The sequence below is a fragment of the Bradyrhizobium sp. AUGA SZCCT0177 genome (assembly GCF_018130125.1).
Lineage (GTDB): Bacteria > Pseudomonadota > Alphaproteobacteria > Rhizobiales > Xanthobacteraceae > Bradyrhizobium.
The window spans coordinates 1-55,519 of the sequence record NZ_JAFCMA010000039.1 but is presented as its reverse complement, the minus strand read 5'-3'; the positions used below and the strand labels follow the sequence as shown (position 1 = coordinate 55,519).

Genomic DNA, 55,519 nt, shown 5'->3' with positions numbered 1-55,519 from the left:
ATTTTTCCGCCTAATCCAGCCCCATCGCGCACCTGGCGCGATTATTTTTCGCCGCTGCGGGTGCTCGATTTGCCGCTGCCGCTGCCGCCGCCGACCAGGTCGGTCAGCTTGATGCGGTCGAACTCGCTCCAGACATTGGCGAGCCAGTGCCGGACATAGCCGCGGAGCACGAACGAATAGTTCGCGGCCTCGTCGTTGGTGCCCTTGTTGGCGACGAATTTGAGGAACGGCACCGAGGAGACCTCGACCTGCTCATAGGCCATTTCGTTGAGCTTGGGGATCGTGAGCTCGGTGGCATCCTTGATGCGGTGGAAATAGGAATTGTAGGTCGCCTGGTCCCACTGGAAGAACTGGGTGTCGTTGATGAAGTTCTTCACCAGGTAATATTTGGCGCCCTGCATGAAATTGGCGGTCTCGGCGATTTCGTCCAGCGAGGCGATCGAGGGGCCCAGGATATGGAACACCGCAAAGGTGATCTGGCCGGCCTTGGCGGCATCGAGAAAGCCGATGTCGCGGAGCGAGGCCAGCGCCGGCGACAGCAGTCCGGCGCGCACGTCGATCACGGTCACCGAGGTCCCGGCATTGAGCGTGTCGAAGATCTTCATCTGGTCCGCGGTCGTCGTCATGTCGACGATCTGGGTGATGTCGGGGTGGAAGCGCATCAGCGTGCCGCGCGGCGACTCGGTGTCGAACGCCCGGGTCGGGACGTTGTTGGCACTGAAATAATCCAGGAGCGTTCGCGACACGGTCGTCTTGCCGACCCCGCCCTTGTCCGCGCCCACCACAATCACGACTGGCTTTGCCATGGAATTTCCTACTACGCGCCCCCGATCGCGGGAGCGATCGGCAGGTCCCCATATACCTGTTTGGGCGCGAACATGGCAGAAACAAGGGAGAATTCAATTCCTTGAGCCCGCACCGGCGTTATTCGTAGGTAATTCGTTAATGTCGCCGTACCGAGGGCTCAGCTGTGCCGGCCCCAGGGTCCCCAGCCAGGACCCTGTCGTCCGCCCTGCCGCTGACCTTGCGGCAGGCCCGCGGGCGCTGCGGCATCGCTCCACGGACCGTGGGTGACCGGGGGCGGCAGCTGGTCCGCCGACTGCGGTTCCGCCTGATCCTCCGGCTCGTCGTCGGCCTCGTCAGGCAAGGCCAGCGGGCCCGGATCGCGGCCGCCGGCATATTGCACCAGCGCCTTGACCCGCGAATCCACCGACGGATGGGTCGCGAACAGATCGGCAAATCCCTCGCGGGGATTGTCGAAGCACAGTTCCATCACAGCCGAGGTGGCGCCGGGAAGCTCGCCGCGATTTTCGATCTTGCGCAGCGCCGTGATCATGGCGTCCGGGTTCTTGGTCAGTTCGACCGAGCCGGCGTCGGCCAGCAATTCGCGCGACCGCGACAGCGCCAGTTTGACCACCTGCGACAGCAGCCAGGCCAGCAGGATCAGCGCGACCGCGATGATGACGACGATGATCGCACCGCCGCCGGAGCTCTTGTTGTCGCTGTCCGAGGACGAAGAGGACGACGAACGTGAGGACGAGGATGACCACGATCCGCCGGACGAATTCCACGACAGGTTGGTGAACATGCGGAAGAACAGTTCGCCGAAGAAGCCGACCACGCCGGCGATGATGACCGCGATCACCATCAGCTGCACGTCGCCGTTGCGGATATGGGTCAGCTCATGGCCCAGCACCGCCTCGACCTCCTGGTCGTTGAGCGTCCTCAGCAGCCCTGTGGTGACGGTGATGGCGTATTGCCGGCGGTTGAGGCCGCTCGCGAATGCGTTCAGCGCCGGGCTGTCCATCACCTTCAGCTTCGGCATCGGAAGGCCGCGCGAGATGCAGAGGTTTTCCAGGAGATTATAGAGCCGCGGCTGCTGCTTTCGCGTCACGTCCTCGCCGCCGGTGACGGCGTCGATCATGTTCTGGTGGAAAAAATACGCGATCACGATCCAGAGCGCCGCGATGCCTGTCGCATAGGGAAAGGCCGTGACCAGATCGCGCCCTGCGGCCCGCAAATAATAATCGACCGAGGCGTCGCTGCGGATCACGACTTCCGCGAGCAGCGCGCCGGCATAGACCAGCACGTAGATCAGCAGGAACAGGCCGGCGAGCAGCAGCATCGAACGAAACTTGTTCGATGCAATATGCGTGTAGAGCCCGTACGCGGCCATGATGTGCTGTTTCTCGCTGGAATGTCGCGGGCCGTTAGAATTTTACGGTCGGCACGACCTCGACTTCGGTGCGGCTGGCGCCGAGATCGAAGAATTCCTTTTTGGTGAAGCCGAACATGCCGGCGAACAGCGCGGCGGGCAGCTGCTGGATGCCGGTGTTGTATTCCTGAACCGCGTTGTTGAAGAAGCGGCGGCTCGAGGCGATCTTGTTTTCGAGGTCGGACAGTTCGCCGGCGAGCTGCTGGAAATTGGTGTTGGCCTTGAGGTCCGGATAGGCCTCCGACAGCGCGATCAGGCGGCCGAGCGCACCGCTCAGCTGGTTCTCGGCGGCGCCGATCTGCGCCGGCCCTTGCGCGGACATCGCGGAGTTGCGGGCCTTGATCACGTCGTCGAGCGTGCCGCGCTCGTGGCTGGCGTAGCCCTTTACGGTCTCCACCAGGTTCGGGATCAGGTCGTGGCGCTGCTTGAGCTGCACGTCGATGTCGGCAAAGGCCTGGCCGACACGCTGGCTCAGCGCGACCAGGCGGTTATACGCACCGATGGCGAACAGCACGAGAATGACAATGACGCCGATAACGATCCAGCTCGTCGACATGGCAAACAACTCCTGATGAGGCGAAGAAAGTGTGGAACCTAGACGAAAACCGGGGCGTGCGGCAGCCCGCCGCGACGTGGGGTTTCGTTTAGTCGAAACCAGGGCGGGATAAGTTCACTCTTTCGTCGCCCCGGCGAAGGCCGGGGCCCATACGCCGCGGCCTTTCGTTGGGCACGCTGACGAACGCTTTCTTCGCCTAACTGGTGCCGGTGGCTATGGGTCCCGGCCTTCGCCGGGACGACCCGTTTGCTCCGCCACCGCATCCCCCCAGCGCCAGCGCCGGGCAACGGCATAATCCGCCTTGGCGCGGCGGGGCGTCCGGCTGAGGACCAGGCCGGCCGGGGTGCAAAGCTTGGCCGTGACTTCGACCTTGGAGACGGCCGGCTGTGACAACACCCGGGCCGGGCGCGCCGCTAACGGCGCGCGTGTTAACGCCACATAGGCGAATCTTTCGTCCTCGTAGGGCAGCTCGGCGCCCTTGACCTGCTTGTGCGCGCGCGAGCGTTGCAGGCGCTGGGTGAAATGACACCAGTCCGGCGCGGCAAGCGGACATGTTCCGTCGTGCGGGCAGGGGGCGGCGACATGCGCGCCGGCCGCGATCAAGCGCTCGCGCAGCGCGATGATCCGCGCATAGCCCGCCGGTGTGCCGGGCTCGACCACCAGCAGCGTCTCGCGGGTCTTTTCCCACATCAGCCCGGCGAGTGCGCTTTGTTCGGTGGCACTGAGTTCGCCGATCACGTAGCTGGCGATGACGAGGTCGGCGGCGTCAGCCTTGATCAGGGCGCTGCGTGCCTCGCTGCGTTCGTATTGGAGTTCGCGCAGGCGAAAACTCTCGCTGACCAGATCGAGCGCCAGTTTGCGCAACGCGTCGTTGGCGTCGAGCAGGGTAAAGCTTCGCAGCGAGGAAAATGCTTCCGCCGCTGCCCAACTCGCTGTGCCCGGCCCGGCGCCGATATCGAGCAGGGTTTTGGGCGCAAAATCGGGGCGGATTTCACCGAGCGCATTCAGGCTGGCGGTGACCGCGGCATAGGTCGCCGGCATCCGCGCCAGCGCATAGGCCAGTGCATCGGTCTCGGATCGGATCGTGCCGGAGCCGCCGCCATCGCGGTAATTTTTCGAGATCAACGCCGAGCGTTCCGCCGCGTCGCTCCGCGAAAAACCGCGCAGCTTGACGTCAAGCGCGGCTTTCAGTTCGGCGGGGAGGTCGGGTGAGGTCATCGCCTGCCGTCATCCTCACGTCATTCCGGGATGGTCCAAAGGACCAGACCTCAGGTGCGCAATTGCGCACCGGGGAATCTCGAGATTCCGGGTTCGCTTCGCGCCCCGGAATGACGACGTTGGTCCTACGCCACGTGCTGGTCGAGGATCTTCACGGCGTCGTCGAGGCCGACCGAGACCAGTTGCGACACCCCGCGTTCGGCCATGGTGACGCCGAACAGCCGGTTCATCCGCGCCATCGTGATCGGATTATGCGTGATGATGATGAAGCGGGTTTCGGTCGAGGACGTCATTTCATGCAAGAGGTTGCAGAACCGTTCGACGTTGTGGTCGTCGAGCGGCGCGTCGACTTCGTCCAGCACGCAGATCGGCGAAGGATTGGTGAGGAACACCGCAAAGATCAGCGCCAGCGCGGTCAGCGCCTGCTCGCCGCCCGACAGCAGTGAGAGCGTCTGCGGCTTCTTGCCGGGCGGCTTGGCGATGATTTCGAGGCCGGCTTCCAGCGGATCTTCGCTCTCGATCAGGTGCAATGCGGCTTCGCCGCCGCCGAACAATTCGGTGAACAGCCGTTTGAAGTGCTCGTTGACGGTTTCGAACGAGGTCAAGAGCCGCTCGCGCGCCTCCTTGTTGAGGCTTTGGATGCCCTGGCGCAGCCGCTTGATGGCTTCGACGAGGTCGTCGCGTTCGGTGGTCAATGCCGTGTGCTGGGTCTCGACTTCACGCAGCTCTTCCTCGGCGCGCAGATTGACCGCGCCAAGCCGCTCGCGGTCGCGGCGCAGCTTTTCTAGGTTTTCCTCGATCTCGGCGAGCGGCGGCAATTCCGCGCCCGGCTCGAGTTCGGCCAGACCAGCCACGGCATGCGGTTCGACTTCGAGCATGTCGTGGATTTCGCGCTCGATGTCGGAGAGGCGGCGCCTGGTGCCGTCCATGCGTTCCTCGGCGCGGGCGCACGCCTCGCGGGCGCTGGAGAGCGCTTCCAGCGAAGCCTTTGCCTCGCGGTCGGTCTCCGCCATCACGCTCTCGGCCGCAGCCAGCGCATCCGCGGCGACGCGGCGCGCGCTTTCGGCGGACTCGATCTCGCTGATCAGCGCGCGGCGCTTCTGGGCGAACAGCGCCGGCGCGTCTTCGAGCTCGGCACGCTCTGCGGTCACTTCGGTGACGCGGGCTTCGATGGTGGAAACCTGCGAGGCTGCGCTTTGCTTGCGGTTCTGCCATTCGGTGCGCTCGGCGAGGATCGCCTGCACACGGCGGTCGGCCAGTTCAGCCTCGCGCGCCAGCGCCTGCGCTTCGGCACGCACTTGTGCTGCGAAGCGGCGATGGCCCTCGATGTCGGTGCGAACGGTGCCGAGCCTGGTTTCGGTCTCGAGGCTCGGCGGCAGCTCGGCCAGCACCGCATTGGCGTTCTCATGCGCGGCCTCGACCTCGGCACGGTCGGCGGCAATGCGCGTATGGGCTTCTGTCAGCGTCGCTTTGCGTGCGGCGTGGCGGTTGATCTCGCGCTCGGTCGCGGCATGGCGTTCGCGTGCGGCATCGGCCTCGCGCTGCGCGGCACGCCAGGCGTCACGGGCAGCAGACTCGGCGCCCGATGCCGCCTTCAATTCGCTCTCGGCGTCTTCCAGCGCCTGCCGCTTGGCGGCCGCATCGCTACGGGCCTGCTCCAGCTCGTTTTCGATATCGACCAGGCGGGCGCGTTCGGCGAGACGCCGTGCGGCGCCGGTCGGGGCGTGGGCGGCGGCGACAAAGCCGTCCCAGCGCCAGACGTCGCCTTCCAGCGACACCAGCCGCTGGCCGGTCTTCAGCTGAGACACCAGTTCCGCGCCGCGCTCCTTGGCGACGACGCCGATCTGCGCCAGACGGCGCGCCAACTCGGACGGCGCTTCGACATGGGCGGCAAGCGCTTCGACGCCCGCGGGCAACGCCGGATCGTCGAAGGTTGCACCCGCATTGGTCCAGCGCATCGGCGCGGACGGATCGATCGGTGCATCGAGGTCGTCGCCGAGCACGGCGCCAAGCGCCTTTTCGTACCCCTTGGTGACGGTGACGCCATCGATGATCGGCGGCCACAGGTTCTTGGTCTCGCCATTGACGAGCTTTGAAATCGTGCGCGCTTCGGTCTCTAACCGTTGCACGCGCTTGTCGGCTTCCGCCAGCGGCGCACGTGACGCTTCCAGCCGTGCACGCGCGGCGACATGGCCGGCCTCGTTGGCCTGCGCGGCGGCTTCCGATGCGGCGAGCGTTTCCTGCGCGGTTTCCATGGCGCCGGCAAGCGCGTCGATGTCGCCGAGATTGCCGGTTTCCTGCGCGAGCTTGGTTTCCTCAGCCTGGACGTTGGCGATTTCCTGGTCGAGCCGGGCCAGGCGGTCGCGATGGGTGCGCACGCCGGCCTCTAACTGGTTGCGCTTGGCGGTGAGGTCGGCCAGCACCGTCGTCAATTCCGAGAACATGCGCTCGGCGGCGGCCAGCGTCGCTTCCGCTTCGGAGACGCGTTCATCGACGCCGCTGCGCTTCTCGACGCGCGACTTGATCTCTTCCTTGATTTCCGAATCTTCGGTGTCGAGCCGCAGCAAGGCGACTTCGGCGTCCGAGGTCTGCTGCTGTTCGCGTGCGATGTCGGCGGTGAACTGGGTCAGGCGGCGGTCGAGTTCGGCGACACGCTCCTTCGCGCGCTCTTCCTCGCGGTCGAGCAGCTCGCGCGCATTGGTGAGGCGTTGCAGTCCGGCCGCGGCGCGGGCTTCGCCCTCGCGCAGCGCGGGCAGTTCGGAGGCGCGGATCGCCTGGATACGGGCCGCTTCAGCCTGTTCACGGGTGCGTTCAGCCATCTCGCGCACGTTGAGGTCATGGGTGCGCGCGGCTTCCGCCACGTCGGTGTTGGCTTCGAGCCAGCGCAGATGGAACAGCGTGGCCTCGGCCTTGCGCACCTTGGCGGCGACTTCGCGGAACCGGATCGCCTGCCGCGCCTGCTTCTTCAAGCCGTCGACCTGGCCGGAGAGCTGGCCGATCACGTCCTCGACGCGGGTGAGGTTGGTCTCGGCCGCCCGCAGCCGCAATTCGGCTTCATGGCGGCGGGCGTGCAGCCCGGCGACGCCGGCGGCGTCTTCCAGCACGCGGCGGCGCTGTTCGGGCTTGGCCTGAATGATTTCGCCGATCTTGCCTTGGTGAACCAGTGCCGGCGAACGCGCGCCAGTGGCGGCATCGGCGAACAGGATCTGCACGTCACGGGCGCGGACGTCGCGGCCATTGATGCGATAGACCGAGCCTGCTTCGCGCTCGATGCGTCGGGAAATTTCCAGAATCTCGCGGTCGTTCATTGCCGCCGGCGCCGAGCGATCGGCATTGTCGATCGTCATCACCACTTCGGCGTGGTTGCGCGCCGGACGGTTGCCGGAACCGGCAAAGATCACCGCATCCATGTCGGCGGCGCGCAGCGATTTGTGCGAGGTCTCGCCCATCGCCCAGCGTAGTGCCTCGACAAGGTTGGATTTGCCGCAGCCGTTCGGCCCGACCACACCGGTCAGGCCGGGCTCGATCATGAAGTCGGTGGGTTCAACGAACGACTTGAAACCATGAAGGCGGAGGCGCGTGAGTTTCATGAACACGATTCTCTGTTGGCCGGGCGCGAATCTCCCTGCCGTGACAATACCATGGAAGGCAATGTCGGTGTGTGGATGAGTCGCGCGTTGCGTCTCTTATGGAGCGCGACAATGGCGAGGCCGGGGCCGAAGGGCAACGGGCGCGAAGGGCTTTTCCCAAGCCTTTTGTCGAGGTTTTTGCAGGGCTTACAGGCCCGTATGAATCCGGTGGGCGAATCAGGTTTTCAACAGGGATTTGTTCGCTTCGCGCGCCGGCCGATCAGGCCCGCTCCCTCAAAATGAGCCGATCAGCTCTTGAGCATCGAATTGATGCGCTTGCTGAACTCCTCGAAGCTCTGCTCGCCCTTGATCATCTCGCCATTGATGAAGAAGGTCGGCGTCGACTGCACCTTCAGCACCTCGGCGGCGTATTTCTGGTCGGCCGCGATCTTGTCGAGCAGCTTCTGGTCCTTGAGGCAATCTTCCACCGCCGCTTGCGTGAGGCCGGCCTGCTTGCCGATCCGGATCAGCGTCTCCGTGGTGTTCTTCAGCACCCAGTCGTTCTGCTGCTTGAAGAGGAGGTCGACGACCGCGAAATATTTCGGCGCGTCGTCCTTGGCGATGCAGCGCGCCAGCATCGAACCGGCGGCGGCCTTGATGTCGAGCGGGAATTCGCGGAACACGAAACGGATCTTGCCGGTGTCGATGAATTCCGCCTTGATCTTGGGGAACACCTGCTCCGTGAACGCTGCGCAATGCGAGCAGCTCATCGAGGCGTATTCGGTGATGGTGACCGAGGCATTCGCCGGGCCGAGCGCCATGTCCGGCAGCGACTGCGGCTTGGCGACGTCGGCGGCGCCCTGTGCCAGCGCGTCATTGATCAGCCGCAGCGGCGAGAAGCCGGCGAGGGCGGCAAGCCCGGTCAGCGAAAGGGCGGCGGTGAAGGCGCGGCGCGTGATGATCAAGGTCAGCTCCCGATTGGCGCGTTCACGCCCGAAGAAGTACGAAAAACGAGCCTTCGCGTAGCTTGAAACGATAATTGTGGCAATGGCAGGTTGCCGCGGGCCGGGCGCGCGGCAGGCTCAATTTCGCTTGATCGAGGCACCGAGCCGCGCCAGCGCGTCGCGCAATTCGTCATCCTCGACCGAGGACAGGGTTTTGGCGATCTCGGCGACCGCCTTCGGGTCCGGCGCGCGGGACGGTTTTGGCCGGTCCCGGCGCGACAGCGGCGCCTGCCGCAGCGCCAGCCGTCCGACCGCGCTCCAGCCGAAGAAGCGGTTGACCCGCTCCAGGATCACGTCGGAGGAATGCTGGATTTCCAGCGCCATCGGACCTTCCACCCGCAGCACCAGGGTGGCCGGTTCCTGCGGCTGGCCCTCGACCGGCCGCGGCCATTGCATCTTCAGCGGCTCGGAATGGGCCGCGATCTCGCGGCCTGCAATCTCAGCCCAGCGCGTCACCAGCTCGCGCGCGGCGAACCCCTGCTTAGCATAGGCGTCGGAAAACACGTCGCCGAGCAGGACGGAAAGCGGTTTTGCGGAGATCGGGCCGGGTTTTGCCATGGGGGCTTATAGCACGGAGCGGCTTGCGACAGGAACCGGGCAAAGAAAGACGTGGATGCTCGCGACAAGCACGGGCATGACGTGGAGAGAATGTCATCCCGCTATTACAGTGCCTTCATGAATCCTGCCGTGGCCACCAAACCCCGACGACGAGGAAGTGCGACGCCGGGCCGTCCCGCGCTGCTGCTCGATTGGTACGACCGGCATCGCCGCGTGCTGCCGTGGCGGCCGCCGGCGGGGGAGCGCGCGGTTCCCTACCGGATCTGGCTGTCCGAAATCATGCTGCAGCAGACCGGCGTCAAAACGGTCGGGCCGTACTTCCTGAAGTTTGTGACGCGCTGGCCCGATGTCGCGGCGCTTGGCCGGGCCTCGCTCGATGACGTGCTGCGGATGTGGGCCGGGCTCGGCTACTATTCGCGGGCGCGCAATCTGCACGCCTGCGCGGTGGCGGTGTTGCGCGACCATGGCGGGGTGTTTCCGGATACCGAAGAAGGTCTGCGCAGCTTGCCGGGGATCGGGCCGTACACGGCAGCGGCGATCTCGGCGATTGCGTTCGATATCAGAACCATGCCGGTCGACGGCAATATCGAGCGCGTGACGTCGCGGCTGTTCGCCGTCGAGGAGCCGCTGCCACAGGCCAAGCCGTTGATCCAGCAATTGGCAGCCACATTATTGGGTCCCTCCCGTGCCGGCGATAGCGCGCAGGCTCTGATGGATTTGGGCTCTTCGATTTGCACACCGAAGAAACCGGCATGTGTGCTGTGTCCGCTGAACGACGATTGCCTGGCACGGTCACGCGGCGATCAGGAGATTTTTCCGCGCAAAGCGCCGAAGAAGACGGGAACGATGCGCCGCGGCGCGGCCTTCATCGTCACGCGGGGCGATGAATTGCTGGTCCGCACCCGCGCGGAAAAAGGCCTGCTTGGCGGCATGACCGAAGTCCCGGGCTCGGACTGGCTCGCCGGCCAGGACGACAATGCGGCCTTGCAGCAGGCGCCGGCGCTCAAGGGGATCGCCAAATGGCATCGCAAGGTGGGCGTGGTGACGCATGTCTTCACGCATTTTCCGCTTGAGCTGGTGATCTACACGGCGAAGGTGGCCGCGCGGACGCGAGCACCGGACGGAATGCGCTGGGTCCCGATCGCGACGCTCGCGGGTGAGGCGCTGCCCAATGTCATGCGCAAGGCGATCGCGCACGGGCTAAATCTCTAGCAAGCCATCGCCAAATCCGGCTGTGGATGGAGCGCCAAACAGTAAAAGGCCTAAAATGGTATTTCGTGTCTTGATCATCGGTGGCACGGGGCAGGTGGGAGCTGCGGTGGTGCGCGCGCTGGCTGCTGAGCCGTCCTGCGCTGAAGTCGTGATGGTCAATCGCAGGGCGATTTCCCTGAGCGCTGATCCCCGTGTGCGGCAGGTGATCCTGGATACGGCAGCTGCTCAGTTTCCGGCAGAAGTGACCAAGCTTGCGCAGAGCATGGTTGCGCTAGGCGATCCTGTCTATGCGGCATCCTGTGTGGGTGTCGGCAAAGGCAGCTTGAAGTGGAGTGAGGAGGAATTGAAGGCCCTCGAAATTGGCGTGGTCGGTGGCTTTGCCCGCGGTTGTCAGGCCGGGGGTATCACACGGTTTTCACTGCTCTCGGCAGTGGGAAGCAGCTCGAAAAGCAGGATTCGCTATGTGCGGGTCATGGGGTTGAAGGAAGAGACGGTTCAAGGGATAGGCTTCCAACGCCTCGCGATTTTTCGTCCGGGAATTATCGCGGGCAATGCTCACACGCCGCGCTATGTGGCCTGGCTGGGGCGTCTGATTCCCGGACCTTTTGGCACGATTGAGCAGGACGATATCGGGCGCGCCTTTGTCGCTGAGTTCATCAGCAGTTCGGCCCCAAACGGGGTTATGTATCTCGAAAATGGAGCGATGAGACAGATGTCTCGTGCGCTTGAGTAGTCCACTATTTATTTGGGAGGCAGTTCTGGTCTGCTGACACCATGCTGTCAGCAGGCCTCCGCTACAACGCGGCGATCAGGAGGTTCCCATGATCGCAACCGCGCTCGACCATCTCACGCTCCCGCCATCCTCAAGACTGCTCGGCTGGCATCTGCTCGATGCACGGCCCAACGATGGCTGGATCCGGATCGGCTTCGACGGCCGCAAGGATTTCTGCAATCCGGCCGGCTTCGTCCAGGGCGGCATTCTCTCCGCAATGCTCGACGACACCATGGGGCCGGCGGTGTTCGCGATGACCGACGGAAAACTTTACACCGCGACCATCACCATGACCGTGAATTTTCTAACTCCGGCCAAGCCGGGCAAGATTGTCGGTGAAGCGACCGTGACACAGCTTGGCAAGACCATCGCCTTTGTCGAGGGCAGGCTGATGTCTGAAGATGGCACCGTCTTGGCAACGGCCACCACCAGCGCGCGGCTGGTCGAGACTGCGAAGCTATCAGGTCGTTAGCGCCCGAACTGCACGATCGGCGGCTTGGCGTTGAGGCCTTCGACCTGGAAACCGGCGACGCGCTTGTAATTGGCCGCGATGTCTTCCAATTCCTTGAGCGACAGCACGTCGGTGACGACCTCATAACCGTCGGGCGCGCGCTCCTCGACCATCTGCATCACCTGTTCCGGCCCGTTGCGCCGGTTCAGCATGACCAGATCAGTGGTCGCGGGCCGGCGCTCGGCCTCGTAGGCCGTGAGCGCGGCATTAGTCGGGCCGTGCGCCAGGATTTCGCGGGTGATCACACGGGCATCCAGAATCGCCTGCGAGGCGCCGTTGGAGCCGATCGGGTACATCGGATGCGCGGCGTCGCCCATCAATGTGACCCGGCCGAAGGTCCATTGCGGAATCGGATCGCGGTCGACCAGCGGATATTCGTACGCATGCGGGCAGTTGCGGATCAGGCCGGGCACGTCGAGCCAGTCGAATTTCCAGTCCTTAAACCAGGGCAGGAATTCGTCGAGCTTGGCGGTCCGGTTATAGTCCTCGCGGCGCCACTGATAGGTCGGCGGCATGTGCCGCTCGGCCACCCAGTTGATGCTAGACTTGCCTGAGGCGTCCGGCTGCTTCGAAATCGGATAGCAGACGAATTTCAGGATCTCGTGGCCGGCCATGATCATGGTGCGGCCCGACAGGAAGGCGTCAGATTTGGTGATGCCGCGCCACAGGATGCGCCCATTCCAGATCGGCGGGCCTTCCTGCGGATAAAGTTTTTCGCGGATCGCCGAATGAATGCCGTCGGCGGCAATCAGCAGCACGCCGTCATGGCTCCCGGCCGTTTTCCCGGTCGCCTTGTCGATGAATTCGGCGCGGACGCCATCGGCGCTTTCTGTCCAGCCGGTGAGATGGTGGCTGGTGAGGATGTTCTCTTTTCCGAGCCGTTCGGTCGCGGCGTCGAGCAGGATCTGCTGCAGCGTGCCGCGGTGGATCGAGAATTGCGGCCATTTGTAGCCGGCTTCGACGCCGCGCGGCTCGCTCCAGATCGGTTTGCCGTGCTTGGAAAAATACGCCAGTTCCTTGGTGCGGACGGCGGCCGCGTCGAGTTGGTCGTGCAGGCCGAGCTCGATCAGCTCGCGCACCGCATGCGGCAACACGTTGATACCGACGCCGAGCGGCCGAAGCTCCGGCACGCTTTCAAAGACGCGTGCGGGAACGCCGATCTGGTGCAGGCTGAGCGCCAGCGTCAGCCCGCCAATGCCACCGCCGGCGATGAGTACGGTCATGTCTACGCCTCTGTTACCTCCGGGGCGTCATGACATGAGGGGCGGCAGGGGGCAACTGCGAAAGCCCGGCCAGTATCCCGTCCCCAACGTTTACGGCGGTGCGGGCGGAGCGCCGAAGAAGCCGATGATCCTGACCAGCCGGCCGTCGGGGCCGAGCTCGCCAAAATCGATCGAGATGTCGCCGCAGCTGCCGTCCGCGCGCACCAGGTGCCAGAGGAAGCGGACCACGTTGTGGTGCGCGTCGATGCCGCTCATGAACTCGAGCCGCGCGCCGGGCCGTGAGGCCTGTGTCGCAGCGATGTGGCGGGCGAGTTCGTTCCGCCCCGTCAGCGAGGCCCTGGGATCGAGATAGACGCCGACGTCACTCCAGCATTGCGCGAGCAGCGCTTGCCGGGCTGCAGCCTCCGGCTCGTTCCATGCCGCCATGTACTGCGTCACGATTTTTGTGATTGCGCTGCCGTCCATGAATACTCCCCGCACGATTGAACGAACGCCAAGTCTTGCAAGCCCTTCGCGGCTTGTCACTTACATCCGAGGTAATTGCCGTTCTGACGTGATGGTCTAGATTGCGGCACATGGGCATACCAAAACAAAATTTGCAGGATGCCGCGGCCGGGCACTTCAGCAGTCTGCTGAAGCATTGGCGCAGCGTGCGCAGACTAACCCAGATCGAACTGGCAAGTGACGCCAACGTATCGGCGCGGCATCTGTGCTTTCTGGAAACCGGCCGGTCGCAGCCGAGCCGCGAGATGGTGCAACTCCTCGGCAGCGCGCTCGATCTGCCGCTCGAGGAGCGCAACGCCTTGCACGTCGCGGCGGGCTTCGTGCCGCCCTACGGCGACAAGGGGCTCGCGGCCGATAATCTTCAGCCGGTGCAGCAGGCGGTGGATTTCATCCTGCGGCAGCAGGAGCCGTATCCGGGGATCGTGGTCGACGGGCACTGGGACGTTCGGATGCGCAACCAAGGGTCCGCGCGCCTGCTCAAGCCGTTTCGTGATTCCTACCGGATGGAAGCCGGCGTTGCCGACAACGCCATGCACGTCGTTTTCCATCCAAAAGGCCTGCGGCAGTTCATCGTGAACTGGGAAGAGTTCGCCGGCCAGATGATCCAGATCCTGCACCGTGACGTCGCACAGGGTAGCCGCGCGGCCGCCCGGCTGTTCGACGAGATCATGGCCTATCCCGGGCTGCCGGCCGAATGGCGGCTTCCGCGCCATTCGCAGGCCAGTTCGCCCGTCATGATCATGCAACTCGCCAAAGGTGATTTACGGCTCGCGTTCTTTTCCACCTTTACGACGCTAGCAATGCCGACGGACGCGGCGCTGCAACAGATCAAGATCGAATGCTTTTTTCCGGCAGACGATGCAACCGCAGAGATGGCGCGCCGGATGGCGCTTTGACAAAAATTGAGGAGATGAAAAATGCAATTGGCAAAACGTGACCATCAATCCGCCGAGACGATGGAAGAATTGCGCGCGTTGAACGCCCGCTTCATCCATAATTTCATCACCAACGACGTGGCCTCGCACGACGCCATCCTGCACCCTGCCTTCATCAGCATCTGGCCGACCGGACAGCGCTGGGATCGCGCGACCTATCTGAAATACTGGGCGACCGCCTTCGATCCGAAACTGATCCCCTACTGGGATGTCCGCGACGAACTCATCACCGTCATCGGCGATGTCGCGCTGGTACGCTCCACCAACAAGGCCACCCGCCGCCGCGACGGCAACGAAGTGACCGGCATGACCATGTACACCGACACCTACCTGTTCGAGAACGGCGCGTGGAAGTGCATCCAGGCTCAGATCCAGACGGTGGCGCCCGAATTCTATCCTGGCGACGATACCATCGTCAGCGTCTACATCGACGGCAAGTTGCAGCCCCGCGCGGCGTGAGTGCCACTTCAGGGTTCGCCTGGGATAGACGGCGCAGCAATGCGCCGCTAACCTGAGGCATCACCCGTGAGGACCAACATGCTCAAGCTCTATTTTGCCCCCGGCACCTGTGCGCTCGCCACCCACATCGCGCTGGCGGAAGCCGGCGCCGACTACACCGCCGAGCGGATCGACTTCAAGACCAACCAGCAGCAAAGTCCGGAATATTTGGCGATCAATCCGAAAGGCCGCGTGCCGGCGCTGGTCACCGATCGCGGCGTCCTGACCGAGAACGTGGCGATGCTGGCCTACATCGCGCAGAGTTTTCCAAAGGCGAAGTTGGCGCCGCTCGATGATCCCTTTGCGTTCGCGCAGGTGCAGGCCATCAACAGCTATTTGTCTTCGACGGTACACGTGGCGCATTCCCATAAGGGGCGTGGCTACCGTTGGGCCACGGAAGAATCCTCCTTCGCCGACATGAAGAAGACGCTTCCGAAAAGCATGGGCGCGGTCTTTGCACTGCTCGAGCAGAAGATGCTCAAGGGCCCATGGATGATGGGCGAGACCTACACGATCTGCGACCCCTATCTGTTCACGCTGACGGGATGGCTGGAAGGCGACGGCGTCGACATGGCGACGCTGCCGAAGGTCGCCGACCATTTCAAGCGCATGAAGGACCGGCCCGCCGTGCAGAAGGCGCTGGCGGAAGAGAAGGTGTGAATTTTCGTCGTCCCGGCCTTGAGCCGGGACCCATACGCCGCGTCCTATCATTAAGGCACACTGGCAGTTGCCTTCCTCAACAAAGGCCGCGACGGATGGGTCCCGACGTTCGCCGGGACGACCGCGAGGGGTGCCCCTACGCCGCCTTCTTTTTCTCCCGCTCCATCTCGCGGCCGATGCCGAGCATGATGTTGCGCAGCCAGATCGAGCCGGGGTCCATCTGGGCGCGGGTCGGGTAGAACATGAACTGCTCGTCGATCCCGGGATCGAACGGCGGGGTGATGGTTACGAGCGACAATTGCCTGGACAAAGCGCCGATCAGGCGGCGCGGCACGAAGGCCACCAGATCCGTGCGCGCGGTGACGTGCAGCGCCTCGATATAGCCGGGCACGACCAGCGCGATCTTCCGTTCGATGCCCTTGGGCCGCAGCCAGATGTCGATCAGATCCTCGCTCTGGCCGCGGATCACAACCGCGACATGCCGCGCGCTGAGGAAGCCGTCGCGCTTTTTCAGTTTGGCGGCGGCGGGATGGCCGCGGCGCACCGCCAGCGCATCGCTGTCGGTGTAAAGGCGCTGGCGGTGAAAGCCGCGGAAGGCGTCGCCGATCGAGATCACGAGATCGAGGGTGCGGGCGAATTCGGCGGTTAAGATTGCAGAGCTCCGCCACGGCACCACGTCGATCCGGACGTTCGGCGCCAGTCCGGTGATCTTCTCCATCAGCGGCGGCATCAGCAGCTCGACCGCGAGATCCGGCATCATCAGGCGAAAATGCCGTTCGCTCCGCGCGGCGTCGAAATCGTCCGATATGAACAGGGAGCGCACCTGGTCGAGCGCCTGCGCCAGCGGGCCGCGCAACGCCAGCGCACGCGGCGTCAGCTCCATGCGGGCGCCGTTCCGCACCAGCAAGGGATCGCCGATCAGGTCGCGCAGCCGCTGCAGCGCGTGGCTGGTGGCCGGCTGCGATAGCCCGATCCGCATCGCGGCCCGGCTGACATTGCCTTCAAGCAGCAGCGCGTCGAGCGCCACCAATAGATTGAGGTCAAGCGAATTCAAATTCATGAGACGAATATATATCATATTCTCTATCGATTGGAAGAATGTGGCTCTGCGCGCGATGATCTGAAACATCAGATCAAAGGAGAAGCCGCCCATGAGCGCCGCCGACAACAAGAAATTGATGGAGACAATTTTCGCCGGCGTTGCCGCCGGCGATCGGACTTCGTTCGCCGATGCCCTGGCCGACGACGTCACCATGACTGTCACGGGCCAGTACTCGTGGTCGCAGACCTTTCACGGCAAGGAATCCGTGCTCCGTGACCTCCACGGCTATGTCTCTTCCCTGTTGAAGCATCGCCGCACCGTTCCGTTCCGGATCATCGCCGACGATGAATGGGTCGCGGTGGAAGCGCGGGGCGACATGGTGACCCACGCCGGCGAGCGCTACGACAATCATTATTGCCTGATCTACCGGATCGAGAACGGCAAGATTCGCGAAATCCGTGAGTACAACGACTCGGCCCTGTGCGAGCGCGTGCTCGGGCCGTTTCCGCAAGCGCGGAAGCTTGCGGGCTAGTGCATTGAGCAGTGTCTGCGCCGGCGACCGGCATCAACAACGCCACGTGCGAACACGCCTGCGTTCGACGCGCGCGGTCATCGCGGCTATCATGGCTCTCGTCCGGGTGTGGCGGGAGCGCCGTCGTTCCCGGCGTCAACTCTCTGTCATGAGCGCGCGCGAACTTGAAGATATCGGACTCTGCCGGCCCGAACTGGGCGGCGAAATCGGCAAGCCGTTCTGGCGGAAATAAAAAAGGGAAGATCGATATGAGCAAGGAAATCTTCAGCCCGGCGACGCTGCCGCCGCCGACGGGCTATTCGCACATCGCCAAGGTCAACAAGGGCACGCTGGTCTATGTGGCGGGTCAGGTCTCGGCCGACGCGTCCGGCAAGATGGTCGGCGAAGGCAATTTCGAGGCTCAGGTCGAGCAGGTGTTCAAGAACCTCACACTCGCGCTGGAAGCGGCCGGTGCCACCATGGCCGACATCGTCAAGCTGAACACCTATCTCGTCGCCGAGGTAAGCCAGGACGACCTGCCGAAAATGCGGGCGATACGCGACCGCTACCTGAACAAGGAAAAGCCGCCCGCGAGCACGCTCGTGGTCGTCAGCCGCCTGGCGCGGCCGGGCTGGCTGATCGAAATCGAGGTGGTGGCGGCGATCGACTAAAGCGTTTTCGAGCGAAGTGGATACCGGTTCGCGTGAAGAAAACGCGTCAAACAAGAACTGCGCATGAATTGAAAACGGCGCCCCAAAGGGCGCCGTTTTGCTTTGGCCAGTTTTTGCGGATCAGGCCGCCTTGGTGGAGAGGTGCTTGAACATGTTGCCACGCGCCTCGTCGTCCATCTCGGCCTTGAAGGTGAACTTGTCTTTCAGCGCGATCGCCTTGGCCGCCGCGGGACGCGCCGATATCTCGTCGACCAGTCGCTTGACGTTGGCGTATTTCGCGGCGGCTTCGTCGTTCATCACGAAGGCGGCCATCCGCGCCCAGCCCCACAGCGCCATGTCTGCAACGGTGTAGGTGTCGCCGACCATATACTTCTTGCCGGCGAGGTGATCGTTCAGCACGGCGTAGTGGCGCTGCGCCTCGAACTGGTAGCGGTTATGGGCATAGTCGTGGTTCTGGTCCTTCGGCGCAAAGTGCTTGAAGTGCACCGCCTGGCCCGAATAGGGCCCGATGCCGGTCGCGACGAACATCAGCCATGAGAGCAGCTGCGCGCGGTTCTGCGGCGTGTTTGATGGCAGGAATTTACCGGTCTTCTCGGCGAGGTAGAGCAGGATGGCGTTGCTGTCGAACACGAGCACGCCGTCGTCGTCGATCGCCGGCACCTTGGCGTTGGGATTGATCTTCAAAAATTCCGGCTTGAACTGATCGCCCTTGCGCGTGTCGACCGCGACCGGCTCGAATGGCTGACCCAATTCCTCGAGGAAGAGCGCGACTTTGGTCGGGTTGGGCGAACCGTTGAAATAGAATTTGAGCATTTTTGGAAAACTCCCTTTTGCTTCTTGCCTGCCAGCGTTGCGAGCCGGGCGCGGGTGACCCTACCGCAGCGCGGCATGTCCATGCTCAAATTTTTGGAAGGAGCGCAACCGACGAGTCCGTGAGGCAGGGCGCGGCGCGGCAAAGATGCCCACCGCGCCGCTCAGCTTAGGTAGAAGCCGATCAGCCGAGGTAGATAAAGCCCACCAGCCCGACGACGATCAATCCCGCACCCGCCAGGTCGATGATGGTTGCGAAACGAATGGCCGACTGCAAGTTCGACGCCTGAATCATCCGCTCCGACCGGCGCGCATAGCCGTGGACGATGATCTGCTGGTTGAAATCGCTGTTCGCTTCCAGCCGCTCGGTCAGGCCGACGCAGATCAGGAGCACGCCGAGGATGACGAAGCCGGGAAAGCCCAGCAGGGTGAATAGCAGCATGGGGGGCACGCCGATCAGAAAGATCGGCAGCAGTGGCAACACCAGTAATGAATCGGATTGGGAGCGCATCGGACGGCTCGCTGCGGCCGAAAATGACGGCCTGTATGGGTGTAAGGAAGTAACTAATATAGCTACGGATCAAGGCGAAACGAGGTGCGGCAGACTGCGAAAATCACAGGGCTGCCATCTCGCAGGCTGCGACGCCGTGGCCAGGTTGAAGGCAGGATGAAAAAAGCCGCAGCGGAGCGTTACCCCGCCGCCATTCCGGAGCGGATCTCGGCGCGCAGCTCGTCGATCAGCTTGAGGCCTTTCTTGGTCTCGACGTGCCAGAAGGTCCAGCCGTTGCAGGCGCCGGAGCCCTGGGCCACCGCGCCGATGCGGTGGATCGAGCCGACCTTGTCGCCGAGCATGATGGCGCCGTCGGCGCGGACCAAGGCGCCGTGGCGCTTCTTGGAATCGACCAGCTTGGTGCCGGGCGAGATCATGCCGCGCTCTATCAGTTCGGAGAACGCCACACGGGGTGCGTCGCGGGCGGTCATGAAGGGCGCCAGCGTCGCCTCGGGCAGCGGTTCGATGGCCGCGATGCGGGCTTCGGCCGCGCTCGCATAGGTCTTGTCGCGCTCGAAGCCGATGTAGCGGCGGCCGAGACGTTTTGCCACGGCGCCGGTGGTGCCGGTGCCGTTGAAGGGATCGATCACGAGATCGCCGGGCTTTGACGACGACAGCAGCACGCGCGCCAAAAGGCCCTCGGGCTTCTGGGTCGGATGCACTTTCTTGCCGTCTTCGCCCTTGAGGCGCTCGTCGCCGGTGCAAAGCGGAATCAGCCAGTCGGAACGCGCCTGCACGTCCTCGTTGGCGGCCTTCAGGGCTTCATAGTTGAAGGTATAGCCTTTTGCTTTCTCGTCGCGCGCCGCCCAGATCATGGTCTCGTGCGCATTGGTGAAGCGGCGGCCGCGGAAATTCGGCATCGGATTGGTCTTGCGCCAGACGATGTCGTTGAGGACCCAGAAGCCGAGGTCCTGCATGATCGAGCCGACGCGGAAAATGTTGTGGTAGGAGCCGATCACCCACAGCGTCGCCGACGGTTTCATGATGCGGCGGCAGGCCAGCAGCCAGGCGCGGGTGAAATCGTCATAGGCGGCAAAGGATGAAAACTTGTCCCAGTCGTTGTTGACGGCATCGACATGGGATTCGTCGGGACGCTTGAGATCGCCCTTGAGCTGCAGATTGTACGGCGGATCTGCGAACACCAGATCGACGGAGCCTGCCGGAAGCTTCGACATCTCGGCGACGCAATCGCCTACGACGATACGAACACTCTCTTCGGACTCGAATTTAGTGCGGGGCGCCCTTGCAGACGCCCCGCGACGCGACTCTACCATGACTCAATTACTCTGACTCAGGCGACGCTGTCGGCGACGCGGGACTAAACAACCGACTGGCGATACATTGACCGGGCAAAGTAAAAATCGACTTAATCAGTATTGCTGCTCGGACAGATTTGCCGGGGCTGATTAGCGTTTAAGCGCACTAAAGCGATTTGCAGCGAGGCCTGTCCCGCACTTGATGCGGGATGGATGCCGGTTCGCGTCAGGAAAACGCGTCAAATCAAGAATCTGGCGCCCCGTTCCGATTCAATCGGAATGGAAACGGCGCTAGGCAATAATTGCCGGGCGGGTTATTGATTAATGGAATGGAAATTTTACGTCTGTGCCGCGTTGGGTATCCAAGGGCAATCCGCCGGGATGAGGAATTTGCGCCATGCGTTACGATGACTTCCGCCGCAGCGACTCTATCGACGACCGTCGCGATGACAGCGGTGGTGGTGGCGGCGGCTTCGGCATTCCGATGGGCGGCGGTGGCGGGCTCGGCATCGGCACCATCATCGTGCTCGGCCTGCTCGGCTATGCCTTCGGCATCGACCCGCGCATCCTGATCGGCGGCGCGGAAATTCTCACCGGCGGCAGCCAGCAGGCGCCGACCTACCAGACCGAGCGCAAGTCGGGCCCGGCCACCACAGGCGCGCCCAAGGACGAGATGGGCAGCATGATCGCCGGCGTGCTCGGCGAGATCGACGATCGCTGGAACGAGATCTTCCAGGCCAGTGGGCAAACCTACAAGGGACCGCGCATCGTGCTGTTCCGCAACGCCACCAATGGCGGGCGCTGCGGCATGGCGCAGTCGGCGATGGGACCGTTCTACTGCCCGCCGGACAAGCAGATCTTCCTCGACACCCAGTTCTTCCGCGACGTCGAGACGAAGTTTCGCGGCTGTTCGGGCAGCTCCTGCAAATTCACCACCGCCTATATCATCGCGCATGAGGCCGGCCATCACATCCAGAACCTGCTCGGCATCCTGCCGCGTGTGCAGCGGATGCAAGAGCAGGCCGGCAGCAAGGCGGAAGCCAACGCGCTGCAGGTCAAGGTCGAGTTGCAGGCGGATTGCCTGTCCGGCGTCTGGGTCAACCGCGAGGAAAAGAAACGTCCGGGCTTCGTCGAACCCGGCGATATCGAAGCCGCGCTGACTACGGCGACCGCGATCGGCGATGACACGCTGCAGCGCAAGGCGACGGGCAGGGTGGTGCCTGATTCATTCACCCACGGCTCCGCCGCACAGCGCAAGCAATGGTTCATGACCGGCTACAAGCAGGGCACCGTGCAGTCCTGCAATACGTTTGCCGCGGGGGCGATGTAGCGCGGCGAGTTGAATTAGCATTGACCGTCATGGCCGGGCATAGGCGAGTGAAGCGACGCCGTCCTTCAGACGGCTATGCCCGGCCATCCACGTCTTTGCTTTTGAGAGACTTTTAAGACGTGGATGCCCGGCACAGGGCCGGGCATGACGAGAAGAAAAAATCATGTCCTCCATTGACGAAACCAAACAATTCGTACCGCTCAATATCGCCGTGCTGACGATCTCGGACACGCGCGCGCTTGCCGATGACAAGTCGGGGGCGACGCTGGCGGAGCGGCTGGTCGCCGCCGGCCATCATCTCGCGGCGCGCGAAATCATCGTCGACGACGTCGATGCGATCCGCGTCATCATCCGAAGGTGGATCGCCGATCCTGGTGTCGATGCCATCATCACGACAGGCGGCACTGGTTTTACCGGCCGCGACGTCACGCCGGAGGCGGTCGAGCCGCTGTTCGAGAAGCGGATGGACGGTTTCTCCACCGCCTTCCACATGCTGAGCTACGCCAAGATCGGCGCCTCGACGGTGCAGAGCCGCGCCACCGCCGGGGTCGCGGGTGCGACCTTCATCTTCTGCCTGCCGGGCTCGCCCGGCGCCTGCCGCGACGGCTGGGACGGCATCCTCGCCGCCCAGCTCGATTACCGCACCCGCCCGTGCAATTTCGTCGAGATCATGCCGCGGCTCGACGAGCATCTGCGCCGCCCAAAGGCCAAGGGAGCGTCGGTGTAGCCGTATCCGTAGGATGGGTAGAGCGAAGCGAAACCCATCATTGCGAGTCCCGGTGTTGCGATGGGTTTCGCTTCGCTCTACCCATCCTACGGACTTCCGTTATTTGCGGGCGATGACCTTGGTCAGCAAAGCCCACAATCCGCGCCACATGTCGCGCCACGCGTCTTCGCGCAGCTGATGCGCTCTCTTGATGTAGAAATCGAGCAGGTCCGGCGTGACGCGCCGCGGCGTGTCGCGACGCCCCGGCTTCACAGTTCGCGTTCCCAGGTCTCGCCAACCAAACTTTGACCAAAACTTCGATGCGGCTCGGTCGCGACCAGCTTAAAGCCGGCGTCCTGATAGATCTTGCGGGCGGCGACCAGGATGCTCTGGGTCCACAGCGTCATCCTGCGATAGCCGGTCGCCCGCGCGAAGGCGACGCATTCGGCGACCAGCTGCTGGCCCAATCGCTGGCCGCGTCCGGCCGGATCGACCAGAAGCAGGCGCAGCTTGGCGACATCGTCGCTATGCTTGACCACAAAGACCGAGCCGACCTGGACGCCGCCCTGCTCGGCAATCCAGCAGCGCTCGCGCGAGGCGTCGAACGAGGTCAGGAATTTCGCCGCGATCTCCGCCACCAGCGCTTCGAACGAGGAGTCAAAGCCATATTCGCTGGCGTAGAAGGCGCCGTGGCTCTGCACCACCCAGCCCATGTCGCCGGGGCGGTGGGTGCGCAGGATCGCTGGCGCCGCCGCGCCTGATACGCCGAGCAGCCGCTCGATCTCGGCCATCGCGCCGACGAGCTTCTGGCTGCCGCCGCGCGGCAACGCGGCCAGCATTGCACCGATGTCGTCCTGCATGCTGCGCTCGAGTTTGGTGAAGGTCTGGCGTCCCTTGGGCGTCAGGGCGAGCCGGAATTGCCGCCGGTCCGCCGGCAGCGGCTTGCGGGTGAGCAATCCATTCTCATCGAAGTTTTGCACGATCCGGCTGAGATAGCCGGCATCGAGCCCGAGTTCGGCGCCGATCTCCTTGGCCGAGAGGTCTTCGCGATAGGCGAGCTCGTACAGCACCCGCGCCTCGCTGAGCGAGAACGGGCTCTTCATGAGTTGCTGGTCGAGCACGCCGAGCTTGCGGGTGTAGAAGCGGTTGAAGGCGCGGACCGCCGCGATCTCTTGGTCGGAATTGTTCTGGGACATGGCGCACCTCAATTATTGCCAATGTCATATAATTATTTGACTTTGGCAAGTATATTCAGGTGCGAACCGAGCCCGGCTACTTTGCATGGGGTTGTTTTCGCGATTTTGTGTCTGAGCCCGCGGTGTCGACGACGCGCGTGAACGCGCTGGCGAAGGCGCCTAGGCTACCACCATGATCCGGCTGCGCAGCATGGTGCGGGAGCGCCGGCCGAGCTGGCGCAGCAGCCGGGCTTCGGAACGGCGGACGTCCGGCCGGTAGCCGCCGAGCCGGTCGTAATGATCGTGCGCAATGAGAAGACCCTGTTCCGCCGAGGGCCCCGTAACCATGCGGGCGATGAATTTGAGGCCATCGCGGAAACTAGCGTCGGAATAAGGCGAGCGGGCATAGCGGAAGATCCCGGCGCGGGGCCGGCCGCTGGCCGCTACACCCTGGATGAATTGCGCGGTCTCTTCGATCCAGCCCGAGTCGAGCACGGCGCCGGCATGCAGGAACATCAGCCAGGGCGAGCGCGCTTGCCGGGCACCGGCGGCGAGCGCCGCGGCACGGCTGCCTTCAAACGCCATGAAGCGGCAGCCCGCTACGTCGGCCACGCGCTCGATCACGCCGTTCGCGGTGCGGTCCACCAGCACCACTTCGCGGATCAAACCGGCGGCGGCTCCCGGCACCAGCGCCGCCAGGGTAGCGACGGCGGGCTGTTCGACGCCTTCGGTCGGGATGATCACGCTCAGCATGACGCTTCGTTGGCTCAAACGGTGAAAAACGCCGCTTGTTATCACCTTGTCACATTCAAAACATCCGTTGCCGTGCAGATTTTTGCGGCAGCCATGCTGTGGATTTTTCAAATGATGTTCTTGATTTGTTCTCAGCGCGTGTTACGTTCCCTGCATGAGCCGAGCATCCTCTCATGCCCTCAAGCACCCGCCGGTCACGGCGCCCTCCGAACCGGCGGGTGCTAATCCTTTTCCTGAGCTGGCGGTCGCGATCGAGCGCGAGCGGCGGCGTGGCCGCGGCGCCCAGTCCAACGACAGCGGCCGCTTCGAGGCCGAAGCCCGCGTCGTCTTCGACGATGGCTGGCAGAGCCTCGAAGACCTGCCGCCGTTCAAGACCACGGTCGGGCTCGACACCTCGCGCAAGGTCATCACCCGCAACGACTCGCCCGATATCGGCTTCGACCGCTCGATCAACCCCTATCGCGGCTGCGAGCATGGCTGCGTCTACTGCTTCGCGCGGCCGACCCACGCCTATCTCGGGCTGTCGCCCGGACTTGATTTTGAAACCCAGCTGCTCGCCAAGCCCGATGCGCCGGAGTTGCTGGAAAAGGAACTGGCGGCATCGGGCTACGAACCGCGCATGATCGCGATCGGCACCAATACGGATCCCTATCAACCCATCGAGCGCAAATACAAGATCATGCGCGGCATTCTCGAAGTGCTGGAACGTGCCGGCCATCCGGTCGGCATTGTCACCAAATCGGCGCTGGTGACGCGCGACATCGACATCCTCCAGCGGATGGCAAAACGCAATCTGGTCAAGGTCGCACTGTCCGTGACGACGCTCGATGCCAAACTCGCGCGCACCATGGAGCCGCGAGCCTCGACGCCGCCGAAGCGGCTGGAGGCGATACGGCAACTGGCGGAGGCCGGCATTCCGGCAACCGTGATGGTCGCGCCCGTGATCCCCGCGCTGAACGATTCCGAGATCGAGCGCATCCTCGATGCCGCGGCGCATGCCGGCGCGAAAGAGGCGAGTTATGTGCTGCTACGGCTGCCGCTGGAAGTGCGCGATCTCTTCCGCGAGTGGCTGATGGCGAATTATCCCGACCGTTATCGCCACGTCTTCACCTTGATCCGCGACATGCGCGGCGGCCGCGACTACGACTCGCAATGGGGAACCCGGATGAAGGGAACCGGGCCGATGGCCTGGATGATCGGACGCCGCTTCGAAATCGCCTGCGAGAAGCTTGGACTGAACAAGCGGCGCCTGAAACTGACGACCGACCATTTCGTCAAGCCGAAGCGAAACGGTCAGCAGTTGAGCTTGTTTTGATTGTGGTAGCGTGAATGCCAGGGAGCGGCAGGATGAGTAACGAGTTGAAGACCCCAATCCCGCGACTGACCGTCATCACGCTCGGCGTGAGCAACATGCGCGCCAGCATCGCCTTTTATGAAGCGCTGGGTTTTGCGCGAAGAATTCGCTCGACCGGCGAGGCGGTCGCCTTCTTCGACACCGGCGGCCCCGTGATCGCCCTGTTCCCGTGGGATCAGCTGGCACAGGACGCAACGCTGCCGGACCATCCGCGGCCCAAGACCTTCCGCGGCGTGACGCTGGCGTGGAATTGCGCCTCACGCGAGGAAGTCGACACCGTGCTGGATTTCGCGATCGCCAAGGGCGCCTCGCTGCTCAAGGCCGCGCATGAGACGGCTTATGGCGGCTACTCCGGATATTTCGCCGATCCCGACAATCACCCCTGGGAAGTCGTGGTCGCCCCCGGCATCGAGGTCGGCGAAGACCGGCGGGTGCATTTGGCGGATTAGGGTCAGTGCCGATCTGTCGTGACTGAATAACGGGAATTGCAGCCGGTTCCCGGTTGCGCGCTGGCGCGTGCTTGCCCACCATCCCGGCATGATTCGGGAAAAATCATCCAGGAAACCAGCGGCCAAGCCGGTCGCCAAATCGGCAAAACTGCCGAAAGGCGTGATCGCGGTGGCACCGCCGAGCTTTCGCCGTGAGCGCGCGCTGATCAAGCGCGGCGTCTGGCCGATCGCCGGTTGCGACGAGGCCGGGCGGGGTCCCCTGGCCGGCCCGGTGGTGGCCGCCGCCGTGATTCTTGATCCCAAACGAATTCCCAAAGGCATCGACGATTCGAAGCGGCTGACGGCGGAGCGCCGTGAGGAACTGTTCGAAGAGATTTGCGCGACCTCGTCGTTCGCGGTCGCCTTTGCCTCGCCGGCGCGTATTGATCGCGACAATATCTTGCGCGCCTCGCTGTGGGCGCTGACGCGCGCCGTGCGCGCGCTGCCGGAAATCCCCAAACATGTGTTCGTCGACGGCCGCGACCGCATCGAGGCGCCGTGCGACTGCGACGCCGTGATCGGCGGCGATGGCATCGTGATGTCGATCGCGGCCGCTTCGATCATCGCCAAGGTGACGCGCGACCGCCTGATGTGCGCGCTGGCGCTGGATTGCCCGGGCTACGGGTTCGAGACCCACAAGGGCTACGCCGTGCCGGAACATCGCGAGGCGCTCGACCGGTTAGGTCCCAGCGTCCACCACCGCCGTTTCTTCGCGCCCGTCATCGCCGCGCGTGAAAAACATCAGCCCGGCACCGTTGAGCCCGATCTGTTCACGGTCGAAACGCAAATCAGCGCTGAGGTTGTGACGACCGCCTAAGGCACTTTGCCTTGACGCGTTTTCTTGACGCGAGCCGGTATCCACCTCGCTTGAAAACGCCATGGTTGCCTCGGCGGCTGGTGCGCTCTATCAAACGTGCTCGGACAGGGCCGGCTCTCGGGATCGGCGCCCGCATCTCGGACGTTTCATGCGTTTCACCTCCCTGGTTGTCGAACTGATCCGCGCCCGGCCGCGGCTGGTGGTCTGGCTCGTGGTGCTGCTGCAGGCGGCAATGTGGCTGATCCTGCCGATGCTGCTCTATCGCAGCCCACCCGGCGATATCGCCACGGTTCTGGCATTCGGCAGGGAATATCAGGTCGGAACCTATTTCGGCCCGCCGCTGGCGTTCTGGCTTGCCGACATCGCCTTCCGCGCGGCCGGCAATCATGTGTTCGGGGTCTATCTGCTCGCGCAGATCTGCGCGGTCGTCACTTTCTGGGGCTTCTATCAGCTCGCGCGCGCCATCGTCGGCGGTCAGCAGGCGGTGCTCGCGGTGCTCTTGAGCATGACGGTGGTGGCCTTCAGCTCGCCCGGCGTCGAATTCGGCCCGCTGGTGCTGGCGCGGCCGCTATGGGCGCTGTTGCTGCTGCATTCCTGGCGATTGATCGGCCAGAACCGGCGCACCGCCTGGTTCGCTTGGTCGATCGAAGCGGGCCTGTTGCTCCTGACGACGTCGGCCGCGCTCGGGCTGTTGCTGCTGATCGCCGGATTTGCCGTCGCCACCGCGCGCGGGCGGCGCACCTTGATGTCGCTGGATCCACTGTATGCGCTGCTGGTGATCGTGGTACTGGTGCTGCCCTATCTGATCTGGGTCGTTCGCGCCGACGTGCTGGCGATGCCCCCCTTGCCGGGTATCGATGATCTCGCGGGCAGGGCGATGCACTGGGGCACCCTGCTCGGCGGCCTGGCGCTGGCGACGGCCGGCATCGTGCTGCTGGTGATCCTCAACTCCGGCGCGTTTGTCCGCAAGGCCGAGGAAGCGCCGATCATCTACCGGCCGCAGATCGATCCCCTGGCGCGCCAGTTCGTCTATACGTTCGCCATCGGCCCGGCGCTGTTTGGCAGCCTGATTGCCGGCGTGTTCAATCTCGAGCGCGTTACCGGCGGCGCCGGCGTTGCCTTGCTGATGTCGGGGCTGGCCGTGATCGTGGCGACCGGCGATCTCGTGTATCTGCGGCGCCAGCGGCTGCTCCGCACGGTCTGGGCCGCGGCAGTCGCAGCCCCGGCTTTCGTGGCCATCGCGGCCACGCTGTTCCTGCCCTGGACCAGCGGCGCCGAAGTGCCGACCTCGCTGCCGGCGCGGACGATCGCGCATTTCTTCGGCGACAGTTTTGAGCGGCGTACCAACCAGCGGCTGCGCGCGGTGGCCGGCGATCCGCAGCTCGCGAGCTTCGTCGCGATGGATAAAGGCCGGCCGCATCTGTTGCTCGACGCCACGCCGGAACGCACGCCGTGGCTTTCGCTCGCAAAATTCAATGAAACCGGCGGCGTCGTGGTCTGGCGCGCATCGGACACGTCAGGCGCGCCGCCTCCCGAGATCGCACTGCGCTTTCCGGGCCTCGTGCCGGAAGTGCCGCGCGCGTTCGAATGGATGGTGAATGGAAGGCAGCCCCTGCTGCGCGTCGGCTGGGCCATCGTGCGACCGAAGGCGCCGTAGGTTCAGGTCGCGGAAACCTTCTCCAATTCCTTCGCGATCGCGCGCAAATCCTGCCACGACATCCGCTTGTACGACGGCGAGCGCAGCAGATAGGCCGGGTGGAACGTTGCGATGGCGCGGATGGAGCGTGTGCCGGTGTCGTAATCGAACCATTTGCCGCGGGTCTTCATGATGCCCTCGCGGGTCGACAGCAACGTCTGCGTCGAGGGATTGCCGAGCGTCACCAGCACGTCCGGATTGACCAGTTCGATCTGCCGCTGAATGAACGGAAGGCAGATTTGCGTCTCCTGCGGCGTCGGTGTGCGGTTGCCGGGCGGCCGCCATGGTATCACGTTGGCGATGTAGGCCTTGCTGCGGTCGAGCCCGATCGCCGCGATCATGCGGTCGAGCAGTTTGCCGGAACGGCCGACGAACGGCAGCCCCTCGATGTCCTCGTCGCGTCCGGGGGCTTCGCCGACGAACATGATTCGCGCTTGCGGATTGCCGTCGCAGAACACCAGCCGGGTCGCGGTGTGCTTGAGCGCGCAGCCGTCGAAATTCTCCAAAAGCGTACGCAGCGCCTCCAGTGACGGCGCGGTTCGTGCCATTTCCCGCGCCGAGGCGATCGCGGCTTCCGGCGCCGGCGCTATTTCGCTGCGCGAAACTGCAGGCGCCGCCGCGGGCATTTCCCGCACCAGTCTTTGTGGCGCGGCTTCGCGCGGCGCGGCGATGGTAGCGCTGTCGGGCTCGGCGAGCCGGTCGATCGGCTCATCGGCCAACGCGCAATCGACCCCGGCCTCGAGATAAAAGGCCAGCAATTGCTGAACGGTAGGGGAGGGTTCGGGCGCGATGGACATCGTTCCAATCTAGGATGTATTCGGGGGCAGCGAAATGCCTGAGATTTCATTTCGATGGTTGTTCTCGGCGCAAAAATCGGAAACAAACGAACCTTAGAGCCGTTCTCAATTGGGCTGAGACCAGAACATGAGCACCGAAGAATTACCGCCGCGTGAGTCCATGGAATTTGACGTCGTGATCGTCGGCGCCGGGCCGTCTGGCCTCGCGGCTGCGATCCGTCTCAAGCAACTCAATGCCGATCTCAACATCGTCGTGGTGGAGAAGGGCTCCGAAGTCGGTGCACACATTCTGTCGGGCGCCGTGATCGATCCGGTCTCGCTCGACAAACTGATTCCGGACTGGCGCGAGGACGCCGATTGCCCGCTGAAGACGCAGGTCAAAGACGACCGCTTCTATTGGATGACGGGCGGAAGCGCGATCCGGCTGCCGGGTTTCGCGATGCCGAAGCTGATGGACAATCATCACTGCTATATCGGCTCGCTCGGCGATGTGTGCCGCTGGCTGGCGCCAAAGGCCGAAGCGCTCGGCGTCGAGATCTATCCGGGCTTTGCGGCGGCCGAGGTGCTCTACGACGAACAAGGCGCGGTGCGCGGCATTGCGACCGGCGACATGGGCATCGCCAGGGACGGCAGCCACAAGGATTCGTTCACCCGCGGCATGGAACTGCTCGGCAAGTACACGCTGTTCGCCGAAGGCGCGCGCGGCAGCCTCTCCAAGCAGCTGATCGCGAAGTTCTCGCTCGACGCCAACAGCGAGCCGCCGAAATTCGGCATCGGGCTGAAGGAAGTCTGGGAGATCGATCCGGCCAAGCACCAGAAGGGCTTGATCCAGCATTCGTTCGGCTGGCCGCTCAATAATTCGACCGGCGGCGGGTCGTTCCTCTATCACTACGACGACAACAAGGTCGCGGTCGGATTCGTCGTGCATCTGAACTACGACGATCCGTATCTGTCGCCGTTCGACGAGTTCCAGCGTTTCAAGACCCATCCTTCGATCCGCACCGTGTTCGAAGGCGGCAAGCGGCTGGCTTATGGCGCGCGCGCGATCACCGAGGGCGGCTACCAGTCGGTGCCGCGCTTAAGCTTTCCGGGCGGCGCGCTGATCGGTTGCGCGGCAGGCTTTGTCAACGTGCCGCGCATCAAGGGCGTGCACAACGCGATGGGCAGCGGCATGCTCGCCGCCGAACACCTTGTGGCCGCGCTCGGCGCCGGCCGCGCCAATGATGAACTGGCCGAATACGAGAATGCGTGGCGCGGTTCGCAGGTCGGCAAGGACCTCTACCCGATCCGCAACGTCAAACCCCTGTGGTCGAAGTTCGGCACCCTGATCGGCGTACCGCTCGGCGGCCTCGACATGTGGACCAACACGCTGTTCGGCTTCTCGCTGTTCGGAACCCTGTCGCACGCCAAGCCGGATCGCAAGACGCTGGATCCGGCCAGGACGCACACGCCGATCGCGCCGGTGAAGCCGGACGGCAAACTGACCTTCGACAAGCTGTCGTCGGTATTCCTGTCCAACACCAACCATGAGGAAGACCAGCCGGTCCATCTCAAGGTCGCCGACATGAACCTGCAGAAAACCTCCGAGCACGACGTCTTTGCCGGTCCGTCCAACCGTTATTGTCCGGCCGGCGTTTACGAATGGGTCGAGGAGGCCTCCGGCCCACGCTTCCAGATCAACGCTCAGAACTGCGTCCACTGCAAAACCTGCGACGTCAAAGACCCGAACGGCAATATCACCTGGGTTCCGCCGGAAGGCGGCGGCGGGCCCAATTACCAGGCGATGTGACCACGATTACGTGAGTTTAATGGCGGAGGGGCCGCAGCTGTCCGGGTAACCCCGGCACCGGCCACGATACCGCCACAGTACAAGCGTCTTCCGGGGCTGCTGGCCAAATGGGTGGAATGGGCGGCCGACGGGGAGATCTTGGGGACCCTGCTGCCGATCGATTCGCCACCCCGTATCCTTGCGGTTGAACGCCAAAAGCGGCATTGTCGCTGGGCCTTGATGCCGCCGCGTATGTCCGCATTCGAGAGCGATCGAAAAGATTCCGCCATAAATCCTGGAGCTAGGCGAACCGTGATGCTTTCCACTCGTTTCAATCGCTGGACCATCGCCGCTGTCACCGTCGCCGCGCTTGCCGCGCCCGGTTCGCTGCTGGCGCAGACGCCCGAGCATACCGGCGACAATTCGGCGCAGTTTCCGAGCAAGAGCGATCTGAAATCGCTGACCACGTCCGGCAGCTATCTGGCCGCGCGTCATGCCAGCGTCGAACGCGACGCCAGCTCGGCCGCGGCGTTCTACCGTTCGGCGCTGCGTACCGATCCCAAGAACAACGAGCTGCTCGACCGTGCCTTCATCTCCTCGCTCGCGGATGGCGACATCGACGAGGCCGTCAAGCTCGCCGACCGCATTCTGACGCAGGACAAATCCAATCGCGTGGCCCGGCTGGTCGTCGGCGTCCGCGACCTGAAGCAGAAGAAATACGCAACCGCGCAGATCAACATCAATCAGTCGATCCGCGGACCGATCACCGATCTGGTCGCGACGCTGTTGTCGGGCTGGGCCAGCTTCGGGGCGGGCGATTCCAAGGCGGCGGTCGCCAATATCGACAAGCTGACCGGGCCGGAATGGTATCCGATCTTCAAGGATCTGCACACCGGCATGATCCTGGAACTGGCGAACAAGGAAAAGGACGCCGGCGCCCGCTTCGAGCGCGCCTACAAGCTCGACGATTCCATGCTGCGCGTGTCCGACGCCTATGGGCGCTGGCTGTCGCGCAACAAGGACTCGGCGGCGGCAATCGGCATCTACGAGGCGTTCGACAAGAAGCTGCCACGGCATCCCTTGGTACAGGAGGCGCTGCGCGAGACGCGGGCCGGCAAGAAGATGCCGCCGCTGATCGAATCGGCGCAGGCAGGAGCGGCCGAGGCGCTGTACGGCATCGGTGCAACGCTGACCCGCCGCGGCGGCGAGGATCTGGCGCTGGTCTATTTGCAGCTCTCGCTATATCTGCAGCCCAACCATCCGCTGGCGCTGCTCTCGCTGGCCGATCTCTATGAGTCGGTGAAGAAGCCGCCGATGGCGATCAAGGTCTATGAGCGGATGCCGGCGAGTTCGCCGCTGAAGCGCAATGCGCAAATTCAGCTCGCCACCAATCTCGACGCCGCCGATCGCAGCGAGCAGGCGATCAAGATCCTCAAGGACGTCACCGCCGAAGACCCCAAGGACATCGAAGCCATCATGGCGCTCGGCAATATCGAGCGCGGCCGCAAGAAGTTCGCCGATTGCGCGACGACCTATTCCAGGGCGATCGACGTGATGCCCGGCGTGACAGACAAGAACACCTGGGTCACCTATTACTATCGCGGCATTTGCCAGGAGCGCTCCAAGCAGTGGAGCAAGGCCGAGGCCGACATGCGCAAGGCGCTCGAGCTGCAGCCCGAACAGCCGCATGTGCTGAACTATCTCGGCTATTCCTGGATCGATCAGGGCATCAATCTCGACGAAGGCATGAAGATGATCAGGCGCGCCGTCGATCAGCGTCCCGACGACGGCTATATCGTGGACTCGCTGGGCTGGGCGTTCTACCGCATCGGCAATTTCGAGGACGCGGTGAAGAACCTCGAGCGCGCGATCGATCTGAAGCCCGAGGATCCGACCATCAATGACCACCTCGGTGACGCCTATTGGCGCGTCGGCCGCACGCTGGAAGCCAAGTTCCAGTGGGCCCACGCCCGCGACCTGAAGCCCGAGGCGGAAGAACTGCCGAAGATCGAGGCCAAGATCGCCAACGGTCTGCCCGAGGACACGTCGTCTGCGGCTTCCGCCGACAAGAAAAAAGAAGACGGCAGGGGCGGCTAGAAGCGGCTGATCGAAGGCTTGGGGGGCTCGTTCGGCAATGCCGGCTTTGATTGATGAGGGGCGTGCCAAGGTCAACCTGACCTTGAGGGTGGTTGGCCGCCGCACCGACGGTTTTCATGACCTGGAAAGCGTGGTGGCGTTTGCCGACTGCGCTGATCGGCTGACGCTGACGCCGGGTTCCGAGCTGACATTGCAAATGTCCGGACCGCTGGCGCAGGCCTGCGGCGAGACATCGGACAATCTGGTGCTGAAGGCGACGCGCCTGCTGGCCGAGCGCGTGCCGGGCCTGAAGGCCGGCAGTTTCACGCTCGACAAGGTGCTGCCGGTCGCGGCGGGCATCGGCGGTGGTTCGGCGGATGCGGCTGCCGCGCTTCGGCTGCTGGCAAAATTGAATGGGCTGTCGCTCGATGACGAGCGGCTACGCGAGGTAGCACTTGCGACCGGCGCCGACGTGCCGGTCTGCCTGGCCTCGCGTGCCTGCGACATGACCGGGGTCGGCGATACCCTGACGCCGCTCAGCCTGCCGATCATGCCGTGCGTGATGATCAACCCCTGCGTTCCCGTTCCGACCAAGGATGTATTCAAGGCACTCGGCCTACGTAGCGGCGAATTGCTGGTCGGCGTCACCGACGTTTTCCGGGGCATCGACTGGCCGGAAGCCGGCGCCTCGGTCGAAGACTGGGTCGAAGTCTTGGCGGCCAGTGCCAACGATCTGGAAGCCCCGGCGATGCGCATTCAGCCGGTCATCGGTGAAGTGATCGCCGCGCTCAACGCCACCAATGGCGCCTGGCTGGCGCGGATGTCGGGCTCGGGCGCGACCTGTTTTGCGATCTATGAAAACACCGCCGAAGCCGGCCGCGCCGCGGAGAAGATCCGGCGCGAGCACCCCGGCTGGTGGGTGCATGCGGGAACGTTGAGCTAAAGCGGCGAACGAACGGTTTCGTAGGGTGGGTAGAGCGAAGCGAAACCCACCATTTTCGATAAAGGCAATCGGTGGGTATCGCTGCGCTCAACCCACCATTTTCGATAAAGGCAATCGGTGGGTATCGCTGCGCTCAACCCACCCTACGGCGCCATCAATGCGACCTGGCCAGGCAGAACGCCACGACCTGCTCGAGGGCGGTCTTCATCGGCGAAGCCGGAAACAGCGCCAGCGCATCGACGGCCATCGCGCCGTAATGATGGGCGCGGCTGATCGTGTCCTCCAGCGCGCGATGCTTGGTCATCAACCCGATGGCGTGATCGAGATCATTGCCGCCGATCTCGCCCCGCTCCAGCGCCTTGACCCAGAACGCGCGTTCAGAGGCGTTGCCGCGGCGGAACGCCAGTACCACCGGCAGCGTGATCTTGCCCTCGCGGAAATCGTCGCCGACGTTCTTGCCGAGCTTTGCCGATTTGCCGCCGTAGTCCAGCACGTCGTCCACCAGCTGGAACGCGATGCCGAGATTCATGCCGACGGAGCGGCACGCGGTCTGCTCGGCCTTCGGCCGGTTGGCGATCACGGGGCCGACCTCGCAGGCAGCCGCGAACAATTCCGCGGTCTTGCCGCGGATCACAGCGAGATATTCGTCCTCGGTGGTCGCGGTGTTCTTCGCCGCGGCGAGCTGCATCACCTCGCCCTCGGCGATGGTGGCTGCCGCCGAAGACAGGATGTCGAGCGCCCGCAACGAGCCGACCTCGACCATCATGCGGAAGGCCTGGCCGAGCAGGAAGTCGCCGACCAGCACGCTCGCTTCGTTGCCCCACAGCATCCGAGCGGACAATTTGCCGCGCCGTAATTCGCTCTCGTCGACCACGTCGTCATGGAGCAGCGTCGCGGTATGCATGAACTCGACCGAGGCGGCGAGCTTGATATGGCCGTCGCCGGAATAGCCGGTGAGACCGGCCATCGCCAGCGTCAGCATCGGCCGCAGCCGCTTGCCGCCCGAGGAGATCAAATGGTTGGCGACCTCGGGAATCATGGTGACTTCGGAACCGGTCCGCGACAGGATCGTGGCGTTGACCCGCTCCATGTCGGCGGCGACGAGCCCGACCAACTCATCGATCGAAGCGTTTGGGCTTTCGAAGGGTACAATAACCGCCACGCGGGTCTCCAAATCTGGCCAATTCGCACTATCCTTATCTACAATAGAAAGTGCAGGCTGAAGCGGCAAGGGCACCAAGCGGTTGACAGGTACCGGCCGGCCTCGGACCGGGCCAGCCAGGGAGGGCGCAAATTGCGGGAATTGGTTCGGACCAACGATATTGTGCTGGTTTCCGCGGTCGGCGCGCTGCTCGACGGCGCCAATATCCATCATCTGGTGCTGGACCAAAACATGAGCATCATCGAGGGATCGCTCGGCGTCCTGCCACGCCGCATCCTGGTCCATGACGACGACAACCGCGAGGCGCGCCAGCTTCTGACCGATGCCGGGCTTGCCCACGAATTGCGGGCGGATGAGTAATCCCGATGTCACCGAGGACGCGTTCCTCGGCGGGGGCTTGCGCCTGCGGCAACTGAAATCGGGGCACCGCGCCGGTCACGATGCAATGCTGCTGGCGGCGGCGACGCCGGCACGTTCAGGCAATCGTGTGGCCGATCTTGGCGCCGGTGTTGGTGCGGCAGGGCTGGCGGTGGCCAGGCGCGTCGGGGACATCGATCTCGTGCTGGTCGAGATCGATGCCGATCTCGCAAGCCTGGCGCGCGCCAATGCCGATGCGAACGCGCTTGCCGCCGAGGTCATCGTGCTCGATGTCGAGGCGGCCGCCGACGCCTACGCCGCGGTCAATCTGCAGCCCGACAGCGTCGACGTCGTGTTGATGAATCCGCCGTTCAACGATTCTGTGCGGCATCGAGTCTCGCCGGACCGCGCGCGCGGGATCGCGCATGTCGCGACATCCACCACGCTTTCGAACTGGATTCACGCAACCCGCCGCATCCTCAAATCCAGGGGCATGCTGACGCTGATCTGGCGCGCCGACGGGATTGCCGAGGTGCTGGCGGCGCTCGATCACGGTTTTGGCGGTCTGGAAATTTTGCCCATTCACGGCGATGTGAAGGCGCCTGCGAATCGAATCCTGGTTCGCGCCACCAAGGGCGGTCGCGCGCCGACTCGAATTCATGCCGGACTGATGCTCAATGATGAGCGAGGGGTGCCCAATAAAGCGGTGCAGGAGATTTTGGCGGGGAGGGGGATGTTGCCGTTGGCCACCCCCTAGGGGTGGCCGAGGATCTCGAGACGAAGCGGAAAAGCCTATTGCGGAAGGGTTTCCGACTGCCGTTTCGGAGCGTTGGTGAAGTGAACCGCGGTCAGGATGGTGCCGATCAACAATATCAGCAGGTAGATTTTCATGTCACTCTCCGCTGCGCCATTGCAGCCGTAACGGCCACGTTGCAAAAGGCCTTCCAGCCCAAATTCGTTCCAGCCCTTCCAATGACAGTGGCGTGATAAAAAATGGTTAATTCGAGGTAACGGCATGAGTGAACAAATAAGTGATCGTGTGGGATTGCCGGGCCTTATCGAGCGGCTGAAGGGATTGGTCCCGGCCAAATTCCGGCGCGGGGCCGCGGTGGTGCCGGTGGTGCGGTTGTCCGGCGTGATCGGCGCGGTGACGCCGCTGCGGCCGGGCATGTCGCTCGCCGGTGTGGCCAAGACGCTCGAACGCGCTTTCGGTACCAAGAATGCCAAGGCGGTTGCGCTCGTGATCAATTCGCCCGGCGGCTCGCCGGTGCAATCGCGCCAGATCTATTTGCGGATCAGGCAACTCGCCGCCGAAAAGAATTTGCCGGTGCTGGTGTTCGTCGAGGACGTCGCCGCATCCGGCGGCTACATGATCGCCTGTGCCGGCGACGAGATTTTCTGCGATCCGTCCTCGATCCTCGGTTCGATCGGCGTGGTCGGCGGCACTTTCGGCTTCCAGGAGCTGATCAAGAAAATCGGCGTCGAGCGACGGCTCTATACGGCGGGCGTCCACAAGGCGACGCTCGATCCGTTCCTCCCCGAAAACCCCGATGATGTGGCGCGCATCAAGGCGCTCCAGCGCGAGATCCACGCCATCTTCATTGCATTGGTCAAGCAGAGCCGCGGCAGCCGCCTCAAGGGCGCCGACGACACGCTGTTCACCGGCGAATATTGGGCCGGCGAAACCTCGGTGTCGCTGGGTCTTGCGGACGCGGTCGGCGATCTGCGTTCGACGCTGCGCACCCGCTACGGCGACAAGGTGCTTACCCCCGTGATCGCGCCCGCCAGCGGGATGCTGTCCGGCTTGCTCGGGCGGCGGTCGCCGGGGGCGGGCTCCATGGGCGCGCTCGACGGTTTGGGGGGCCTGCCGGATGAGCTGATCTCCGCGCTCGAAACCAGGGCAATTTGGGCCAAATTCGGGTTCTAGGGCCCGGGAGAGGCGCGCCATTTAGTCCTAAAGGCGGGAATTGCGGCGCAGCCCGGCTTGCGCGAGAATGCAGCTATTGGGGGCGTGACCGACGTGAACGACAAGGATCGACCGATGCCACCGTTGATCGCATTCGCAGGGGCCCTGGGTGGGCTCGCCGTGGTCCGCTGGGCTTACAAGACCGCCGTCCGGATCAACCGGGAGCTGGAAGAAGCGCGGCTGGCTCGCGTCGCGGAATCGGCTCAAACCAGCGAGATTCCGACCCTGCGCCGGGACCCCGTCACCGGGGCCTATCGGCCGGGTTAGTTCGACCGTCATCCTGACAGTCGTCATGCCCGGGCTTGTCCCGGGCATCTACGTCTTCCCTTTGCTGCCCAGAAAAGACGTGGATGGCCGGGACAAGCCCGGCCATGACGGTTGATCATTGGCGTCCCTCGGCATCGCCTTGATTCCCCTCGCCACCGCCGATACGGTCCCGCGCGCCCAAAACCCCCTCGCGAGACCGATTCTGCCGATGGACGAATTGCCTGCCCACATGCGCCCGGAACGTTCGTTCCAGGGCTTCATTCTCGCTCTGCAACGGTTCTGGGCCGAACAGGGCTGCGTGATCCTGCAGCCCTACGACATGGAAATGGGCGCGGGCACCTTTCATCCCGCGACGACCTTGCGCGCGCTCGGGCCGAAGCCGTGGCGGGCCGCCTATGTGCAGCCCTCGCGCCGGCCCAAGGATGGCCGCTACGGCAAGAACCCGAACCGGATGCAGCATTATTACCAGTATCAGGTGATCATGAAGCCATCGCCGCCGAACCTTCAGGAATTGTACCTGAAGTCGCTCGCCGCGATCGGCCTCGATTCCAGCCTGCACGACATCCGCTTTGTCGAGGACGATTGGGAAAGCCCGACGCTCGGCGCCTGGGGTCTCGGGTGGGAATGCTGGTGCGACGGCATGGAAGTCAGCCAGTTCACCTATTTCCAGCAAGTCGCGGGCGTCGAATGCGCGCCGGTCGCCGGCGAGCTCACCTACGGAATGGAGCGGCTCGCCTGCTACCTGCAGGGCGTCGACCACGTCATGGATCTCAACTTCAACGGCCGCGAGGGCGCCGACAAGGTGACCTATGGCGACGTGTTCCTGCAGGCCGAGCAGGAATATTCCCTGCATAATTTCGAGCACTCCGATTCCGAAATGCTGTTCAAGCAGTTCGTGATGGCCGAAGAGGCCTGCAAGAAATATCTCGCGGCGGGCTGGAAATCCGGCAGCAACCAGAAGGAACACCTGATGGCGCTGCCGGCCTATGACCAGTGCATCAAGGCAAGCCACGTCTTCAATTTGCTCGATGCCCGCGGCGTGATCTCGGTGACCGAACGGCAAAGCTACATCGGGCGCGTGCGCGACCTTGCAAAAGCCTGCGGCGACGCCTGGGTCCACACCGAAGCGGGCAGGGCATCCTGATGCCTGATCTTTTGCTCGAATTGTTTTCTGAAGAAATCCCGGCGCGCATGCAGGCGAAGGCGGCCGACGATCTGCGCCGCATGGTCACCGACAAGCTGGTTGCCGAGGGGCTGGTCTATGAGGGCGCAAAGGCGTTCGTGACGCCGCGGCGGCTCGCGCTGACGGTGCACGGGATTCCGGCGCGGCAGCCCGACCTCAAGACCGAACGCAAGGGTCCGAAAATCGGCGCGGCCGATGCGGCGGTGCAGGGTTTCCTGAAAGCGACCGGCCTCACTTCGCTCGACGAGGCAAAGATCCAGCGCGACCCGAAGGGCGACTTCTACATCGCGCTGATTGAAAAGCCCGGCCGCGCCGCGATCGACGTGCTCGCGGAAATACTGCCTGTTATCGTCCGCACCTTCCCATGGCCGAAATCGATGCGCTGGGGCGAGCGCTCGGCCAAGTCAGGCGCGCTGACCTGGGTGCGGCCGCTGCACTCGATCATCGCGACCTTCGGTCCGGAGACCGAAGACCCCGAGGTGGTGAAATTCTCGATCGACGGCATCGAGACCGGCCAGATCACTCATGGTCACCGCTTCCTGGCGCCATCGGCGATCTCCGTGCGCCGCTTCGAGGATTACGAGGCAAAGCTGAAGGCCGCCAAGGTCGTGCTCGACTCGCAGGCGCGCAAGGACATCATCCTGGCCGACGCCAAGCAGTTGGCGTTCGCGCAGGGCTTTGAGCTGGTCGAGGACCAAGTGCTGCTCGACGAGGTGTCAGGGCTCGTCGAATGGCCGGTCGTGCTGATGGGATCGTTCGACCAGGAGTTTTTGTCGATCCCCGGCGAGGTAATCCGCGCCACCATCCGCAACAACCAGAAATGCTTTGTGGTCAGCGATCCCAAGGATTCTGATAAGAATCCTGACAAAACCGGAAAGCTGACCAACAAGTTCATCCTCACCGCCAACATCGAGGCGACGGACGGCGGCAAGGCCATCGTCGCCGGCAACGAACGCGTCATCCGCGCGCGGTTGAGCGATGCGAAATTCTTCTATGAGACCGACCTGAAGACCAGGCTCGAAGAGCGGCTGCCGAAATTCGATAATATCGTGTTTCACGAGAAGCTCGGCACGCAGGGCGAACGCATCAAGCGCATCGAGCGTCTGGCGGCGGAAATCGCTCCGCTGGTCGGCGCCGATGTCGAGAAGACGAAACGCGCCGCGCATCTGGCGAAGGCGGATTTGCTGACCGAAGTGGTCGGCGAATTCCCGGAGCTCCAAGGCTTGATGGGGAAATACTACGCGCTGGCGCAGGGCGAGGATGCTTCCGTCGCTGCCGCGAGTGAAGAGCATTACAAGCCGCAGGGGCCAGGCGATCGGGTGCCGACCGATCCGGTGAGTGTCGCGGTGGCTTTGGCTGACAAGATCGACACGCTGGTAGGTTTCTGGGCCATCGATGAGAAGCCAACTGGAAGCAAGGATCCGTATGCGCTGCGAAGGGCGGCGCTCGGAGTCATCAGGCTGATCGTCGAGAACACGATCAGGCTTCCAATCCTGAAAGTTGCAAAATCGGCTATTCTCGGTCTCCCCGAAAAGGCAGCCAAGTATCCGGCCGCCGATGCGCAAAAGCGTCCGGGCGATCTCGTCTCCTTCTTCGCCGACCGCCTGAAAGTCCAACTCCGCGACCAGGGTGCACGCCACGATCTCGTCGACGCCGTGTTCGCGCTCGGCGGTCAGGACGACCTCCTGATGGTCGTCCGCCGCGTCGAGGCGCTCGCAAAATTCCTCGACACCGACGACGGCAAGAACCTGCTCGCGGGCACCAAACGCGCCAACAATATCCTTGGCATCGAAGAGAAAAAGGACAAGCGTAGCTTCGATGGAGCGCCGGACACGACGCTCTACAAGCTCGACGAAGAAAAGGCGCTGGCGAAGGCGATCGATCAGGTGAAGAGCGAAGCGGGCGCCGCGGTGGCCAAGGAAGACTTCGCCGCCGCGATGAGCGCGATGGCGAAGCTGCGCCCGGCGGTCGATGCGTTCTTTGACAAGGTCAAGGTCAACGACGATGAACCAAACGTGCGCGAGAACAGACTGAAGCTCTTGAACGAAATCCGCGCGGCAACGCGCGCGGTGGCGGACTTTTCGAAGATCGAGGGCTGACACGTGGATCAGAAGACGCTGGCCGCTTACGATTCGGATGCGGCGGCGTTCGCCAAGGACTGGCACGAGCAGCCGGCGCCCGTTGACTTGCACGAAGTCGTCGAGCGCTTCTTCGTGCGCGGCGGCAATTCAGCCGATATCGGCTGCGGCTGCGGCCGCGAGGTGGCCTGGCTAAACGCCAACGGCTTTTCCGCCGCCGGTTTCGACGCCTCGGAAGGCCTGCTGACGCAGGCGCGGCAGCGTTATCCCGGTTTGAAGTTCGCGCATGCAGAATTGCCCGACTTGAAGGGCATCGGCACCTACGACAACGTGCTGTGCGAGACCGTGATCATGCATCTGGATCGCGCGCAGATCGCCCCTGCCGTCCGCCGGCTGCTAGGCGCCGTCAAGCCCAGCGGCATTCTCTATCTGAGCTGGCGGATCACCGACAATGCCGACCTGCGCGATTCGCAGGGGCGGCTTTACTGTGCGTTCGATACCGCGCTGGTGCTGGCGGAACTGAAAGCGACCGCGCTGCTCCTCGACGAAGAGGTCGTCAGCGCCTCCTCCGGCAAGAAGATTCACCGCCTCGTCGCCAAGAAGCAGGGTCTGGAGATCAGGGAATAGGGCGCCAACGAAAAGCCCCGCCCAGGGGGGAAACCGGGCGGGGCTTTCTTGTCCGGTCGTATCTCGCGCTCATCCGCTTGCGCGGCGCCCGGACTATCGTTCAGGCCGGCGGGATTAGTCGACCACCTGAACGATGCGACGCGAACGCGGTTCGACCAGGACCGTCTGGCCGTTCACCACGGTGTAGCGATAGGGCGTCGCCGCATAGGTCTGCGGGACGTCGTAATAGGTGATGCCGGCCTCCGGCAGCACACCGCCCACGGTCACGCGATCCGGAATGGTAAAGGTCGGCACGCGCTCACGCACGACATATTCCCGGAACGCCGGGCGTTGGTCGACGGCGATACCCTCATGTTCGCCGATGACCACGCTGTCGCCGCGAACGACACCCACGGTGCCGCTCTGCGCCTGTGCTGCGAGCGGGGCAGCCATCACGCCGGCGACAGCTGCGATGGCAAGTAGTCTGTTCTGCATAGTGTACTCCCTCGTGCGCTCTATTGGTTTGACGCGTTTTCTTGACGCGAACCGGCGTCCACTCCGCTTGAAAACGCTATGACGCCGGCTAGCCAGCGTACAATGCGAGCCAATTCATCGCGCGCGGCATAGTTCCTGAAAAATGGCTGCCTTAAACGCGGCAATTTCGGGCAATTTTTGCGAACGCCGGAACCCGTTGAGGCGACAGGCGTCTCCTATTCCGGAACCGCGCCAGCGGTTAAGTTGCCGCCCTCGATTCGAGCTTCCCCTCATCATCAGGAGAAATTTCAAATGACCATCACCGCCGCGCATATTTCCCCGATCGTCGCCCTGATTGCGGGAGTCCTGATCCTGATCATGCCGCGGTTCCTGAATTTCATCGTCGCGATCTACCTGATCATCGTCGGTCTGGCCGGGCTCGGCGTGTTCAAGATGCTGCGCTTCTAGTCAGGCAAGCGGGGTTTCGCGGCTTGCGCGGAACCCCTCAAAGTGGTGTAAGGCGCGCATCTTCTCCTCTCTTTTCGGATTGTCATCTGCCATGGCCAAAGCGGTTGCGAAGTCCAAGAAAAACCTTGTGAAAATCGTAGCGAAATCAAAGTCATCGGCGCCGGGCAAAGCCGCGCCGGCGGCCTCGGCGCGCAAGACGCTAACGAAGGCTCCGGCACCGAAGGCAGTTGCGAAGCCGGCACCCAAGGCGGTTACGAAGCCGATTGCCAAGCCAGTTGCCAAGGCAGCTGCGAAGGCTCCGAACAAGCCTGCCAGCAAGACGGCGAAGAAGGTGAGCAAGCCGGCCGTCGAAGCGGTCAAATCCGGCAAGTGGGTTTACACGTTTGGCGACGGCAAGGCCGAGGGCAAAGCGGGCTTGCGCGATCTGCTCGGCGGCAAGGGCGCCAATCTCGCCGAAATGGCCAATCTCGGCCTGCCGGTGCCTCCGGGCTTCACGATTCCGACCTCGGTCTGCACTTACTTTTACGCCCACGACAAATCCTATCCGGCTGCGCTGAAGGCGCAGGTCGAGAAGGCCTTGGAGCATGTCGGCAAACTCGCCGGCAAGTCATTCGGCGATTCCCGGAATCCGCTGCTGGTGTCCGTGCGCTCCGGCGGCCGCGCGTCGATGCCGGGCATGATGGATACCGTACTCAATCTCGGCCTCAACGATGAGACCGTCGAAGCGCTCGCCGAATTGTCCGGCGACCGCCGCTTCGCCTATGACAGCTATCGGCGCTTCATCACGATGTATTCGGATGTCGTGCTCGGCTTCGAGCATCATCATTTCGAGGACATCCTCGACACCTTCAAGGACGGCCAGGGCTATACGCTCGACACCGATCTGACCGGCGACGACTGGGTCGAACTGGTCGGCCGTTACAAGGATGCGGTGGCGCGCGAGACCGGCCACGATTTCCCGCAGGATCCGCACGCGCAATTGTGGGGCGCGATCGGTGCGGTGTTCTCATCCTGGATGAACGCGCGCGCGGTGACCTACCGCCGCCTGCACGACATTCCTGAATCCTGGGGCACCGCGGTCAATATCCAGGCCATGGTGTTCGGCAATATGGGCGAGACCTCGGCGACCGGCGTTGCGTTCACGCGCAACCCGTCGACCGGCGAGAGCAAGCTGTACGGCGAATTCCTGATCAACGCGCAGGGCGAAGACGTGGTGGCGGGCATCCGCACGCCGCAGGACATCACCGAATTTGCGCGCCAGGAATCCGGCTCCGACAAGGCGTCGATGGAAGTCGCGATGCCCGACGCGTTCAAGGAGCTGACGCGGATCTACACGCTGCTCGAAAAGCACTACCGCGACATGCAGGACATGGAGTTCACGGTCGAGCAGGGCAAGTTGTGGATGCTGCAGACCCGCGGCGGCAAGCGCACCGCCAAGGCGGCGCTGCGGATTGCGGTCGAGCTCGCCAATGAAGGACTGATCTCGAAAAAGGACGCGGTGATGCGGATCGATCCCGCCTCGCTCGACCAGTTGCTGCATCCGACGATCGATCCCGCCGCCAAGCGCGACGTCATCGCGACCGGCCTGCCGGCTTCGCCGGGCGCCGCCTCCGGCGAAATCGTGTTCTCGTCCGATGAAGCTGCGAAACTGCAGGCCGATGGCCGCAAGGTCATTCTGGTGCGGGTCGAGACCAGCCCGGAAGACATTCACGGCATGCACGCCGCTGAAGGCATTCTCACCACCCGTGGCGGCATGACCTCGCACGCCGCCGTGGTCGCGCGCGGCATGGGCAAGCCCTGCGTCTCCGGCTGCGGCACCATCCGCGTCGATTACGGCCGCGGCACCATGAGCATCGGCACCCGCACCTTCAAGACCGGCGACGTCATCACCATCGACGGATCGGTCGGCCAGGTGCTGGCCGGACGGATGCCGATGATCGAGCCGAAACTGTCGGGCGAATTCGGCACGCTGATGGGCTGGGCCGACGCCGTTCGCAAGCTCGGCGTTCGCGTCAACGCCGACACGCCGGAAGACGCGCGCACCGCGATCAAGTTCGGCGGCGAGGGCATCGGCCTTTGCCGTACCGAGCACATGTTCTTCGAGGAAACCCGCATCCGCACCGTGCGAGAGATGATCCTTTCCGAGGACGAGCAGTCGCGCCGCGCGGCGCTGTCGAAGCTGCTGCCGATGCAGCGCGCGGATTTCGTCGAGCTGTTCGAGATCATGAAGGGGCTTCCCGTCACGATCCGTCTGCTCGATCCGCCCTTGCACGAGTTCCTGCCGCACACCCAGGCCGAGATCGAGGAAGTCGCGCGTGCGATGAACACCGATCCGCGCAAGCTCGCCGATCGCGCCCGCGATCTTGCCGAGTTCAACCCGATGCTGGGCTTCCGCGGCTGCCGCCTTGCGATCGCCTATCCTGAAATTGCCGAGATGCAGGCGCGCGCGATCTTCGAAGCCGCGGTCGAGGCCGAAAAGCGCACCAGCAAGGCCGTCGGCCTCGAGGTGATGGTGCCGCTGATCGCGACCAAGGCGGAGTTCGACCTGGTCAAGGCGCGCATCGACGCCACCGCGCAGTCGGTGATGAAGGAGACCGGCAAGAAACTTAGCTATCAGGTCGGCACCATGATCGAGTTGCCGCGCGCGTGCCTGATGGCCGGCGACATCGCGAACACCGCCGAGTTCTTCTCCTTCGGCACCAACGATTTGACGCAGACCACCTACGGCATCAGCCGCGACGACGCCGCGAGCTTCCTTGGCACCTATGTGGCGAAGGGCATCCTCGAGATCGATCCGTTCATCTCGGTCGACCGCGATGGCGTCGGCGAACTCGTCAAGATCGGCGTCGCGCGCGGCCGCAAGACGCGGCCCGATCTCAAGGTCGGGATTTGCGGCGAGCATGGCGGCGATCCCGCCTCGGTGGCGTTCTGCCACGAGATCGGCCTCGACTACGTCTCGTGCTCGCCCTATCGCGTGCCGATCGCGCGGCTCGCCGCGGCGCAAGCCGCGCTCGGCAAGACGGTCGCGAGCCAGGCTTAGTTCTTCTCTGCGCTAACAATCGGAAAATCGTCGTCATGCCCGGGCTTGTCCCGGGCATCCACGTTTTTGGGCCCGTGTCATTGCGAGCGCAGCGAAGCAATCCATAGCGCGGCATAACGGATGGATGGATTGCTTCGTCGCTTCGCTCCTCGCAATGACGTGGAAACTACGGTTCTCCGACTTCCATCGCAATGCATGGGGTGGAATCGCATCACCCGTAGTGACACGGGAACCCGCAACATTTTCTTCATCATCTTCGTTGACGGGATGTTTACCACTTTCATCGCGCTCCCGTTTACCAAGCTTTCTCGAGCGCGACAGCAAATGCGCGCAATATCTTGCGTGGTGCACGCAGGCCACGCCGATTAACTCCCCGGCAACCTAAATTCGATACCAACAATAAAGATCGAATTGCACGGATGTACTGAGTTCGGTCGTTTTTTGTAAGCGTTGCGTAGAGCGTATCGATGAATGTGTTGCGTAACCAGCCGAAGGGCGCGCGGTTCGCGTCCTTCGGTCTCGGTCTTTGCATCTTCGCATTGATGCCGACCGAGATCGGATATCAGGATATCGCGTCACTGCTGGCCCGGCAGCCGGGCGTCGCCGAACGCTGGCAGAAGCGTGTGTTCTCCACCGCCGGCAATATCCACGTCGCGACCTTCAGCTTCGGCCGTCCGATCGGAACCGCTTCGCCGCAGACCGCAACCTTTCGGCTCACCAGTCTCGACAATCAAGGCATCGACATCACCGGTGCAGTGACGCGCAACCCGATCATCGCCCCGCCGCCGCGTTATCATGCCGCCGATTTCCCCAAGGTCGATCGCACCATGAAGGGCGATCGCCTTGTCATCGCGCCGTCCACGCCTGCGGAGAGCTCAATCCCCGCCGGCAGCGCGCCGGCCATCGAAGATCCCTCGTCCTCAAACGCTTCCGTCAAAGGCCAAAAGACCGCTGCCACGCCGCCTTCAGGTGAGCCCGCGCCGCTCGATCCCGAACTTCAGGCCGCGCTGCGCGCGCCGCCGCTGCCGCAATTCGATGTGTCGATGTCGCTCGAAGCCAAGCCGTTCGACGACAAGCCGCTCGTTAAGCCAAAGGACGTCTCGGCAGCACCGGAAGTGGCGCTCGCGCCCGCGCCGCCGCGCGACAATTTCTCCTTCAAGACCTCGAGCCTGTTTTTTGGCTCGTCGCTCGGCGCGCCCGAAACCATGGAGCGCTGGCGGCCGGGCGAAGAGCCGATCGTCATGCTGCCGAGCGCGGTAGTTGCCGATCCCGACATGAAGATCATGGCCTCGCTGCCGGTCGATGCCGACGGCCCGGTCAAGGCCGGCGAGATGGGCGTCAGCGTCGCGCCGAAGGGCGAGGTCAATTCCGACAACCAGCGCGCCAAGACCCCGGCCGAGCGGCTCGGCTTGTTTGACGACAAGTCGCGCGCCAAGTCGGAAAAATGCCTGACCGAAGTTGTCTATTTCGAAGCCCGCGGCGAAGCGGTGCGCGGCCAGATCGCGGTGGCGCAAGTGGTGTTGAACCGCGCCTTCTCCGGCAAATATCCGGATACGGTGTGCGGCGTGGTCTACCAGAACAAGCACCGCCATCTGGCCTGCCAGTTCACCTTCGCCTGCGACAACAACAAGGACGTCGTCAAAGAGCCCGACATGTGGGATCGCGCGCAACGGATCGCAAAGGCGATGCTGGACGGCCAGCTCTGGCTGCCCGAGGTCGACAAGTCGACGCACTACCATGCCTATTGGGTGCGTCCGTCCTGGGTCAGCGAGATGAAGAAGATGTACAAGACCGGCGTGCACACCTTCTACCGGCCCCGCAACTGGGGCGACGGCAGCGACGCGCCAAGCTGGGGCACCGCCGCGGAGACGGCGCAAATTTCCGCCAAGCTCGCCGAAGCCGCGCAAAGCTCGGCCGAGCAGGCGAGCGTCAGAAGGTAGCGATTGTCGTCCCGGCGAAGGCCGGGACCCATAGCCACCGGCGGTTATTGTTTTACGCGCTGAGCATTATCTTCCTTTTCCAACAATGCGGGCCGCGGCGTATGGGTCCCGGCCTTCGCCGGGACGACGTGATCATTTCCCTTTGCGCCCGCCCGTCCAACCCACCCCCAAAATTGCACTCGACGATTTTGCAGGGCTGCCCTGCAGCGGAAAAATTTTCTCCGCCGCTCTTGGGATTTCCATGCGAATGCATTAACTCCTCCCGGCGCACCCGGCCGGTCCCCTCCGGCCCCGGCGCCAAGCATCGAGGAAACCCATGGCTGTCACCGCAGACAATCTTCGCCCGGCCAAAGCCAGCTGGCGGACGCCATTGGTGATCATCATCTGCGGATGCGCGATCGCGCTGTTGAGTTTCGGGCCGCGGTCGAGCCTTGGTTTCTTCATCCAGCCCATGAGCAAGGAATTTACCTGGGGCCGCGACGTCTTCGGCCTCGCGCTGGCGCTGCAGAACCTGTTGTGGGGCTTGGGCCAGCCGATCGCAGGCGCGATCGCCGACCGCTTCGGCATCCTGCGCGTGATGGTCATCGGCGCGCTGCTCTACGCCGGCGGACTGCTCTTGATGCGCTACGCGTCGACGCCGGCCTCGCTCGATCTCGGCGCCGGCGTCCTGATCGGCTTTGGGCTCTCCGGCTGTTCGTTCAACCTGGTGCTGTCGGCGTTCAGCAAATTGCTGCCGCCGGAGAAGCGTGGCCTGGCGCTCGGCGCCGGCACGGCCGCCGGCTCGTTCGGGCAATTCCTGTTCGCGCCCTTTGGCGTTGCGTTGATCGATAATTTCGGCTGGCAGCCGGCGCTGACCGTGTTTGCCCTGCTGATGCTGTTGATCGTGCCGCTGTCGCTGGCGATCGCGACACCGCCCGCAACGTCGTCGAACGTTCCCGCCGCCGACCAGCAATCGTTCAAGACCGCGCTGGCGGAAGCGTTCGGCCACCGCTCCTACGTATTGCTGGTGCTCGGCTTCTTCACCTGCGGTTTCCAGCTCGCCTTCATCACGGTGCATCTGCCGGCCTATCTGTCCGATCGCGGCGTGTCGGCGCAGACCGGCGGCTGGGTGGTCGCCGCCATCGGCCTGTTCAACATCATCGGCTCGCTCAGCGTCGGCTGGCTGCAGAACAAATATCCGAAGCGCTACATCCTCTCGATGCTCTATTTTGCCCGGGCACTGACCATCCTGGCGTTCATTTCATTCCCGATCACCACTTTCTCGGCGATCATGTTCGGCGCCGCCACCGGTCTGACCTGGCTCTCGACGGTACCGCCGACCTCGGCGCTGGTGGCGATCATGTTCGGCACCCGCTGGTTTGCGACGCTGTATGGTTTTGCCTTCGTCAGCCACCAGGTAGGCGGTTTCCTTGGAGTATGGCTTGGCGGCATCGTGTTCGAGCAGTTCGGGTCGTATACGCCGCTTTGGTGGCTCTCGATCTTCTTCGGCGTGCTGTCGGCGCTGATCAATTTGCCGATCGTGGAACAGCCGGTCGCGCGGGCGGTTGCGCAGCCCGCCTGATACTCATCGAAGTGGCATGATCTCCGGGCAAACGCGTTCCGCGTTTGTCCCGAGGGAAAACCGGTTTCCACTTTTCCGGATCATGCTCTAAACACTCTCCCAACTGACAAAGTTCGGGAGAGTTTGCCGTGGGAACGTTCAAGGCCATCAGGATCGACAAGGCGGAAAAAGGCACCACATCAGCGCTGACGCAGTTCGACGAAGCCGAATTGATGGAAGGCGACGTCACCGTCCGCGTCGAATGGTCGACGCTGAACTACAAGGACGGTCTGGCCCTCACCGGCAAGGCCCCGGTGGTGCGGCGCTTCCCGATGATCGCCGGCATCGACTTCGCCGGGATCGTCGAGCAATCTTCGCATCCGCAGTGGAAGGCCGGCGACAGGGTGGTCTGCAACGGCTGGGGCATGGGCGAGACCCATCTCGGCAGCTACGCCGAGAAGGCCCGCGTCAGGGGCGACTGGCTGGTGCGGCTGCCCGATAATATCTCTACCCGCGACGCGATGGCGATTGGCACCGCCGGCTACACGGCGATGCTGTCGGTGCTGGCGCTGGAGAAGCACGGTCTGACGCCCAAGAGCGGCCCCGTCGTCGTCACCGGAGCTGCGGGCGGCGTCGGTTCGGTCGCGACCGCCGTGCTGTCGAAACTCGGCTATCACGTCATCGCCTCCACCGGGCGGGTGTCGGAGGCCGATTATCTGAAAGGTCTCGGCGCCGCCGAGGTGATCGACCGGGCCGAACTGTCAGGCCCCGCAAAACCGCTGGCCAAGGAGCGCTGGGCCGGCGGCATCGACAGCGTCGGGTCGACCACGCTCGCCAACATCCTTTCGATGACGAAATATGGCGGCGCCGTCGCCGCCTGCGGTCTTGCGGCGGGCATGGACCTGCCGTCTTCGGTGGCGCCGTTCATTTTGCGCGGAGTGTGCCTTCTCGGCATCGATTCCGTGATGTGCCCGATCGAGCAGCGCAAGCTTGCCTGGAGCCGCCTCGCCAGCGATTTGGATCACGGCAAACTAGCTGATATTACTAATGAAATCGGCCTTGACCAAGTCATCGGCGCCGGCGCCAAAATCCTCGCCGGCGAGGTCCGCGGTCGAATCGTGGTAAAAATTCTCTAACGGCGTTCAGACTTTACCAACCATGCTGCTCCAATGTTGCCACGGTTCGTATGGTAAGCAGCGGGTAAAGAGGCCTGCATGATCCGGAAAACGGGGGTACCGGTTTTCCGTCGCGACAAACGCGTAGCGTTTGCGCGGGGGTCATGCGCAAACAAGGCGGGTGCCCGCGCTCAGTTAAGTTGGAGTTGCCGCATGCTTGCGCGTTTGGTGTTGGGGGCCGTTACGGCCGGGGCGATGGTGGTACCGGCGCTGGCCGGGATGATGAATGCCGACGAGGCCCGTAAGTTTGTGAGCGGCAAGGTGTTCGCCTTCACCTGTTTCGACGGCACCCGCGGCGCAGGCCGCGTGCTCGACGATCTCGGGGCGGCCGGATCCATTCAATTCAGCGGCGCGGGGCCGACCCGCCATGTGCGCCTGCCCGGCAACACGCTGCAGATCCGCGGCCAGGCGGTTTGCGCTTCCATCAAGGGTCTTCCGTTCGAGCCGTGCTTCAATCTCGACAAGCGCGATGATCGCTCCTTCCGGGGATCGGTGTCGGGCATGGGCTTCGCCTATTGCGATTTCCGCCACCAGGGCGCGCAGCAGATGTTGATGGCCCGCTCGGTCGCGCGGCCGCGTTCGCTGCATGCGCCGGCGCAGACACGCTCGGCGGACGCGTCGCGCACGGAGGTCTCGGCTCGCGTCGAGACGCCGGCGGTTGAGGCCGCGAAGCTCGAGCCGGTAAAGGCCGAGCCGGCGAAGGTCGAAAGCGCGCCGGAGCTGCGCCGTTCCACCGAGTGATTTCCGGCGAAATGAAGCCCAAAGTTGGGAAAGTGTGCCCGTAGTCATACGGGCTGGCGTTTTCACGTCTTGGTAGCGAGTCTAGCCCCACCGTGATGGCCAATGACGGCCTGGGGGCGGCTCATACATGAGATCAACTATGCCGCTGTATTTTTTCCGGATTAGCAACGGTCACTACGCTGGCGCATCCGAGCAGGGCTCCGAATTCGAAAGCCGCGAAGCCGCCTGGGCCGAGATGACCAAGGTGTCCGGCAACCTGCTCGGCAGCATTTCGCGCAGCATGAAGCAGAATGCCGAATGGCAGATGGAAATGCTGGACGAATCCAAGAAGCCGGTGTTCAGGATCCGCCTCGTGGCGGAATCCGTCACCTGATTTTCGATCAGCAAGTTCCTCCGTTCGGTGCGCGCCGTGACCGATCAACTTTCTGTCGGCACAGCAGGCGCTACCGCCGCCCGCCTGCGGAACAGGATCCGCTGATACAGCCAGCCGATCGCCACCAGCACCAGGCCCAGGCACATAAAGGACAGCGCGCGATAGACCCCGGTCAGCGTCGACATGTCGATCAGGAAGGCTTTCAGGATCGTCAGCGCGATCACGACCGCTGACGCCAGCCGCGCGCGTTGCGAGTTGAAGAGGATGCCGATCCCGAGCATGACGACGCCGAACGCCAGATAGGCGATCGAGTAGGTGTATTGCTCGGCGCCAGTGGTCGGGCCGATGGCCATGACCGGACCGTGATAGATCCTGCGGATTTCAAACGTCACATAGGCCAGCGCCAGAATGAGCGCGCCTGCCGCGATCGTGTTGGCGTATTCGACCGGACGCCGCCCCGCCACCGCATAGGACAACAGCAGCGCCAGCACCGCGGGCAGGGCATAGCCGAGCAGCAGCAGGTTGATGACGGCGCCGCCGACATCGATCGACCATAGCATCGGGTTCTCCAGCACCAGCAGCCCGAACACGGAAGCCAGGCCCGCAAAGACGGTGAGCAGGATTGCGCCGGCATTGTGAACGACACTTCCAGTGCGGAGGCGCAGGCGCTCCAGCCCGATCGCCATCGCCAGCGCGACACAGACCTGCAGCGCGACTTCGGCTAGGCCGGCGCTCGGGCGATAGACGTCGCCATTATTGACGGCATGGCGGATTTCCATGAACGCCAGCAGCACCGTGAACAGGATGGCGGCGGATTCGACGATGCGCAGCGGCGCGTCGTCGCCGCCGCGGCGCAGGAAGATGCTGCCGGCCCAGAACGATAGCGCCGGAATGCCGTAGCCCCACAGCAGCCAGTTGAAGATCGGCGTGGTGCCGACGGCGTGGCCTACGATGCGCGGTTCGTAGCCGATCCGCAGCACCACGATGGCGGCGAGGATCGCGGCCAGCGAACGCAGGAACGGGATCGGGCGCTGCATCGAGATCCAGGCGGTGCCTGCCGACATCAGCGCCAGCGCGATCGTGAGCCAGCCTTTTTCCAGCGCGAACGTCAGTGCCAGCGCCAGTGCTGCGAGCGCGCCGGTCGCAAACAGCGCGATCGAGGCCTGCAGGCCCGGGCGGTCCTCGCGCTTGGTCAGGATCTCGGTCGCCGCAGCATAGGCGGCGGCAAGGATCACCGCGAGGATCGCGAACGGGATCGAGCGGTCGAGATTCGCGATCCGGGCATAGAGCGCGACCAATAGCGCGAGCGGCGTGAACACGGCCGTAGCCGACCAGATCACAGGGATGACGGCGCTGGCCGAACGGCCCTGCGCCAGGAATCCCGCGACGCCAAATCCGGCGGCGAAGATCGCAGCCGAGATCAGGTGCAGCGAAACAGAACCATCCGTTGCGCTCGGCCCGATGCCCGCGATCGGCCCGCCGGGCAGCACCAGCATGTCAGGATTGGCGCGGATCGCCCATTCGGCGAACACGATGAAGACGAGACCGGCGGCGGCGCCGACCGCGCCGACCGCGGCTTCGGTGCGCCATGCCACAAACAAGCTGCCGGCCACCAGCAGGCCGAACGCGACCATCGCGACGTCGGCATGAGAACTGTTCAGCACGATCAGGGTCGCGCCGAGCAGATAGGCCGCGAGCGAGCCGGACGAAATCGGTTCGATCTCGCCTTCTTGCGCTGAAGGCCCGAACATGAAGCCGCACACGACAAGCAATGCGGCGAGGATGAAGCCGGCGATCACATGGAACACATGCGGCGCGACCATCGACGGGCCGCACTGCAGGCAGGGGAGCGTCCATAGCAGCGAGAACACGATGGTGGTGACCGCAAGCCAGCGCCACATCCGCACCCGCGCCAGACCGAACGCGGCCGCGGTGACGATCGCAAGATAGACGTACAGCGCCCAGAAGTCCGGCCTGCCCGACGAGACCAGCATGGGGGTGACGAAGGCTCCGACGATGCCTAGCCCGGCCAGCGCCGGCCCGTGCAGCAGTGCCGCGGCCAGCGTGCCCATCGCCACCAGCCCAAGCAGGATGAACGCGGTGGCGGGCACCAGGAAGCCGTACAGCGCATAGGCTGCGTAGACGGTCGCAAAGGCCACGGCCGTGCCGGCGGCGGTCAGGATCGCGGGGATGTTGGCGATCGGCGTCGCTTCGATCGTGGAGATGCTTTCCTTGCGGCGGGTCCATTCGCCGGCAGCGAGCAGCGCCAGCGCGAACAGGCCGCCAAGCAGCACCCGCACTCCGGGGCCGAGCAGGCCGGCCTCGATCGAATAGCGCACCATGAAGAAGCCGCCGAGCGCCAGCGTCAGGCCGCCGATCCACACCACCCAGCGGGTGCCGAGTGTTTCCTCGAAGCCGCGATCGGGCTGCGGCAAGGGCGGCGGCGGCGCGGCGGGCGGGCCGTCAGCCGTGTCAGCCGTCGTCCCGGCGGCTGCTTCAGCCGGCGTCCATGAGTCGGGAGGGACCCATTGATCCACGGGCACAATCGGCGGCGGCTCGGCTGCGACGCCCGGAGAGGCAGGCGCAGTATCTTGCTCGAACATGTGGGGAAGCGGTGGCGGGACGGGCCTGGCGAGCGCCGCCGCGGCTTCCATCCTGTCCAGCCGCCTTCGCAAGTCCCCGATCTCGTTCATCGCTTTGACGGCAACGATAACGGCGACAATGGCGAACAGGAACGGAAGAATTGCAAACTCGTCGAGCATCAGGCCTCCAGGCGGGCACGCAGAAACGTTAACCGCCTCTATGCGGCCCGTCGCAATGCTGTGAGTGCAACTCTGCCCGGAAAAAGTTCAAATCGCCCCCGGGCGGCATTTTAGCACGCTATTCGAGCAGGACTATTCGAGGTCCACGCGGAAGGGGCGGCCCTCGACGGTCATGCTGCCTGGGCCCATCTCATCGAGTGCCCGCAGCATCCGCCCCTCGCGCCCCAGCGCCTTGTCGGCGAGGCTGACGATCAGCCGGTTGGGCTGGGCGATCGGCGAGGCGGCGCGGATCTGCCGGGCGATCGAAATCTCGTCGCGGTGCGGATTGAGCATGCAGGCGGCGGCAAAGGCGCTGGCGGTCGAACGGCTGATGCCGGCATAGCAATGCACCACCATCGGCGCGCTGCGGTCCCAGCCCCGCACAAAGTTCAGCACCTTCTCGATATGCGCGTCCGACGGCGCCAGAAAGCCGTCCATCACCTCGGTGATGTCGTCCATCGACACGCGCAAATGGTTGGCCTCGAGCACCGAGGCCGGCCGCTGCACCTGATCGACATTGGCCATCACGGTGAGGATATGGCTGGCGCCGGTGGCCTTGACGGTTTCGGGAAGGGCGGCGAGCGAGCAGACGTGAAGCATGGCGATCCTTTTGGGGAACTGTCCGTCGTGGGCAGTCCCTGGGGCAGCCGCCATTATAGGCCGGTGCGGGGGCCGGTCAAAGCGGGTTTGGCCCGGGTGGGCTACGGACCACAACATCTAGCCCGACGGGCAAATCACTTCTGGTATTCGGAAGTCATGTCAAGCCCCGAAATAAAAAATATTTCTGTTTACCAGAAGACAAATCAGGTGCATATCTTTGCTCATCCCGTCCTACTCAGAAGGGCGTCGGCCGTCGTCACGGACGTTGGGCGGGTTGCGGTGGACGCTGGTTTACGCCTCGACGACGGCGTGGATAAGCGTACGGCAAAACCGTGTGGTCCTGGCACCCGTTGCAGGTGTCAAGCTGTCGGGTAGGCGAGAGCTGAACGGCAGCGACGGAGTCAACCAAGAACTCGTCTCCGGGGAGATCACGGCATAAGCCGTAAAGCCATTGCGCAGGGAAGGCCGGGTGTTCTCCGCTGCCCTGTATGCTCGTGTGCATTTTGTTTTGTGCAAACCGCACGCGAGACCGCGGGTGCAGCGCGCACCCGGTCTTCCCTGCGCCCTCTT

Annotated in this window: 54 protein-coding genes; 32 read left to right on the top strand and 22 right to left on the bottom strand. The window is 63.8% G+C overall.

What is annotated here, in order from left to right:
* Positions 1-41: 41 nt before the first annotated feature.
* The 7 genes from JQ597_RS32510 to JQ597_RS32480 form a co-directional block, all read right to left on the bottom strand.
* On the bottom strand, positions 42-806 hold the full coding sequence (locus JQ597_RS32510) for a P-loop NTPase family protein (protein ID WP_192738565.1): 765 nt from the start codon (positions 804-806) through the stop codon (positions 42-44).
* Between the two features lie 158 nt (positions 807-964).
* Positions 965-2,176 carry a M48 family metallopeptidase gene (locus JQ597_RS32505; protein WP_212269506.1) on the bottom strand — a complete coding sequence of 404 codons (1,212 nt, stop codon included), beginning with the start codon at positions 2,174-2,176 and terminating at the stop codon, positions 965-967.
* Between the two features lie 34 nt (positions 2,177-2,210).
* Positions 2,211-2,771 (bottom strand): LemA family protein, encoded by a 561-nt coding sequence (locus tag JQ597_RS32500; protein ID WP_212269505.1) that lies wholly within the window; start codon positions 2,769-2,771, stop codon positions 2,211-2,213.
* Between the two features lie 213 nt (positions 2,772-2,984).
* Positions 2,985-3,989 carry a small ribosomal subunit Rsm22 family protein gene (locus JQ597_RS32495; RefSeq protein ID WP_212269504.1) on the bottom strand — a complete coding sequence of 335 codons (1,005 nt, stop codon included), beginning with the start codon at positions 3,987-3,989 and terminating at the stop codon, positions 2,985-2,987.
* A gap of 125 nt (positions 3,990-4,114) precedes the next feature.
* On the bottom strand, positions 4,115-7,579 hold the full coding sequence (gene smc, locus JQ597_RS32490) for a chromosome segregation protein SMC (RefSeq protein WP_212269503.1): 3,465 nt from the start codon (positions 7,577-7,579) through the stop codon (positions 4,115-4,117).
* 287 nt (positions 7,580-7,866) lie between these two features.
* Positions 7,867-8,523: a DsbA family protein gene (locus JQ597_RS32485; RefSeq protein ID WP_212269502.1), complete on the bottom strand. Its 657-nt coding sequence runs from the start codon at positions 8,521-8,523 to the stop codon at positions 7,867-7,869.
* 117 nt (positions 8,524-8,640) lie between these two features.
* Complete coding sequence (locus JQ597_RS32480; protein ID WP_192738571.1) at positions 8,641-9,120, bottom strand: DUF721 domain-containing protein; 480 nt, start codon at positions 9,118-9,120, stop codon at positions 8,641-8,643.
* Between the two features lie 117 nt (positions 9,121-9,237).
* Here JQ597_RS32480 and JQ597_RS32475 point away from each other — a divergent pair, with 117 nt between their 5' ends.
* The 3 genes from JQ597_RS32475 to JQ597_RS32465 all read left to right on the top strand — a co-directional run bounded on the left by JQ597_RS32475 (position 9,238) and on the right by JQ597_RS32465 (position 11,576).
* Positions 9,238-10,332: an A/G-specific adenine glycosylase gene (locus tag JQ597_RS32475; protein ID WP_249133753.1), complete on the top strand. Its 1,095-nt coding sequence runs from the start codon at positions 9,238-9,240 to the stop codon at positions 10,330-10,332.
* Between the two features lie 55 nt (positions 10,333-10,387).
* Positions 10,388-11,065: a Rossmann-fold NAD(P)-binding domain-containing protein gene (locus JQ597_RS32470; protein ID WP_212269500.1), complete on the top strand. Its 678-nt coding sequence runs from the start codon at positions 10,388-10,390 to the stop codon at positions 11,063-11,065.
* Positions 11,066-11,153: 88 nt separating this feature from the next.
* On the top strand, positions 11,154-11,576 hold the full coding sequence (locus tag JQ597_RS32465) for a PaaI family thioesterase (protein WP_212269499.1): 423 nt from the start codon (positions 11,154-11,156) through the stop codon (positions 11,574-11,576).
* Here the strand turns inward: JQ597_RS32465 and JQ597_RS32460 are convergent.
* Both JQ597_RS32460 and JQ597_RS32455 read right to left on the bottom strand, forming a co-directional pair.
* Positions 11,573-12,838, bottom strand: coding sequence for a flavin-dependent oxidoreductase (locus tag JQ597_RS32460; RefSeq protein ID WP_212269498.1), 1,266 nt, complete (start codon positions 12,836-12,838; stop codon positions 11,573-11,575). The two genes, JQ597_RS32465 and JQ597_RS32460, sit on opposite strands and share 4 nt — an antisense overlap.
* Positions 12,839-12,928: 90 nt before the next feature.
* A complete protein-coding gene (locus JQ597_RS32455) occupies positions 12,929-13,303 on the bottom strand; it encodes a nuclear transport factor 2 family protein (RefSeq protein WP_212269497.1) in 375 nt (124 codons plus the stop codon).
* Positions 13,304-13,413: 110 nt separating this feature from the next.
* On the opposite strand from JQ597_RS32455, the gene JQ597_RS32450 reads away from it, so the two are divergent.
* From JQ597_RS32450 to JQ597_RS32440, 3 genes are all read left to right on the top strand, one after another.
* A complete protein-coding gene (locus JQ597_RS32450) occupies positions 13,414-14,238 on the top strand; it encodes a helix-turn-helix domain-containing protein (protein WP_212269496.1) in 825 nt (274 codons plus the stop codon).
* A 21-nt stretch (positions 14,239-14,259) separates the two neighbouring features.
* Positions 14,260-14,736 (top strand): nuclear transport factor 2 family protein, encoded by a 477-nt coding sequence (locus JQ597_RS32445; RefSeq protein WP_212269495.1) that lies wholly within the window; start codon positions 14,260-14,262, stop codon positions 14,734-14,736.
* A 78-nt stretch (positions 14,737-14,814) separates the two neighbouring features.
* Positions 14,815-15,435: a glutathione S-transferase family protein gene (locus JQ597_RS32440; protein WP_212269494.1), complete on the top strand. Its 621-nt coding sequence runs from the start codon at positions 14,815-14,817 to the stop codon at positions 15,433-15,435.
* 136 nt (positions 15,436-15,571) lie between these two features.
* Here JQ597_RS32440 and JQ597_RS32435 read toward each other — a convergent pair whose 3' ends face one another.
* Positions 15,572-16,495, bottom strand: a complete 924-nt coding sequence (locus tag JQ597_RS32435) for a LysR family transcriptional regulator (protein WP_212269493.1) — start codon at positions 16,493-16,495, stop codon at positions 15,572-15,574.
* 91 nt (positions 16,496-16,586) lie between these two features.
* Between JQ597_RS32435 and JQ597_RS32430 the strand changes: the two genes are divergently transcribed.
* From JQ597_RS32430 to JQ597_RS32420, 3 genes are all read left to right on the top strand, one after another.
* Positions 16,587-17,009 (top strand): nuclear transport factor 2 family protein, encoded by a 423-nt coding sequence (locus JQ597_RS32430; protein ID WP_212269492.1) that lies wholly within the window; start codon positions 16,587-16,589, stop codon positions 17,007-17,009.
* Between the two features lie 91 nt (positions 17,010-17,100).
* On the top strand, positions 17,101-17,241 hold the full coding sequence (locus JQ597_RS38160) for a DUF1127 domain-containing protein (RefSeq protein WP_212269516.1): 141 nt from the start codon (positions 17,101-17,103) through the stop codon (positions 17,239-17,241).
* Positions 17,242-17,257: 16 nt separating this feature from the next.
* Positions 17,258-17,659 (top strand): RidA family protein, encoded by a 402-nt coding sequence (locus tag JQ597_RS32420; protein ID WP_212269491.1) that lies wholly within the window; start codon positions 17,258-17,260, stop codon positions 17,657-17,659.
* Positions 17,660-17,779: 120 nt separating this feature from the next.
* On the opposite strand, the gene JQ597_RS32415 is transcribed toward JQ597_RS32420, so the two are convergent.
* The 3 genes from JQ597_RS32415 to JQ597_RS32405 all read right to left on the bottom strand — a co-directional run bounded on the left by JQ597_RS32415 (position 17,780) and on the right by JQ597_RS32405 (position 20,293).
* Positions 17,780-18,472 (bottom strand): glutathione S-transferase family protein, encoded by a 693-nt coding sequence (locus tag JQ597_RS32415; RefSeq protein WP_212269490.1) that lies wholly within the window; start codon positions 18,470-18,472, stop codon positions 17,780-17,782.
* A gap of 181 nt (positions 18,473-18,653) precedes the next feature.
* Positions 18,654-18,980: a hypothetical protein gene (locus JQ597_RS32410; RefSeq protein ID WP_212269489.1), complete on the bottom strand. Its 327-nt coding sequence runs from the start codon at positions 18,978-18,980 to the stop codon at positions 18,654-18,656.
* Between the two features lie 179 nt (positions 18,981-19,159).
* Complete coding sequence (locus JQ597_RS32405) at positions 19,160-20,293, bottom strand: site-specific DNA-methyltransferase (protein WP_212269488.1); 1,134 nt, start codon at positions 20,291-20,293, stop codon at positions 19,160-19,162.
* 379 nt (positions 20,294-20,672) lie between these two features.
* Here JQ597_RS32405 and ypfJ point away from each other — a divergent pair, with 379 nt between their 5' ends.
* Together ypfJ and moaB are read left to right on the top strand one after the other, a co-directional pair.
* Positions 20,673-21,605 carry a KPN_02809 family neutral zinc metallopeptidase gene (gene ypfJ, locus JQ597_RS32400; RefSeq protein ID WP_212269487.1) on the top strand — a complete coding sequence of 311 codons (933 nt, stop codon included), beginning with the start codon at positions 20,673-20,675 and terminating at the stop codon, positions 21,603-21,605.
* A gap of 163 nt (positions 21,606-21,768) precedes the next feature.
* Positions 21,769-22,332, top strand: coding sequence for a molybdenum cofactor biosynthesis protein B (moaB, locus tag JQ597_RS32395; protein WP_212035440.1), 564 nt, complete (start codon positions 21,769-21,771; stop codon positions 22,330-22,332).
* A gap of 99 nt (positions 22,333-22,431) precedes the next feature.
* Here moaB and JQ597_RS32390 read toward each other — a convergent pair whose 3' ends face one another.
* From JQ597_RS32390 to JQ597_RS32380, 3 genes are all read right to left on the bottom strand, one after another.
* On the bottom strand, positions 22,432-22,584 hold the full coding sequence (locus JQ597_RS32390) for an RSP_7527 family protein (protein WP_212269486.1): 153 nt from the start codon (positions 22,582-22,584) through the stop codon (positions 22,432-22,434).
* On the bottom strand, positions 22,581-23,507 hold the full coding sequence (locus tag JQ597_RS32385) for a bifunctional helix-turn-helix transcriptional regulator/GNAT family N-acetyltransferase (RefSeq protein WP_212269485.1): 927 nt from the start codon (positions 23,505-23,507) through the stop codon (positions 22,581-22,583). Before JQ597_RS32385 ends, JQ597_RS32390 begins: the two co-directional genes overlap by 4 nt.
* A 159-nt stretch (positions 23,508-23,666) precedes the next feature.
* Positions 23,667-24,239 (bottom strand): glycosyltransferase family protein, encoded by a 573-nt coding sequence (locus tag JQ597_RS32380; protein WP_212269484.1) that lies wholly within the window; start codon positions 24,237-24,239, stop codon positions 23,667-23,669.
* Positions 24,240-24,393: 154 nt separating this feature from the next.
* Between JQ597_RS32380 and JQ597_RS32375 the strand changes: the two genes are divergently transcribed.
* The 4 genes from JQ597_RS32375 (at position 24,394) to JQ597_RS32360 (ending at position 28,555) form a co-directional block, all read left to right on the top strand.
* Positions 24,394-25,554 (top strand): PA0069 family radical SAM protein, encoded by a 1,161-nt coding sequence (locus JQ597_RS32375; protein ID WP_212269483.1) that lies wholly within the window; start codon positions 24,394-24,396, stop codon positions 25,552-25,554.
* A gap of 32 nt (positions 25,555-25,586) precedes the next feature.
* Positions 25,587-26,042 carry a VOC family protein gene (locus JQ597_RS32370; RefSeq protein WP_212269482.1) on the top strand — a complete coding sequence of 152 codons (456 nt, stop codon included), beginning with the start codon at positions 25,587-25,589 and terminating at the stop codon, positions 26,040-26,042.
* An 88-nt stretch (positions 26,043-26,130) separates the two neighbouring features.
* A complete protein-coding gene (gene rnhB, locus JQ597_RS32365) occupies positions 26,131-26,898 on the top strand; it encodes a ribonuclease HII (RefSeq protein ID WP_212269481.1) in 768 nt (255 codons plus the stop codon).
* A gap of 148 nt (positions 26,899-27,046) precedes the next feature.
* Positions 27,047-28,555, top strand: a complete 1,509-nt coding sequence (locus JQ597_RS32360) for a glycosyltransferase family 39 protein (RefSeq protein WP_212269480.1) — start codon at positions 27,047-27,049, stop codon at positions 28,553-28,555.
* A gap of 2 nt (positions 28,556-28,557) precedes the next feature.
* Here the strand turns inward: JQ597_RS32360 and JQ597_RS32355 are convergent, their stop codons facing one another.
* Positions 28,558-29,385, bottom strand: a complete 828-nt coding sequence (locus tag JQ597_RS32355; RefSeq protein ID WP_212269515.1) for a uracil-DNA glycosylase — start codon at positions 29,383-29,385, stop codon at positions 28,558-28,560.
* Positions 29,386-29,518: 133 nt separating this feature from the next.
* Here JQ597_RS32355 and JQ597_RS32350 point away from each other — a divergent pair, with 133 nt between their 5' ends.
* The 3 genes from JQ597_RS32350 (at position 29,519) to JQ597_RS32340 (ending at position 34,178) form a co-directional block, all read left to right on the top strand.
* Complete coding sequence (locus JQ597_RS32350) at positions 29,519-31,180, top strand: electron transfer flavoprotein-ubiquinone oxidoreductase (protein WP_212269479.1); 1,662 nt, start codon at positions 29,519-29,521, stop codon at positions 31,178-31,180.
* A 294-nt stretch (positions 31,181-31,474) separates the two neighbouring features.
* Entirely contained in the window at positions 31,475-33,256 is a 1,782-nt protein-coding gene (locus JQ597_RS32345; protein ID WP_192738595.1) for a tetratricopeptide repeat protein, read from the top strand.
* Between the two features lie 37 nt (positions 33,257-33,293).
* Positions 33,294-34,178 carry a 4-(cytidine 5'-diphospho)-2-C-methyl-D-erythritol kinase gene (locus JQ597_RS32340; RefSeq protein ID WP_212269478.1) on the top strand — a complete coding sequence of 295 codons (885 nt, stop codon included), beginning with the start codon at positions 33,294-33,296 and terminating at the stop codon, positions 34,176-34,178.
* Positions 34,179-34,332: 154 nt separating this feature from the next.
* Here the strand turns inward: JQ597_RS32340 and JQ597_RS32335 are convergent, their stop codons facing one another.
* Positions 34,333-35,340, bottom strand: a complete 1,008-nt coding sequence (locus JQ597_RS32335; protein ID WP_212269477.1) for a polyprenyl synthetase family protein — start codon at positions 35,338-35,340, stop codon at positions 34,333-34,335.
* Positions 35,341-35,472: 132 nt separating this feature from the next.
* Between JQ597_RS32335 and JQ597_RS32330 the strand changes: the two genes are divergently transcribed.
* From JQ597_RS32330 to JQ597_RS32300, 7 genes are all read left to right on the top strand, one after another.
* Complete coding sequence (locus tag JQ597_RS32330; protein ID WP_212269476.1) at positions 35,473-35,700, top strand: putative signal transducing protein; 228 nt, start codon at positions 35,473-35,475, stop codon at positions 35,698-35,700.
* Positions 35,693-36,454, top strand: a complete 762-nt coding sequence (locus JQ597_RS32325) for a tRNA1(Val) (adenine(37)-N6)-methyltransferase (RefSeq protein WP_212269475.1) — start codon at positions 35,693-35,695, stop codon at positions 36,452-36,454. Before JQ597_RS32330 ends, JQ597_RS32325 begins: the two co-directional genes overlap by 8 nt.
* A gap of 258 nt (positions 36,455-36,712) precedes the next feature.
* Entirely contained in the window at positions 36,713-37,624 is a 912-nt protein-coding gene (locus JQ597_RS32320) for a S49 family peptidase (RefSeq protein ID WP_212269474.1), read from the top strand.
* A 114-nt stretch (positions 37,625-37,738) separates the two neighbouring features.
* Positions 37,739-37,930, top strand: a complete 192-nt coding sequence (locus tag JQ597_RS32315) for a hypothetical protein (RefSeq protein ID WP_212269514.1) — start codon at positions 37,739-37,741, stop codon at positions 37,928-37,930.
* Positions 37,931-38,138: 208 nt separating this feature from the next.
* Positions 38,139-39,074, top strand: coding sequence for a glycine--tRNA ligase subunit alpha (locus JQ597_RS32310; protein ID WP_192735210.1), 936 nt, complete (start codon positions 38,139-38,141; stop codon positions 39,072-39,074).
* Positions 39,074-41,212 carry a glycine--tRNA ligase subunit beta gene (gene glyS / locus JQ597_RS32305; protein ID WP_212269473.1) on the top strand — a complete coding sequence of 713 codons (2,139 nt, stop codon included), beginning with the start codon at positions 39,074-39,076 and terminating at the stop codon, positions 41,210-41,212. Before JQ597_RS32310 ends, glyS begins: the two co-directional genes overlap by 1 nt.
* Positions 41,213-41,215: 3 nt before the next feature.
* Positions 41,216-41,818 (top strand): class I SAM-dependent methyltransferase, encoded by a 603-nt coding sequence (locus JQ597_RS32300; RefSeq protein WP_212269472.1) that lies wholly within the window; start codon positions 41,216-41,218, stop codon positions 41,816-41,818.
* A gap of 114 nt (positions 41,819-41,932) precedes the next feature.
* Here JQ597_RS32300 and JQ597_RS32295 read toward each other — a convergent pair whose 3' ends face one another.
* On the bottom strand, positions 41,933-42,292 hold the full coding sequence (locus JQ597_RS32295) for a DUF1236 domain-containing protein (protein WP_212269471.1): 360 nt from the start codon (positions 42,290-42,292) through the stop codon (positions 41,933-41,935).
* A 291-nt stretch (positions 42,293-42,583) separates the two neighbouring features.
* Here JQ597_RS32295 and JQ597_RS32290 point away from each other — a divergent pair, with 291 nt between their 5' ends.
* Positions 42,584-42,739: a DUF3096 domain-containing protein gene (locus tag JQ597_RS32290; RefSeq protein WP_192735205.1), complete on the top strand. Its 156-nt coding sequence runs from the start codon at positions 42,584-42,586 to the stop codon at positions 42,737-42,739.
* On the opposite strand, the gene JQ597_RS38385 is transcribed toward JQ597_RS32290, so the two are convergent.
* On the bottom strand, positions 42,740-43,078 hold the full coding sequence (locus tag JQ597_RS38385; RefSeq protein WP_349628926.1) for a hypothetical protein: 339 nt from the start codon (positions 43,076-43,078) through the stop codon (positions 42,740-42,742).
* Here JQ597_RS38385 and ppdK point away from each other — a divergent pair.
* The 6 genes from ppdK to JQ597_RS32260 all read left to right on the top strand — a co-directional run bounded on the left by ppdK (position 43,071) and on the right by JQ597_RS32260 (position 51,548).
* On the top strand, positions 43,071-45,779 hold the full coding sequence (ppdK, locus tag JQ597_RS32285) for a pyruvate, phosphate dikinase (RefSeq protein WP_349628925.1): 2,709 nt from the start codon (positions 43,071-43,073) through the stop codon (positions 45,777-45,779). The genes JQ597_RS38385 and ppdK overlap by 8 nt on opposite strands.
* A 467-nt stretch (positions 45,780-46,246) precedes the next feature.
* Complete coding sequence (locus JQ597_RS32280; protein WP_212269469.1) at positions 46,247-47,719, top strand: cell wall hydrolase; 1,473 nt, start codon at positions 46,247-46,249, stop codon at positions 47,717-47,719.
* Positions 47,720-48,035: 316 nt separating this feature from the next.
* Positions 48,036-49,280 (top strand): MFS transporter, encoded by a 1,245-nt coding sequence (locus JQ597_RS32275; protein ID WP_212210970.1) that lies wholly within the window; start codon positions 48,036-48,038, stop codon positions 49,278-49,280.
* 128 nt (positions 49,281-49,408) lie between these two features.
* Positions 49,409-50,395, top strand: a complete 987-nt coding sequence (gene acuI / locus JQ597_RS32270; protein ID WP_212269468.1) for an acrylyl-CoA reductase (NADPH) — start codon at positions 49,409-49,411, stop codon at positions 50,393-50,395.
* 192 nt (positions 50,396-50,587) lie between these two features.
* The gene (locus JQ597_RS32265; RefSeq protein WP_212269467.1) at positions 50,588-51,175 is read left to right on the top strand and encodes a hypothetical protein; all 588 of its coding nucleotides are present in this window, start codon (positions 50,588-50,590) and stop codon (positions 51,173-51,175) included.
* Positions 51,176-51,314: 139 nt separating this feature from the next.
* Positions 51,315-51,548, top strand: coding sequence for a DUF6894 family protein (locus tag JQ597_RS32260; protein ID WP_192735199.1), 234 nt, complete (start codon positions 51,315-51,317; stop codon positions 51,546-51,548).
* A gap of 44 nt (positions 51,549-51,592) precedes the next feature.
* Here JQ597_RS32260 and JQ597_RS32255 read toward each other — a convergent pair whose 3' ends face one another.
* Positions 51,593-54,310, bottom strand: a complete 2,718-nt coding sequence (locus tag JQ597_RS32255) for a DUF2339 domain-containing protein (protein WP_212269466.1) — start codon at positions 54,308-54,310, stop codon at positions 51,593-51,595.
* Between the two features lie 132 nt (positions 54,311-54,442).
* Positions 54,443-54,949 (bottom strand): tyrosine phosphatase family protein, encoded by a 507-nt coding sequence (locus JQ597_RS32250; protein WP_192735197.1) that lies wholly within the window; start codon positions 54,947-54,949, stop codon positions 54,443-54,445.
* Positions 54,950-55,519 lie beyond the last annotated feature (570 nt).

Excerpts from the sequence above, each read along its gene's own strand:
- JQ597_RS32385 (WP_212269485.1), bottom strand. The coding sequence starts at position 23,507 with ATGTCCCAGAACAATTCCGACCAAGAGATCGCGGCGGTCCGCGCCTTC.
- JQ597_RS32450 (WP_212269496.1), top strand. The coding sequence starts at position 13,414 with ATGGGCATACCAAAACAAAATTTGCAGGATGCCGCGGCCGGGCACTTC.
- JQ597_RS32375 (WP_212269483.1), top strand. The coding sequence starts at position 24,394 with ATGAGCCGAGCATCCTCTCATGCCCTCAAGCACCCGCCGGTCACGGCG.
- JQ597_RS32345 (WP_192738595.1), top strand. The coding sequence starts at position 31,475 with ATGCTTTCCACTCGTTTCAATCGCTGGACCATCGCCGCTGTCACCGTC.
- JQ597_RS32420 (WP_212269491.1), top strand. The coding sequence starts at position 17,258 with ATGAGCAAGGAAATCTTCAGCCCGGCGACGCTGCCGCCGCCGACGGGC.
- moaB (WP_212035440.1), top strand. The coding sequence starts at position 21,769 with ATGTCCTCCATTGACGAAACCAAACAATTCGTACCGCTCAATATCGCC.
- glyS (WP_212269473.1), top strand. The coding sequence starts at position 39,074 with ATGCCTGATCTTTTGCTCGAATTGTTTTCTGAAGAAATCCCGGCGCGC.
- JQ597_RS32255 (WP_212269466.1), bottom strand. The coding sequence starts at position 54,310 with ATGCTCGACGAGTTTGCAATTCTTCCGTTCCTGTTCGCCATTGTCGCC.
- JQ597_RS32495 (WP_212269504.1), bottom strand. The coding sequence starts at position 3,989 with ATGACCTCACCCGACCTCCCCGCCGAACTGAAAGCCGCGCTTGACGTC.
- JQ597_RS32405 (WP_212269488.1), bottom strand. The coding sequence starts at position 20,293 with ATGGTAGAGTCGCGTCGCGGGGCGTCTGCAAGGGCGCCCCGCACTAAA.
- JQ597_RS32500 (WP_212269505.1), bottom strand. The coding sequence starts at position 2,771 with ATGTCGACGAGCTGGATCGTTATCGGCGTCATTGTCATTCTCGTGCTG.
- JQ597_RS32460 (WP_212269498.1), bottom strand. The coding sequence starts at position 12,838 with ATGACCGTACTCATCGCCGGCGGTGGCATTGGCGGGCTGACGCTGGCG.
- JQ597_RS32430 (WP_212269492.1), top strand. The coding sequence starts at position 16,587 with ATGAGCGCCGCCGACAACAAGAAATTGATGGAGACAATTTTCGCCGGC.
- JQ597_RS32475 (WP_249133753.1), top strand. The coding sequence starts at position 9,238 with ATGAATCCTGCCGTGGCCACCAAACCCCGACGACGAGGAAGTGCGACG.
- JQ597_RS32295 (WP_212269471.1), bottom strand. The coding sequence starts at position 42,292 with ATGCAGAACAGACTACTTGCCATCGCAGCTGTCGCCGGCGTGATGGCT.
- JQ597_RS32410 (WP_212269489.1), bottom strand. The coding sequence starts at position 18,980 with ATGCGCTCCCAATCCGATTCATTACTGGTGTTGCCACTGCTGCCGATC.
- JQ597_RS32435 (WP_212269493.1), bottom strand. The coding sequence starts at position 16,495 with ATGAATTTGAATTCGCTTGACCTCAATCTATTGGTGGCGCTCGACGCG.
- JQ597_RS32505 (WP_212269506.1), bottom strand. The coding sequence starts at position 2,176 with ATGGCCGCGTACGGGCTCTACACGCATATTGCATCGAACAAGTTTCGT.
- JQ597_RS32260 (WP_192735199.1), top strand. The coding sequence starts at position 51,315 with ATGCCGCTGTATTTTTTCCGGATTAGCAACGGTCACTACGCTGGCGCA.
- JQ597_RS32250 (WP_192735197.1), bottom strand. The coding sequence starts at position 54,949 with ATGCTTCACGTCTGCTCGCTCGCCGCCCTTCCCGAAACCGTCAAGGCC.
- JQ597_RS32470 (WP_212269500.1), top strand. The coding sequence starts at position 10,388 with ATGGTATTTCGTGTCTTGATCATCGGTGGCACGGGGCAGGTGGGAGCT.
- JQ597_RS38160 (WP_212269516.1), top strand. The coding sequence starts at position 17,101 with ATGGCTCTCGTCCGGGTGTGGCGGGAGCGCCGTCGTTCCCGGCGTCAA.
- JQ597_RS32360 (WP_212269480.1), top strand. The coding sequence starts at position 27,047 with ATGCGTTTCACCTCCCTGGTTGTCGAACTGATCCGCGCCCGGCCGCGG.
- JQ597_RS32455 (WP_212269497.1), bottom strand. The coding sequence starts at position 13,303 with ATGGACGGCAGCGCAATCACAAAAATCGTGACGCAGTACATGGCGGCA.
- JQ597_RS32440 (WP_212269494.1), top strand. The coding sequence starts at position 14,815 with ATGCTCAAGCTCTATTTTGCCCCCGGCACCTGTGCGCTCGCCACCCAC.
- JQ597_RS32465 (WP_212269499.1), top strand. The coding sequence starts at position 11,154 with ATGATCGCAACCGCGCTCGACCATCTCACGCTCCCGCCATCCTCAAGA.
- JQ597_RS32370 (WP_212269482.1), top strand. The coding sequence starts at position 25,587 with ATGAGTAACGAGTTGAAGACCCCAATCCCGCGACTGACCGTCATCACG.
- JQ597_RS32290 (WP_192735205.1), top strand. The coding sequence starts at position 42,584 with ATGACCATCACCGCCGCGCATATTTCCCCGATCGTCGCCCTGATTGCG.
- JQ597_RS32445 (WP_212269495.1), top strand. The coding sequence starts at position 14,260 with ATGCAATTGGCAAAACGTGACCATCAATCCGCCGAGACGATGGAAGAA.
- JQ597_RS32320 (WP_212269474.1), top strand. The coding sequence starts at position 36,713 with ATGAGTGAACAAATAAGTGATCGTGTGGGATTGCCGGGCCTTATCGAG.
- rnhB (WP_212269481.1), top strand. The coding sequence starts at position 26,131 with ATGATTCGGGAAAAATCATCCAGGAAACCAGCGGCCAAGCCGGTCGCC.
- JQ597_RS32275 (WP_212210970.1), top strand. The coding sequence starts at position 48,036 with ATGGCTGTCACCGCAGACAATCTTCGCCCGGCCAAAGCCAGCTGGCGG.
- JQ597_RS32325 (WP_212269475.1), top strand. The coding sequence starts at position 35,693 with ATGAGTAATCCCGATGTCACCGAGGACGCGTTCCTCGGCGGGGGCTTG.
- JQ597_RS32380 (WP_212269484.1), bottom strand. The coding sequence starts at position 24,239 with ATGCTGAGCGTGATCATCCCGACCGAAGGCGTCGAACAGCCCGCCGTC.
- JQ597_RS32350 (WP_212269479.1), top strand. The coding sequence starts at position 29,519 with ATGAGCACCGAAGAATTACCGCCGCGTGAGTCCATGGAATTTGACGTC.
- JQ597_RS32340 (WP_212269478.1), top strand. The coding sequence starts at position 33,294 with ATGCCGGCTTTGATTGATGAGGGGCGTGCCAAGGTCAACCTGACCTTG.
- JQ597_RS32480 (WP_192738571.1), bottom strand. The coding sequence starts at position 9,120 with ATGGCAAAACCCGGCCCGATCTCCGCAAAACCGCTTTCCGTCCTGCTC.
- smc (WP_212269503.1), bottom strand. The coding sequence starts at position 7,579 with ATGAAACTCACGCGCCTCCGCCTTCATGGTTTCAAGTCGTTCGTTGAA.
- JQ597_RS32510 (WP_192738565.1), bottom strand. The coding sequence starts at position 806 with ATGGCAAAGCCAGTCGTGATTGTGGTGGGCGCGGACAAGGGCGGGGTC.
- ypfJ (WP_212269487.1), top strand. The coding sequence starts at position 20,673 with ATGCGTTACGATGACTTCCGCCGCAGCGACTCTATCGACGACCGTCGC.
- JQ597_RS32315 (WP_212269514.1), top strand. The coding sequence starts at position 37,739 with ATGCCACCGTTGATCGCATTCGCAGGGGCCCTGGGTGGGCTCGCCGTG.
- JQ597_RS32265 (WP_212269467.1), top strand. The coding sequence starts at position 50,588 with ATGCTTGCGCGTTTGGTGTTGGGGGCCGTTACGGCCGGGGCGATGGTG.
- JQ597_RS32280 (WP_212269469.1), top strand. The coding sequence starts at position 46,247 with ATGAATGTGTTGCGTAACCAGCCGAAGGGCGCGCGGTTCGCGTCCTTC.
- JQ597_RS32310 (WP_192735210.1), top strand. The coding sequence starts at position 38,139 with ATGGACGAATTGCCTGCCCACATGCGCCCGGAACGTTCGTTCCAGGGC.
- JQ597_RS32415 (WP_212269490.1), bottom strand. The coding sequence starts at position 18,472 with ATGCTCAAATTCTATTTCAACGGTTCGCCCAACCCGACCAAAGTCGCG.